47 protein-coding genes and 1 pseudogene (1 of these 48 running past the window's edge) are annotated in these 57,671 nt (G+C 64.3%); 19 read left to right on the forward strand and 29 right to left on the reverse strand.

Annotated features, from left to right (window positions below; all coding sequences use genetic code 11):
* Nucleotides 1-229 precede the first annotated feature (229 nt).
* From mmsB to CXY71_RS08395, 5 genes are all read right to left on the reverse strand, one after another.
* Nucleotides 230-1,123, reverse strand: a complete 894-nt coding sequence (gene mmsB / locus CXY71_RS08375; RefSeq protein ID WP_104135187.1) for a 3-hydroxyisobutyrate dehydrogenase — start codon at nt 1,121-1,123, stop codon at nt 230-232.
* 153 nt (nt 1,124-1,276) lie between these two features.
* The gene (locus CXY71_RS08380; RefSeq protein WP_104135188.1) at nt 1,277-2,260 is read right to left on the reverse strand and encodes a serine hydrolase; all 984 of its coding nucleotides are present in this window, start codon (nt 2,258-2,260) and stop codon (nt 1,277-1,279) included.
* Nucleotides 2,261-2,521: 261 nt separating this feature from the next.
* Nucleotides 2,522-4,486, reverse strand: coding sequence for a M13 family metallopeptidase (locus tag CXY71_RS08385; RefSeq protein ID WP_104135189.1), 1,965 nt, complete (start codon nt 4,484-4,486; stop codon nt 2,522-2,524).
* A gap of 461 nt (nt 4,487-4,947) precedes the next feature.
* On the reverse strand, nt 4,948-5,226 hold the full coding sequence (locus CXY71_RS08390; protein ID WP_233204558.1) for a transcriptional regulator: 279 nt from the start codon (nt 5,224-5,226) through the stop codon (nt 4,948-4,950).
* A gap of 29 nt (nt 5,227-5,255) precedes the next feature.
* Nucleotides 5,256-6,200, reverse strand: a complete 945-nt coding sequence (locus CXY71_RS08395; protein WP_104135191.1) for a sodium-dependent bicarbonate transport family permease — start codon at nt 6,198-6,200, stop codon at nt 5,256-5,258.
* Nucleotides 6,201-6,340: 140 nt separating this feature from the next.
* On the opposite strand from CXY71_RS08395, the gene CXY71_RS08400 reads away from it, so the two are divergent.
* The 4 genes from CXY71_RS08400 (at nt 6,341) to CXY71_RS08415 (ending at nt 9,338) form a co-directional block, all read left to right on the forward strand.
* A complete protein-coding gene (locus CXY71_RS08400; RefSeq protein WP_104135192.1) occupies nt 6,341-6,625 on the forward strand; it encodes a MarR family transcriptional regulator in 285 nt (94 codons plus the stop codon).
* Between the two features lie 181 nt (nt 6,626-6,806).
* Nucleotides 6,807-7,592: a DUF6671 family protein gene (locus tag CXY71_RS08405; protein ID WP_233204559.1), complete on the forward strand. Its 786-nt coding sequence runs from the start codon at nt 6,807-6,809 to the stop codon at nt 7,590-7,592.
* Nucleotides 7,593-7,715: 123 nt separating this feature from the next.
* Nucleotides 7,716-8,942, forward strand: coding sequence for a calcium:proton antiporter (locus CXY71_RS08410; RefSeq protein WP_104135193.1), 1,227 nt, complete (start codon nt 7,716-7,718; stop codon nt 8,940-8,942).
* A 57-nt stretch (nt 8,943-8,999) separates the two neighbouring features.
* Nucleotides 9,000-9,338: a hypothetical protein gene (locus tag CXY71_RS08415; RefSeq protein WP_104135194.1), complete on the forward strand. Its 339-nt coding sequence runs from the start codon at nt 9,000-9,002 to the stop codon at nt 9,336-9,338.
* 216 nt (nt 9,339-9,554) lie between these two features.
* Here the strand turns inward: CXY71_RS08415 and CXY71_RS08420 are convergent, their stop codons facing one another.
* From CXY71_RS08420 to CXY71_RS08430, 3 genes are read right to left on the reverse strand one after another with little or no spacing between them, the layout of a single operon-like run.
* On the reverse strand, nt 9,555-10,973 hold the full coding sequence (locus CXY71_RS08420) for an NAD(P)(+) transhydrogenase (Re/Si-specific) subunit beta (protein WP_104135195.1): 1,419 nt from the start codon (nt 10,971-10,973) through the stop codon (nt 9,555-9,557).
* A gap of 2 nt (nt 10,974-10,975) precedes the next feature.
* On the reverse strand, nt 10,976-11,293 hold the full coding sequence (locus CXY71_RS08425; protein ID WP_104135196.1) for an NAD(P) transhydrogenase subunit alpha: 318 nt from the start codon (nt 11,291-11,293) through the stop codon (nt 10,976-10,978).
* A 1-nt stretch (nt 11,294) separates the two neighbouring features.
* Nucleotides 11,295-12,410: an NAD(P) transhydrogenase subunit alpha gene (locus CXY71_RS08430; RefSeq protein ID WP_199184256.1), complete on the reverse strand. Its 1,116-nt coding sequence runs from the start codon at nt 12,408-12,410 to the stop codon at nt 11,295-11,297.
* Nucleotides 12,411-12,828: 418 nt separating this feature from the next.
* On the opposite strand from CXY71_RS08430, the gene CXY71_RS08435 reads away from it, so the two are divergent.
* A complete protein-coding gene (locus CXY71_RS08435) occupies nt 12,829-14,151 on the forward strand; it encodes an MATE family efflux transporter (protein ID WP_104135198.1) in 1,323 nt (440 codons plus the stop codon).
* A gap of 134 nt (nt 14,152-14,285) precedes the next feature.
* Here the strand turns inward: CXY71_RS08435 and CXY71_RS08440 are convergent.
* The 13 genes and pseudogenes from CXY71_RS08440 to CXY71_RS08500 all read right to left on the reverse strand — a co-directional run bounded on the left by CXY71_RS08440 (nt 14,286) and on the right by CXY71_RS08500 (nt 29,744).
* A pseudogene (locus CXY71_RS08440) lies at nt 14,286-15,457 on the reverse strand (APC family permease).
* 170 nt (nt 15,458-15,627) lie between these two features.
* Complete coding sequence (locus CXY71_RS08445) at nt 15,628-17,106, reverse strand: aldehyde dehydrogenase family protein (protein ID WP_199184257.1); 1,479 nt, start codon at nt 17,104-17,106, stop codon at nt 15,628-15,630.
* The gene (locus CXY71_RS08450; RefSeq protein ID WP_104135199.1) at nt 17,103-17,786 is read right to left on the reverse strand and encodes an HD domain-containing protein; all 684 of its coding nucleotides are present in this window, start codon (nt 17,784-17,786) and stop codon (nt 17,103-17,105) included. The genes CXY71_RS08445 and CXY71_RS08450 overlap by 4 nt, the downstream gene beginning before the upstream one ends.
* A gap of 4 nt (nt 17,787-17,790) precedes the next feature.
* A complete protein-coding gene (locus CXY71_RS08455; protein WP_104135200.1) occupies nt 17,791-19,086 on the reverse strand; it encodes an NAD(P)/FAD-dependent oxidoreductase in 1,296 nt (431 codons plus the stop codon).
* Between the two features lie 3 nt (nt 19,087-19,089).
* On the reverse strand, nt 19,090-19,401 hold the full coding sequence (locus CXY71_RS08460; protein ID WP_104135201.1) for a 2Fe-2S iron-sulfur cluster-binding protein: 312 nt from the start codon (nt 19,399-19,401) through the stop codon (nt 19,090-19,092).
* A 10-nt stretch (nt 19,402-19,411) separates the two neighbouring features.
* Nucleotides 19,412-20,191 carry an SDR family NAD(P)-dependent oxidoreductase gene (locus CXY71_RS08465; RefSeq protein ID WP_104135202.1) on the reverse strand — a complete coding sequence of 260 codons (780 nt, stop codon included), beginning with the start codon at nt 20,189-20,191 and terminating at the stop codon, nt 19,412-19,414.
* Nucleotides 20,184-22,100: a PEP-utilizing enzyme gene (locus CXY71_RS08470; protein WP_104135203.1), complete on the reverse strand. Its 1,917-nt coding sequence runs from the start codon at nt 22,098-22,100 to the stop codon at nt 20,184-20,186. The genes CXY71_RS08465 and CXY71_RS08470 overlap by 8 nt, the downstream gene beginning before the upstream one ends.
* Before the next feature lie 69 nt (nt 22,101-22,169).
* Nucleotides 22,170-23,261: a PEP/pyruvate-binding domain-containing protein gene (locus tag CXY71_RS08475; protein ID WP_104135204.1), complete on the reverse strand. Its 1,092-nt coding sequence runs from the start codon at nt 23,259-23,261 to the stop codon at nt 22,170-22,172.
* Nucleotides 23,258-24,577, reverse strand: a complete 1,320-nt coding sequence (locus tag CXY71_RS08480; RefSeq protein WP_233204560.1) for a cytochrome P450 — start codon at nt 24,575-24,577, stop codon at nt 23,258-23,260. Before CXY71_RS08480 ends, CXY71_RS08475 begins: the two co-directional genes overlap by 4 nt.
* Before the next feature lie 104 nt (nt 24,578-24,681).
* Nucleotides 24,682-25,488: an IclR family transcriptional regulator gene (locus tag CXY71_RS08485; protein WP_104135205.1), complete on the reverse strand. Its 807-nt coding sequence runs from the start codon at nt 25,486-25,488 to the stop codon at nt 24,682-24,684.
* Between the two features lie 228 nt (nt 25,489-25,716).
* Complete coding sequence (locus CXY71_RS08490; protein ID WP_104135206.1) at nt 25,717-26,958, reverse strand: ABC transporter ATP-binding protein; 1,242 nt, start codon at nt 26,956-26,958, stop codon at nt 25,717-25,719.
* On the reverse strand, nt 26,958-28,529 hold the full coding sequence (locus CXY71_RS21955) for an iron ABC transporter permease (RefSeq protein ID WP_233204561.1): 1,572 nt from the start codon (nt 28,527-28,529) through the stop codon (nt 26,958-26,960). The genes CXY71_RS08490 and CXY71_RS21955 overlap by 1 nt, the downstream gene beginning before the upstream one ends.
* A gap of 174 nt (nt 28,530-28,703) precedes the next feature.
* The gene (locus CXY71_RS08500; RefSeq protein ID WP_104135207.1) at nt 28,704-29,744 is read right to left on the reverse strand and encodes an extracellular solute-binding protein; all 1,041 of its coding nucleotides are present in this window, start codon (nt 29,742-29,744) and stop codon (nt 28,704-28,706) included.
* 213 nt (nt 29,745-29,957) lie between these two features.
* On the opposite strand from CXY71_RS08500, the gene CXY71_RS08505 reads away from it, so the two are divergent.
* Nucleotides 29,958-30,776: an SDR family oxidoreductase gene (locus CXY71_RS08505; RefSeq protein ID WP_158253031.1), complete on the forward strand. Its 819-nt coding sequence runs from the start codon at nt 29,958-29,960 to the stop codon at nt 30,774-30,776.
* Between the two features lie 92 nt (nt 30,777-30,868).
* Nucleotides 30,869-32,122, forward strand: a complete 1,254-nt coding sequence (locus tag CXY71_RS08510) for an MFS transporter (protein ID WP_104135209.1) — start codon at nt 30,869-30,871, stop codon at nt 32,120-32,122.
* A gap of 40 nt (nt 32,123-32,162) precedes the next feature.
* On the opposite strand, the gene CXY71_RS08515 is transcribed toward CXY71_RS08510, so the two are convergent.
* Nucleotides 32,163-33,218, reverse strand: coding sequence for a zinc-dependent alcohol dehydrogenase family protein (locus tag CXY71_RS08515; protein ID WP_104135210.1), 1,056 nt, complete (start codon nt 33,216-33,218; stop codon nt 32,163-32,165).
* 145 nt (nt 33,219-33,363) lie between these two features.
* Between CXY71_RS08515 and nucS the strand changes: the two genes are divergently transcribed.
* Together nucS and CXY71_RS08525 are read left to right on the forward strand one after the other, a co-directional pair.
* Nucleotides 33,364-34,059 carry an endonuclease NucS gene (nucS, locus tag CXY71_RS08520; RefSeq protein WP_104135211.1) on the forward strand — a complete coding sequence of 232 codons (696 nt, stop codon included), beginning with the start codon at nt 33,364-33,366 and terminating at the stop codon, nt 34,057-34,059.
* Between the two features lie 95 nt (nt 34,060-34,154).
* The gene (locus CXY71_RS08525) at nt 34,155-34,823 is read left to right on the forward strand and encodes an HAD hydrolase-like protein (RefSeq protein WP_104135212.1); all 669 of its coding nucleotides are present in this window, start codon (nt 34,155-34,157) and stop codon (nt 34,821-34,823) included.
* Nucleotides 34,824-34,826: 3 nt separating this feature from the next.
* Here the strand turns inward: CXY71_RS08525 and CXY71_RS08530 are convergent, their stop codons facing one another.
* The 3 genes from CXY71_RS08530 to hxlB all read right to left on the reverse strand — a co-directional run bounded on the left by CXY71_RS08530 (nt 34,827) and on the right by hxlB (nt 37,838).
* Nucleotides 34,827-36,257, reverse strand: a complete 1,431-nt coding sequence (locus CXY71_RS08530; RefSeq protein WP_104135213.1) for an FAD-binding oxidoreductase — start codon at nt 36,255-36,257, stop codon at nt 34,827-34,829.
* Nucleotides 36,258-36,576: 319 nt separating this feature from the next.
* The gene (hxlA, locus tag CXY71_RS08535; protein ID WP_104135214.1) at nt 36,577-37,200 is read right to left on the reverse strand and encodes a 3-hexulose-6-phosphate synthase; all 624 of its coding nucleotides are present in this window, start codon (nt 37,198-37,200) and stop codon (nt 36,577-36,579) included.
* A gap of 53 nt (nt 37,201-37,253) precedes the next feature.
* Nucleotides 37,254-37,838 carry a 6-phospho-3-hexuloisomerase gene (gene hxlB, locus CXY71_RS08540; RefSeq protein WP_104135215.1) on the reverse strand — a complete coding sequence of 195 codons (585 nt, stop codon included), beginning with the start codon at nt 37,836-37,838 and terminating at the stop codon, nt 37,254-37,256.
* Nucleotides 37,839-37,951: 113 nt separating this feature from the next.
* Between hxlB and CXY71_RS08545 the strand changes: the two genes are divergently transcribed.
* A complete protein-coding gene (locus CXY71_RS08545; protein ID WP_104135216.1) occupies nt 37,952-38,935 on the forward strand; it encodes a LuxR C-terminal-related transcriptional regulator in 984 nt (327 codons plus the stop codon).
* A 65-nt stretch (nt 38,936-39,000) separates the two neighbouring features.
* Here CXY71_RS08545 and CXY71_RS22440 read toward each other — a convergent pair whose 3' ends face one another.
* Nucleotides 39,001-39,525 (reverse strand): hypothetical protein, encoded by a 525-nt coding sequence (locus CXY71_RS22440; protein ID WP_158253032.1) that lies wholly within the window; start codon nt 39,523-39,525, stop codon nt 39,001-39,003.
* Between the two features lie 24 nt (nt 39,526-39,549).
* Between CXY71_RS22440 and CXY71_RS08555 the strand changes: the two genes are divergently transcribed.
* The 4 genes from CXY71_RS08555 to CXY71_RS08570 all read left to right on the forward strand — a co-directional run bounded on the left by CXY71_RS08555 (nt 39,550) and on the right by CXY71_RS08570 (nt 43,386).
* Nucleotides 39,550-40,128, forward strand: coding sequence for a hypothetical protein (locus CXY71_RS08555; protein ID WP_233198340.1), 579 nt, complete (start codon nt 39,550-39,552; stop codon nt 40,126-40,128).
* 101 nt (nt 40,129-40,229) lie between these two features.
* Complete coding sequence (locus tag CXY71_RS08560; protein ID WP_104135218.1) at nt 40,230-41,213, forward strand: BTAD domain-containing putative transcriptional regulator; 984 nt, start codon at nt 40,230-40,232, stop codon at nt 41,211-41,213.
* 123 nt (nt 41,214-41,336) lie between these two features.
* On the forward strand, nt 41,337-42,050 hold the full coding sequence (locus CXY71_RS08565) for a response regulator (protein ID WP_104135219.1): 714 nt from the start codon (nt 41,337-41,339) through the stop codon (nt 42,048-42,050).
* Nucleotides 42,043-43,386 (forward strand): sensor histidine kinase, encoded by a 1,344-nt coding sequence (locus CXY71_RS08570; protein WP_104135220.1) that lies wholly within the window; start codon nt 42,043-42,045, stop codon nt 43,384-43,386. Before CXY71_RS08565 ends, CXY71_RS08570 begins: the two co-directional genes overlap by 8 nt.
* Here CXY71_RS08570 and CXY71_RS08575 read toward each other — a convergent pair.
* The 3 genes from CXY71_RS08575 to CXY71_RS08585 form a co-directional block, all read right to left on the reverse strand.
* Complete coding sequence (locus CXY71_RS08575) at nt 43,343-44,293, reverse strand: hypothetical protein (RefSeq protein ID WP_146072781.1); 951 nt, start codon at nt 44,291-44,293, stop codon at nt 43,343-43,345. The two genes, CXY71_RS08570 and CXY71_RS08575, sit on opposite strands and share 44 nt — an antisense overlap.
* Nucleotides 44,293-45,999: a multicopper oxidase family protein gene (locus CXY71_RS08580; RefSeq protein ID WP_104135222.1), complete on the reverse strand. Its 1,707-nt coding sequence runs from the start codon at nt 45,997-45,999 to the stop codon at nt 44,293-44,295. The genes CXY71_RS08575 and CXY71_RS08580 overlap by 1 nt, the downstream gene beginning before the upstream one ends.
* A 107-nt stretch (nt 46,000-46,106) precedes the next feature.
* The gene (locus tag CXY71_RS08585; protein WP_233204562.1) at nt 46,107-51,866 is read right to left on the reverse strand and encodes a peroxidase family protein; all 5,760 of its coding nucleotides are present in this window, start codon (nt 51,864-51,866) and stop codon (nt 46,107-46,109) included.
* Nucleotides 51,867-52,146: 280 nt separating this feature from the next.
* Here CXY71_RS08585 and CXY71_RS08590 point away from each other — a divergent pair, with 280 nt between their 5' ends.
* The 5 genes from CXY71_RS08590 to CXY71_RS08610 form a co-directional block, all read left to right on the forward strand.
* Nucleotides 52,147-52,893, forward strand: coding sequence for a TetR/AcrR family transcriptional regulator (locus CXY71_RS08590; RefSeq protein WP_104135223.1), 747 nt, complete (start codon nt 52,147-52,149; stop codon nt 52,891-52,893).
* 54 nt (nt 52,894-52,947) lie between these two features.
* Nucleotides 52,948-54,132, forward strand: a complete 1,185-nt coding sequence (locus tag CXY71_RS08595) for an acyl-CoA dehydrogenase family protein (protein ID WP_104135224.1) — start codon at nt 52,948-52,950, stop codon at nt 54,130-54,132.
* 39 nt (nt 54,133-54,171) lie between these two features.
* The gene (locus tag CXY71_RS08600) at nt 54,172-55,818 is read left to right on the forward strand and encodes an AMP-binding protein (protein WP_368665873.1); all 1,647 of its coding nucleotides are present in this window, start codon (nt 54,172-54,174) and stop codon (nt 55,816-55,818) included.
* Nucleotides 55,819-56,067: 249 nt separating this feature from the next.
* Nucleotides 56,068-57,435 carry a hemolysin family protein gene (locus CXY71_RS08605; protein ID WP_104135225.1) on the forward strand — a complete coding sequence of 456 codons (1,368 nt, stop codon included), beginning with the start codon at nt 56,068-56,070 and terminating at the stop codon, nt 57,433-57,435.
* Nucleotides 57,428-57,671, forward strand: partial view of a hemolysin family protein gene (locus CXY71_RS08610; protein WP_104135226.1) — the beginning only. Its footprint extends 812 nt past the window's final position; the window shows 244 of its 1,056 coding nt (coding positions 1-244); it begins with the start codon at nt 57,428-57,430; the stop codon falls past the right edge of the window. The genes CXY71_RS08605 and CXY71_RS08610 overlap by 8 nt, the downstream gene beginning before the upstream one ends.

The following is a 57,671-nucleotide window of genomic DNA, read 5'->3' on the forward strand; positions in this document are numbered from 1 at the left end:
GCCGACAAACCCACCAAGAATGACCGCCTCGAACTAGCCGCCTAAACTCCCACTGGTCTCATCCGCCTTGACAAGTTCCGACCGGCAATGTCCACAGGTGTCGTCACACACATTGACGCCCTGCCACGGATCGTAAAGTCCGGTATGCTCGCAGTCGCGCACCGAGGTGTCAATTCGACCCAGCAAAGCGTGTGAATTCGTCACGGACTCACACCTCGCCGCAGCAGCGTCACGCCAGGGTGCCGTCGACGAGCTTCACGATCATCGAGCAGTCTTTGCCGCCCTGACCCTGGTCGACCAGGCGCTGGAACAACTCAGCCACGTGCTTGCCGATCTCGAGCGGCGTGTCGGTGGCGACCGCGGCGGCGACCGCGAGGCCGATGTCCTTATTGGCGAGCTCGGCGGTGAAGGTCGGCGCGAAATCACGGTTCACGGCCGCCGACGGCACCACGCCCTCGATCGGATACCAGGTTCGCAGCGCCCAACTGTCGCCCGATGATACGGATGCGATATCCCAGAACACCTGCGGGTCCAGTCCCAGCCGCTCGGCCAACACCGCCCCCTCGGAAGTTGCGGCGAGGTTGATGAACAGCATGAGGTTGTTGCAGATCTTCGCCGCCTGACCGGTCGTTGCACCACCGGTCGGAATGATGTTCGCCGCCATTGGCTGGATGTAGGTGGTCGCGGCGGCGACCGCATCCGCTTCACCGCCGACCATGAAGGTCAGCGTGCCGGCCTCAGCACCGGTGATGCCGCCGGAAACAGGGGCGTCAACGAGGCGAAAACCCGCCGCTATCGCCGCGTCATGCAGAGCCTGGGACGATTCGATGTCGATCGTCGAGGACTCCACCAAGAGCGTTTTCAGGTCGGCGTTGGCGAACACTCCCGCTTCGCCGAAGTACACCGCGCGGGCGTGCGCGCCTTTGGGAAGCATGGTGAAGACGACCTCGGCACCTTCAACGGCGTCCTTGATGCTCGTCGCGCGGGTCACGCCAGCGGCGACTGCGGCATCGAGGGCCTCGGCGTTGAGGTCGAAGCCGCGCACACTGTGGCCCGCCTTTACCAGGTTCGCCGTCATGGGGCCACCCATGTGGCCGAGTCCAATCCATCCGATAACCGCCATGGCATAGCTCCTTCGCTCAGGTGACGGGCGTCGATGCCCGTCCTGTACACGATGGCACAACTTGGCGGGCTGCCCGGTCGCTGAGACGTGAATTTAGGGCCGACAAATTATAACCGATCCAAGTTTCACCTCTCGGCGAACGCCCTGAATGCTTCAGTGCACGTACTCCAGCAGGTCAGCCCCGACAGCGCGCATCCCGTCGAGCACCGCAAGACGGGCCATCAGCAGGGCGTCGTCGAACGCCATCGACACGGCGTAAGTCGCGCCGGCCCGAGGGCCACGGAGGATACCCACCTCGCTGCGTACCCCGGCGGTAGCCCCGGTCTTGTTGACCATCAGCAAACCATGGTCGCTCTCCCGGTGCGCCAGGGGATCCAACCCAAAGGCACTCGCCACGAGCGACAGGTCGGTGTTGAGCGACAGCCAGCCGATAACGCGCGCACTCGTCTCGGCGTCCACGATCTCGCCGCGGGCGAGCGCGGTGAACAGCCAGGTCAGTTCCTTGGCGCTGCCCACCGACAGCTGGGGTGCGTCATCCGGTCCGCGTTTGTCGCGTACCAGGTCGAGCAGTGCCGTGCGGCTGAGGCCGAGCTGCTCGGTGCGGGCGCGCACCGAGTGCAGCCCGACGGCTCGAATGAGCACATTCGTCGCGAGGTTGTCGCTCGTCGCCCCGACGAGGGCGGCAAGGTCGGCCACGCCCAATCGGGCCACCTGCAGGTGCTGCCAGACGCCGGAATCGCTCACGGCATCGACATTCGTTCGCTCGAGCATCGTGGCCATTCCGAACTCGGCGTCTTTCAGGCGCGCGGCCACCTCGATCAGCAGCAGCACCTTGCCGATACTTGCGGTCGGCATCGAGACGTGGTCGTCGACCGAGAACAAGACCCGCCCGGTCGCGAGGTCGGTCGCTCGGGCCGAGACCTGCACACCGTTCAAGGCGAGATCGCCCAGTGCAGCGAAGCCGCGAGCGAAGCTTTCTGGAGCCTCGGCACCACGGTGTTTACCACCGGGCGCTGCGGCGTGGCGGGAACGCACGAAGCCGCCTGAGGCGACGGCATCGCCCGCATTCTGGCCAGACCGATGCCCGCCGCCGTCGCTAGAACCAGAACCGCCCGCAGAACCACTGGAGAAGACCATCGTTGGCGCATTCCTCCCTCGGTGCTGCCGCTTACTACAAAACCGGACTGCGCCCAACTGAGTCCATCGGCTCAGCGCTAATCTGCTCAGCCAGCGCCAAACCGCTCAATGTCAGCCTCTGGTCGGACCAAGGCGCACGGCCAACCCTAACCCAGGCGGAGACGCACGGACTGGCCGAGGTCAAAAGCCCCGACACTAGGTCCTGACACGCCACCCGGGCCCCGGCGCGCCAACGCGACTCGCCCGCCACTGACAGTGCCGCTACCAGATCGTGACGCGCTTGTCGGGGGCAAGCCAGAGGGCATCCGCTTCGGAAACGTCGAACGCCGCGTAGAACGCTGGAATGTTGCTGACGATCTGGTTGCAGCGAAACTCGTTCGGCGAGTGCGGGTCGATGGCCAGCAAGCGGATGGCCTCAGCGTCGCGCAGCTTCATTTGCCAGGCCTGGGCCCACGAGAGGAAGAACCGTTCGGCACCGGTGAAGCCGTCGATAACCGGGCTTTCCTGGCCGTCGAGCGAGAGCAGGTAGGCCTTCCAAGCGATGGAGAGCCCGCCGAGGTCGCCGATGTTCTCGCCGATTGTGAGCGCGCCGTTCACTGTGTTGCCCGGGATAGCCAGCGGTTCGAGGCCCTCGAATTGTGCGATGAGCGCCGTCGTACGCAGCTCGAATGCGGCTTTGTCGTCGGCGGTCCACCAGTCGGTGAGCCGGCCGTCGCCGTCGTACTTGGAGCCCTGGTCGTCGAAGCCGTGGCCGATCTCGTGGCCGATGACCGCGCCGATCGCGCCGTAGTTGGCGGCCGGGTCGCGCGCGTCGTCGAAGAACGGATACTGCAAAATTGCCGCCGGAAAAACGATCTCGTTGAATCCGGGATTGTAGTAGGCGTTGATGGTCTGCGGGGTCATGAACCATTCGTCGCGGTCGAGCGGCTTGCCGATTTTGCCGAGCTCGCGCTGAAACTCGAACTCTCCGGCGGCTTTGACATTGCTGATCAGGTCGTCGGCGTTGATCTCAAGGCTTGAATAGTCGCGCCACTTCACCGGATAGCCGATCTTCGGCGTGAATTTGCTGAGCTTCTCGAGGGCTCGTGTGCGTGTCTCTTCGGTCATCCATTCGAGAGTGCTGATGCTGTTTTCGTAGGCCTGCACAAGATTGGCCACGAGCACGTCCATGCTGGCCTTGGCGCTTGGCTTGAAGTGGCGCTCCACGTAGATGCGGCCGACAGCCTCGCCGAGTGCGCCCTCCACGAGTGAGACGCCACGCTTCCAACGATCGCGCAACTGCGGGGTGCCGCTCAAGGTGCGACCATAAAAGTCGAAGTTCGCCTCGACAAATTCGCCGGACAAATACGCAGCACTCGAGCGGATGACCTGCCACCGCAGCCAGTCCTGCCATGATTCCAGGCGGTCGTCGGTGAGGGTGGCGGCGAGTCCGGCGATGTAGCTGGGCTCGCGCACGACGACCTCCTCGAGGGCGCCGGCCGGGGCGTCGAGGCCCGCAAGCCACAGGTCGACATCGACGCCGGCGGCTAGCGCGGAGACCTGGCCCCAGGTGCGCAGGTTGTAAGTCTTCTCACTGTCGCGAGTAGCGACCTTGTCCCAGTGGTGCGAGGCGAGTTCGGTCTCGAGGTCGAAAACACGCGCTGCGCGGGGGGCGGCGTCGGTGAAACCGGCGAGGGTGAGCATTCGCTCGAGAAATTCTTGGTACTTGGTGCGAATGTCTGCGAACTTTTCTTCACGGTAATAGGACTCGTCTGGCAAGCCGATGCCGCCCTGCGCGATGAAGACGAGGTAGCGTTCTGGGTTGCCTGGGTCGTTGTCGACGTAAAGGTGGAAGGCTCCGGCAACTCCGCCACGTTCAAGGCGGCCGAGAGTCGCGAGCAGTTCGGAGATGGTGGTGATAGCGTCGACCGCTGCAAGGTCTTCTTGCAATGGTGCCGCACCGAGCGCTTCGATGCGTTCCTCGTCGAGATAGCTCGTGTAGAGGTCGCCGAACTTGCGCTCGAGGCTGCCAGCCGGCGCGGTCTGCGCCTCGACGATGATCTCGCGCACGGCCTTCTCAGCGTCTTCGGCGAGCATCATGAAGGAGCCCCAACGGGCCTTGTCGGCGGGAATCTCGCTGCGCGCGATCCACTGGCCATTCACGTGCCGAAAGAGGTCGTCTTGCGGGCGCACCTCCGGGTCGAGTTCGCTTGTGTTGATTCCGGATGCAGTCGCCAGCTCAGTCATGGGTTCAGCTTATCTGGGGCCGGTGACTGGGAGCCGTGCAGGCGTGCCGCGGGCGCGGCCACGCCGCGTACTCATGTTCCGGGGTATACATGCCGCCGACACGATCGGTCTGCCACTAGCTTTCGGCATCATCGCAGTCGTTTACACGCCCATCACCCTGAGCCCGCTTACGGGCGGTTCCTGGAGACGGATGGAGCGACGGCCCCGTGCGACAGCCGCGATCGACGAGTCGGACACCCGTTGAACGACCCCAATGATCGCGGCAGGCGTCTTTCAACCCATGTGTTCCCACACGTAGGTTTCGAGCCACCACAAACACGAATCGAAATGCGAGACGCGTTGAGACTGGATACGGGATCGCTCGGCGCTGCCCGATCCGGTTGCCCTGCGGAAGGATTGTGCAGACCCACGGACAGTCACCGACGCCTGCGATAAATCACCGGACGAACCTGAGTTGGGTCTCAGAATTTCTCAGGTCGGAGTACTTCAATATCACTTACGAACAGGATCATGGCGTAGTCGTCGTAGTAATGCTCTTGAAAATAGGCGGTGATATTCACAGCTGTCGCTGTGTCGCACACCACCTCGATGCGGATGTTCCCATTCGCTTCCCAGCCTGCGTTGCGAGTACCACGGCTCCCCTTGCCGCGAGCGTCAGTGATGGTATACCCGTGGGCGTGAAGCCGATCGATATCCCGAACGAGAGTGCTCTCGAGAGCGGCTTCGGTGATGACGGTCAACAGCTTGCGTGTATGGCGGTGCATTGGGTTCAACCTTTCGCGAACGTGTGAGCCCACACGGCGAGTGCGTGGTAGAGCGGAATTCCGATCATGACGTTGAACGGGAATGTTATCCCGAGTGCACCGGCCAGGGACAGGGTGGGGTTGGCCTCGGGTACAGAGGTGCGCATGGCTGCCGGTACCGCAATGTAGGACGCACTAGCCGCCAGAGTCGCCAGAATGGTCGTTCCTCCGATGGAGAGGCCCAAAGACCACCCCAGCCACGTTCCCACCAACGCCGAAAAAAGCGGCATTGCGATTGCAAAGACCACCAGAAATGGGCCGTGTCGGCGCAGGCTTCCCATTTGTGTCGCCGTAATCAAGCCCATCTCCAGCAGAAAGAGAGCGAGAATTCCCTTGAAGAGATCCACGAACAGCGGTTCGATGGACGACAACCCGTCCGGGCCAGCTACCCAGCCGATGAACAGTCCGCCCAAGAGTAGCACGATGCCCTTTCCCAGAAACACTTCATGGGCGATCGATTTCCACGCCGTCTCGCGCGAGATGCCTCGCGCGAGAACAATTCCTACGAGGATAGCTGGCACTTCCAGCAGCACCAGAAGCAGCGGCATGTGTTCTTCGAACGAGATCTGCTGGCTGCCGAGGTAGGCGACGGCCACGGCGTAGGTGCCCACGCTCACGGAACCGTAATGGGCCGCGATAGATGCCGCATCCGCTCGCTTAAAACGGCCCAGATAACGCAGTACGGGGAATGCGAACAGGGTGAGGCCAAAGCCCATGACCACCACCGTGAGCATCTGTGGCAGCAGACTGGCGAAGGGCTGCCTGGCGAGTTCCACGCCGCCCTTGAGGCCAATGGCCAGCAACAGCACGATACTGACGAACTCGTAAATCGCCGCCGGAAGACGCAACTCTGAACGCAGGAGGCCGGCCACGGCGCCGAGCAGAAAGAAAAGAATGATGGGATCGATCACATTGTGGCTCTCTGATTTACTCTGCTCGAAGTTCGAAGAAGCGGCGCGACTCCATGGTGACCAACCCCGTCAATGCACGCTGACCAATACGTGCTAACACTAGCGCGTATTGTGGAGCGTGTATCGTCTATGCTGAGACGATGGCCGACTGGACCTTTCTTACTAATCACGCACACGTTCTGCTCTGCGTTTTCCAAGACCCCAGCATGCGATTGCGCGATATCGCAGTCGAAGTGGGCATCACCGAACGCGCCGCCCAGCGCATCATCGCCGAACTTGTCGCAGATGGCTATCTCACACGTCAACGCGACGGACGGCGCAACAGCTATCAGCTCTACCCAGACTTACCTCTTCGGCATCCTCTGGAACGCCACCACCACATTGGTGAGCTTCTCAGAGCGCTTGGATCCATAGACCGTGTCTAGCCGCCGAGGTCGAAACCGCCAGCCTTTACCGTGTGGCACTGTCTTCGAAAAGTCTGTGCCAGCAACTCCTGGTCAGCAGGACCGGTGAGTTGTGGTCTGCAGTGATTCAGGCAATTCTGACTCGATCTCCATCTACTCCGGTAAACGGGTCGCTCTGCTTACCCAGCATGGCAAGGAGCGCGTGGTCGGTCCTGTGTTGGAACGAGAACTTGGTTGCCGGGTCGAACACGTCGTGGGCTACGACACGGATCTACTCGGTACTTTCACCCGCGATATCCCCCGCGCCGGCACACAGCTTGAGGCGGCGCGCAAGAAAGCGCGCATGGGTATGGAAATGTCGACATTACCCCTGGGCCTTGCCAGCGAGGGATCGTTTGGTCAGGATCCGTTCATGGGGATGTTCCCCTGGAACGTTGAAATCCTTATCTGGCTCGACCGTGAGCGCGAGTTGGAGATCGTGGGCGTGGCGCAAGGCAAAGCAAATTTCGCCCACCTGCTGACAGCGGACTGGGGAACGGCCGAAACGTTCGCCCGCAAATCGAAGTTTCCCGAACACCACGTAGTCGTACGCCCGGAAAGTGAACACGACCCCCGCATCCGCAAGGGAATCGCCGCCTGGACGGAACTGGAAATCACCTTTGCGTGGGCGCTGGCGGAATCGAAAAACGGCCACGTTTTTCTCGAGACAGACGTGCGCGCCCATGCCAATCCAACGCGTATGGAAAACATCCGTCTCGCGGCCGAAGACCTCGCACAGAAACTGCGCTCCCTGTGTCCAGCCTGCGGCACCCCAGGTTTCTGGAGCGTAGAACGAGTGGCAGGACTACCTTGCAGCGACTGCTACGCGCCCACGAACGCAACCCGCGCTGAAACTCAGGGATGCCTCATCTGTCCTCATCGCTACACTCGCGAGTTCACCGACCGAAGCTACGCCGACCCGCGTTTTTGCGACACCTGCAACCCGTGATCTCCGGTGAGAACCACGATTCTGGTATCGTCTATTTGATGAATGCACGCTGCGTTCATGCGTCACGGGACGACCTCGGGCGCTGCGGTTTGCAGGGGGACGGCCTCCAATAAAGGCAGGCTCATGTCCACCAAGCACCCCGCGAATTCTCCTACCCCTACCCAGGTCCGCTCGAATGACGGCTGGCGGGTTCTGTTGAGCCGATCAACGACGGTGACCCTCGCGATCGCATGGCTGGTCTCGATCGGTGTGCTGACAGTCGGCCGTGATCTTGTCGCCCACCCGCCGAGTGTGGCAGTCGCGGTGGGCGTGTTTCTGATCGTCCTCGCAGCGATCATGGTCGCCGCGTTCGGAGTTGTCCACCAGGCTGAGGAGCTGGCCCACAAGCTGGGAGAACCATTCGGGACGCTGATTCTGACATTGACCGTCGTCATCATTGAAGTGGTCCTCATTTCCGCCGTCATGCTTGGGCCGTCGGGTTCGACGACGATCGCACGCGACTCGGTATTCGCCGTCATGATGATCATCATCAACGGGGTCATGGGTGTGTCCCTCCTCCTAGGCGGCATGAAGCACGGCCCGCAGCGCTACAACATGGAAGGCGCGTCGGTCTATGTTGCGATGATCGCCGTGTTGTCGCTGTGCACGCTCGTACTGCCAAACTTCACAGTGTCCACCTCCAACGGGAGTCTGGTGCCCGCGCAAGCCATCGCCGTCTCGGTGCTGGCGGCGGCACTCTACGGGTTCTTCATCTACCTGCAGACGGGGAAGAGCCGGGCGTTGTTCAAGCAGCCCAGCCACGCTCAGGCAATCTTTGGAAGCGTCACTACCGCCAATATTCCCGAACCCCGTTCCGACTCTCGTGCGACCGCTGTCGTCGGCGTCGGCGTCGGCAGAGGCGAGCTTGTTCGGCGGACGCTCCTGCTAGTCGGCACTGTCCTGCCGATCGTGCTGCTCTCCCACGACCTTGGGATCCTGGTCGACGCTGGTATCGCGGCCACGGGTGCCCCCGTCGCGTTGGGCGGGGTGATCATCGCGATCATCGTCTTCACACCGGAGGCGATAACCGCAGTTCGGGCGTCGCTGGCCAACGAGGGCCAACGCACCCTCAACCTCGGGCTCGGGGCGTTCGTGTCCACGGTCGGACTCACCATCCCGGCAGTACTGATCATCGGCCTAATGACAGGCCAAGAGGTCATTCTTGGGGAATCAAACGCAAACATGGTGCTCATCGCGGTGACACTGGCAACGAGCATCATCACCTACTTCTCGCCCCGCACCACTGCTCTCCACGGAGCTGTCCACCTAGTGCTGTTCGGCATGTTCACCGTTCTCCTCTTTGCCCCTTAGCTACACTTTGCTCAAGGGCGAACTAAACATGATGATAATTCCTGATTCGACCGGGTCTTGGTTGATGACGACTACGACCGATTCGTTGACGCGGGGTTTGAGAGCACAACTCGCGAAACCGAAGACGGTCGCAGTGTACTCATGGTCACGCGCGAGTCCGGCAGTCTGAGCGCCGCACTCGTGGGTGTCGTCGAGAACGCCGGTCGGGCCGGGTTTCGCGTCGTCGGCGTGCAGCAAGAAGATGTCGTGTCACTGAAGACCGTTACGCAGCGGGTCGGGCACAGCGATGGAGGGCTGCAGCTGATCGCGCAGGGTCGGCGGGGACCGGGAAACTTTCCGGCACCGCTATCGGGCGATGGCTGGGCGATGTACTCCTTTGCCAGCGCGTGTGAATGATTTCGTCAGAACTATGGCACCGCGCCCGCGGTCAACGATGATGACCTGTTGTTGGCAGCCGCCAACCACCTGTTTCGCGCTCGTGCGCTCGTGGATGCCGCGACCCAGGCTGGACTGGCGATCCTGGCTCGGTAGCGCGTGGTTTTAGCATTGGGCATCCGTTTCCTCCTTCTATCTTTGAGCGCGGATGGGCGCCGACATGACAGAGGCGACTGCCTACAGCGCTTTGAGCTCCTCGGTCACCTGGGCGACGGATTTCTTAGCGTCGCCGAAGAGCATCGTGGTGTTGGCGCCGAAGAACAGCGGGTTCTCGATGCCGGCGAAGCCAGAGCTCATTGAGCGCTTGAGCACTATCACCGCGCGAGATTGGTCGACGTTGAGTACGGGCATCCCGAAGATGGGCGAGTTCGGGTCGGTACGTGCGCCTGGGTTGGTGACGTCATTGGCGCCGATGACGATGGTGACGTCGGTGCGGGAGAACTCGTCGTTGATGTCGTCCATTTCGATCATCGCGTCGTACGAGACGTCGGCCTCGGCGAGGAGCACGTTCATGTGCCCCGGCATGCGCCCGGCCACCGGGTGGATCGCATACTTGACCTCGATGCCACGTGCCTCGAGCACCTTGGCCATGTCCTTTACCGCGTGCTGAGCCTGGGCAACGGCGAGTCCGTAGCCTGGCACGACGATGACCTGATTGGCGTAAGCGAGCTTGATGGCGGCATCCGCTGCCGAGGTGGACTTTGCGAGTTGGTCTCCGCTGCTCGTGGCCGCAACGCCCTTGGAACCGCCGCCGAAGCCGCCGGCCACGATAGAGAGAATGGACCGGTTCATTGCCTTCGCCATGAGGTTAGTGAGGATAGTACCCGAGGCCCCGACGAGCATGCCGGCGACGATCATCGCAATGTTGTTCAGCGCGAGCCCGGCCGCCGCCGCGGAGAGACCGGTGAGCGCGTTCAGCAGCGAGATAACGACCGGCATGTCGGCGCCGCCGATCGGGAGCACGGTCATGACCCCGAGGATGCCCGCCAAGATGAGAATTGCGCCGAACCAGACCGGGTCCGCGCCGGTGTTGGCCGAGCCGATACCGACGATGATGGCCGCGACGACGGAGCCCAGGAACAGGATCGCGTTCAGCGGCTGTTGCAGTCGGCCGACCGACAGCGGATGCCCGGGCAGAATCTGCTGCAATTTGAGGAAGGCGACGACGGAACCCCAAAACGATAGTGAACCGATGATGGCCGCGAAGAGGGAGGCGATCACGAGAGGGAGAACCGGTCCGGAGGCAACGCGCAGGCCGGTGAAGCCGTCGCTTTCAATGAACTCACCCCAGGCAATGAGCGCGACGGTTCCACCGCCAACACCGTTGAACAGGGCGACGAGCTGCGGCACCGCCGTCATCTTTACCTTCCGTGCAGGCGGGATACCGACGATCACGCCCACGACGAGAGCTGCGACGATCACCAACCAGCTGCTGGTGTCGCGGATGTGGATCAGGGTCGCGATGAAGGCGACGCCCATGCCAGCCGCAGCGATTTTGTTGCCGCGCACAGCGGACCGGGGCGCGGTCAGCCCGGAGAGCCCAATAATGAACATGGCGACGGCGACGATATAGAGGGCGTAGACGAGGATGTCCATGGTCAATTCTTCCCGTCAGTCGAAGCGACGGAGCGGGTTTTGAACATGGCGAGCATCCGGTCGGTCACGACGAAACCGCCGATGACGTTGACCGTGCCGAACACGATAGCCACGAACGAGATGATCTGCAGCGGGATGCTCGGGTTGTGTGCCGTGCCGAGCACGACCAGGGCGCCGAGCACAACGATGCCGTGAATGGCGTTGGTACCCGACATGAGCGGGGTGTGCAGCGTGTTCGGCACCTTGGAGATGACGGCGAAACCGATGAAGCCCGAGAGCACGAGGATGGCAATGTTCGCCAGGAAACCGGTGTAGTCCATGTCAGATCCTGTTCGAGACTGAGTCACGCGTCACGCAGGACAGCGCTACCACGTCGTCGGAATAGTCGGGGTCGAGTCGGCCGTCCCGCACGAGCAACTCGAGCAGGGCGGTGAGGTTCTTTGAGTAAAGCTCGCTCGCATGCTCGGGCATAGTCGAGGGCAGATTGAGTGGGGACGCAATGGTGACGCCGCCGACGACCACACTCTCGCCGGGAACAGTGAGCTCGCAGTTGCCGCCGGTCTCGCCCGCCATGTCGATGACGACACTGCCCGCCTTCATGCCATACACGGCCGCAGCGGTCACCAGTCGCGGCGCCGGCCGTCCCGGCACGAGAGCGGTCGTTATGACGACGTCGAACGTGGAGATCGCCGTCTCGAGCGCGGCCTGTTGCACGGCACGTTCGTCGTCGGTGAGTTCGCGGGCATAGCCGCCGTCACCGGCCGCGTCGATCCCTACCTCGAGCCACTGGGCGCCCACCGATCGCACCTGATCGGCGACCTCAGGACGCACGTCGTAGCCGGTTGCCCGACCGCCGAGCCGCTTGGCGGTCGCGAGCGCCTGCAGCCCGGCCACGCCGACGCCGAGCACGAGCACACTGGCCGGCTTGACGGTGCCCGCCGCCGTGGTGAGCATCGGGAAGAACCTGGTCGAGAGCGATGCAGCGAGGATGACCGACTTATAGCCGGCAACGTTCGCCTGCGACGACAAGGCGTCCATGACCTGAGCACGCGAGATGCGCGGGATCGCCTCGACCGCATAGCCGACGATGCCAGCGCTCTGCAGGGCAGCGATCTTATTCTCAGCGTTGCGCGGTGCCAGGAACCCGATCAAGGTCGCGCCCGCCCTGAGGCGGGCTATTTCCGAGTCGGTGGGTGGAGCGACTTTGAGCACGATGTCGGCGCGCCAGGCGTCACCGATGGTAGCCCCGGCTGCGAGATAGAGGTCGTCACCCATGAGGGCTTCAGCCCCCGCGCCGGATTCGACGACGACGTCGAGCCCCGCGGCGACCAGGGATGCGACAGCGCGCGGCACAAGGGCGACTCGCCGCTCGTCCTCCCCGCTCTCGCGGACGACGCCGATAGTGGGTGTCTCGGGCTGTGGTTGATTAACAGGCACGGTCGAGCCTTTCGAAGCGGATGTCCGCGCGCTCGTCACTGAGGCGGCAAACATCCTTGTGGGATAAACAGGGGCACCGAGGGCCGGAAATGAAGTTCCCGGCTAAGCGCACCCGAAGCGTTCACGGTCGGCAGAAGGTCCTGGGACGAACTTAGCGGGATGGGGCGGGGGATGGGCTCGATTCGGGGGCCTCGCTCATAAAAGAGTCGGAATTCTTAACAATTTCCCCGGCTGCCGGGGCTGACTTGAGGCGTTCTCGCAAATTGAGCAGTCAGTATCCGTTAGGCATTGTTGGCATTGTTGGAAGTGGCCGCGGGTGAGCGCTACGGTAACCGGCGTAGCGCGCACCGGTATTGGGCGCGGCCACACGGAGTTCGGAAGGCCGGCGCGCCCGCCGTAGAGTCGACACATCAACATTTTGCGGGCACAACCCATCGACCGGGACATTCTGCGGCTCGCCGTACCCGCGCTCGGCGCCCTCGTGGCTGAACCGCTGTTTCTGCTGGCCGATTCGGCGATGGTCGGGCACCTCGGCACCACGCCGCTGGCCGGCCTCGGCCTTGCGAGCGCAGTGCTGCAGACCATCATCGGCCTCATGGTTTTTCTGGCCTACAGTACGACCCCGGCCGTGGCCCGCTGGCTCGGCGCCGGCGACACGCGGAGGGCGGTCTCCGTCGGCATTGACGGACTCTGGCTCGCCCTCGGTCTCGGCCTGCTGCTCGCCGCCGGCGGCCTGCTCGCTACCCCGGTACTCGTGGGCGCGTTCGGCGCCGAAACGGCCGTAACAGCGGATGCCGCCAGCTACCTCGGTATCTCGATGTTCGGCCTGCCCGCCATGCTGCTGGTGTTCGCGGCGACCGGACTACTGCGCGGCCTGCAAGACACCCGCACCCCGCTTTACGTGGCCGGGATCGGTTTCGGCGCGAACATCGCACTGAACTACGTGTTCATCTATCTGCTCGGCTGGGGCATCGCCGGGTCGGCCGTAGGTACCGTCGTGGCCCAGTGGGGCATGGTCGCTGTTTACCTTGTCGTGGTCGCCAAATATGCCCGGCGCCACAGCGCCCCGCTCCGCCCACACCGGGCCGGGCTGCTGCTCGGTGCCCGGAGCGGTGGCTGGCTGTTTGTGCGCACGCTGAGCCTGCGCGCGGCCATGCTGCTCGCCGTGTTCGTGGCCGCCCAGCTCGGCTCCCCCGAACTCGCCGCCTTTCAGATCGCAATGACCCTGTTCGCCACCCTCGCCTTCGCCCTCGACGCCCTCGCGATTGCCGCACAGGCCCTCGTCGGTCGCGGGCTCGGAGCCGGAAACGTGGTGCAGGTTCGCGCCGTGCTGCGCCGCTGCCTGGAGTGGGGCGTGCTGGCCGGTCTCGTGCTCGCAGCATTAGTGATCGGCACAAGCGGGGTGCTCGGGCACGCGTTCACCAATGCCGACGCTGTCACCTCGCTGCTGCCGCTGACCCTGATCGTGCTCGGGGCATCCGTTCCCCTCGGGGCGGTCGTGTTCGTGCTCGACGGCGTGCTGATTGGCGCCGGCGACGCCCGCTATCTCGCCCTGACCGGGCTGATCAACCTCGCCGTGTTCGTGCCGCTGGCCGCGGCAGTGCTGGTCTGGGCTCCGGCGGGCTCGGTCGGCCTCGCGCTGCTCATGGCCGCGTTCGCGCTCGGCTACCTCGGTGCCCGCGCCGCGACGCTGTCGCTGCGGGCACGCAGCATGGCCTGGATAGTCATCGGGGCGCGCTGACTACGCGCCGCGAATGCGGGATCGGCCGCGCGCCGACATTTGTTGTCTGCAGGACGCTAGTCCGGATCGACCGGATGCTCGATGTACCGCGGGCTCTTCGGGTTCATGACCGAGTTGCGGCGACCATAGAAGTATTAGATGACCAAACCGATGATGAGCCAGATGCCGAAGTGCAGCCAGGTCTGCCAGTGCAGCTGCGTGATGAGGAAGACGGAGGACAGCACCCCGAACACGGGCACCCAGGCATCAAAGGCAGCTTGAAGGTGCGAGGAACATCGGGGCGGGTGCGTCGCAACGCAATCACGGCGCCGCAGACCACGACGAAGGCGACGAGAATTCCAATATTGGTGAGGTCGGCAATCAGCCGGCTCGGGAAGACCCGGCCAGCACGGCCGCGGCAAGGCCGGCGATCCAGGTGACGCGGGCGGGAGTTTCCTTTTTGTCGGTTCCGGAGAACTATTTGGGAAGCAGGCCGTCGCGGCTCATCGAGAACCAGGCCCGGCTGACGCCGAGAAGGAACGTCAGCATGACGGTGAGGATCGAGATAGCGGCGAAGGCCGAGAGCACGGTCGCGACGATCGGAAGCCCGACGGACTGGAATGCGACGGCACAGGCGGCGGTCGGGTCGAAGTCCTGCCAATTTTGCATGCCGGTGAGCATGAGAGTGGCGAGCACGTAGAGCACCAGGGCGATGGCGAACGAGAGCAAGATCGCCTTCGGCATGTGCTTCTTGCCATCTTTGGCCTCTTCGGCGGCAGTTCTCATGGCGTCATAGCCGAAGACGGCGAAGAAAACCGTGGCCGCGCCAGTGGAGACCGCGCCGAAACCGTTCGGCAAGAATGGAACGTAATTCTGGGTGTTGATGTAGAAGAACCCCAGCGCGATGATTGCAAGGATCAGTAACACCTTGAGCCCGACGGCGACGATCGCGATGTACTCGAGCAACAGATCTCAGCCGATGAACCAGCCGACGATCTCACCGAGGGCGACATAGCCGCAGGTGTACGCAGAGCCGGCGAGGAATCATTCCGGCGAACTCCGCGTAGCTGAGGGCGGCGGCGGCGCTCGCGAGTCCGGCGATAAGGACCGAGATGAGCACGGCTGGACCCGCGCGTTCGCCGTCCGGACCGCCATTTGCAACGAGTCCAACGAGGGTGGAAATGCCGATTCCAATGATGCCGCCGACGCCGATCGCGGTGAGCTGCCAGAGTCCGAGGCTCTTGAAGAAACCGTTCTTGGCAGCCCCGCTGCCAATATCGGTAATGGGTTTGCGCTCCATGATCGAGTAGGGATTGCGCTCGTTCATCAGGCCTTTATTGGCTTGGCTACAACTACGTTTGGCGCGCTTGCACCTATATTCGGGCGGTCCCCGTGCGCACGACCGAAACTTTAACCATTCCTAAGGGTGGTAGATGCGCGAGCCGGCGCCATGCAACTCGCTGGATGTGGGACCATTCGGGTTTCCCGGTGTAGAGGTCAGCGGATGCGGCGGTGCACCGACTGCGGCGCGAGATAGGCCTTCAGACCCTCCGGCCCGAACTCGGCACCGAGGCCAGAATCGTGCCGACCGGCGAATGGCGCAGCGTGATTGGAGGCAAAGAAGCCGAGGCCGACCGAGCCGGTGTCGAACCGACCGGCGAGCGCGAAGGCCAGATCTGGATTCTCGGAGAAGATCGTGCCACCCAGCCCGAACGAGGTGTTGTTGGCCAGCGCAACGCCCTCGTCGAGCGAGGAGTAGCGCAGGATCGTCAGCACCGGACCGAAGATCTCTTCTCTGGCGATGCGCATGCCCGGCGTCACGTCGGCGAAGACCGTGGGCTTCACGAAGAAGCCTTGATCAAAGCCGGATGCCACGTCGCCACCGGTCGTGGCGCGAGCGCCCTCGGCTAGGCCGCTGCGAATATACGCGCGCACGGTCTGCTCCTGCGCGCGCGTAGCTGACGGTCCGAACACGGTGTCCGGCTGCATCGGATCGCCCTGTTTGGCAGTCGCGATGGTGGCGGTGACCATGTCGACGAGTTCATCGTAGCGCTCAGCCGGGGCGAGAATGCGGGTCGAGATATAGCAGGTCTGGCCGGTGTTGCGCATGCAGCTGCGAATCAGAACGCGCGATAGAGCGTCGAGGTCGACGTCGGGCAGCACGAGCGCCGACGACTTGCCGCCGAGTTCGAGCGTGACCGGTCGAAGCAGCTGCCCGCAGGCGCCGGCGATCGTTCGGCCGACCGGGGTCGACCCGGTGAAGGCCACCTTGTCGATGCCGGGGTGCCTGACCAGCGCGTCGCCGAACGAACCCGGTCCGGTGACGAGGTTGACCACCCCGGCGGGGATGCCGGCGGCGCGGGCAGCATCGATGATGAGCCGGACCGAGAGCGGCGTCGGCGAGGCCGGCTTGATCACGACGGTGCAGCCGGCCATCAGGGCTGGCGCGAGCTTGGCGACGACCAGGTTGATCGGAAAGTTCCACGGCGCGATCAGCGCGCAGACCCCGATCGGGTCCTGGCGCACCACGGTTTCGCCCGACCCGTCAGGAAACGGCCGAACGTCCGGCGTTTCGAGCAGGCCGGCGAGCGAGGCGAAGTAGCGAAAGATCGAGGCGGCGTTGCCGGCGGCCCGGCTGGATTCCGCGACCGGCGACCCGTTCTCCCAGGTGTTGGTGTGCGAGATGGCCTCGGCCCGCTTCTCCACCTCGTCGGCCAACCGCAACAGAAAGCCGGCACGCACCGTGGGAGTCAGGTCCCGCCATCCACTGAATGCACGGCGGGCAGCACCGACGGCCCGGTCCAGGTCGGCGGCGGATGCCTGCGGCACCGACCCCCAGACCTCCTCCGTTGCCGGGTTGGTCACCGAGGTGCGGCCGGTTCCCGTCGCGGCCTGCCACTGCCCGTCGATGAACACATCGTTGGTGTGGCGGTAAGGCAGGTTCGCGGTCACGGGAATCGGCAGCAGGCTGGTCACGCGCCGCTGCCATCAAGCGCGGGCGCGTCGATGCCGGTGGTTAGGACATCCGTTTGCAGCAGGGCCTCGGCACGTTCGAGTTCGGCGAGCGCCATCTCGTGGGCTGCCGCGGTGATGAGCTCGGGAACGATGTCGGTGCGCAGACGCCGACAGTAGGCCGAGGGCTCCTGGCCGAACCAGCCGGAGGCGAGCGCGATGCCGGTGGTGGTGAAGCGCCACAGTCGATCGGCGTCGCGCACAAGGGAATCCTCGATCGAGTAGCTCTCGGGGCGGGTGTCGTGCCCGTCGATGATGTCGGTGACGCTGGTGACGAATTCGGGGGTGTAGCCGAGGGCTGGCAGCACCTCACGGGCGATCTCGCAACCCCTCACCTCGTGTTCGTAGCGGATATCGGCCTGGCGCCAGTTGGCGCCGAAACCCTCGGAGATGATCTTGGTCTCGTCGACCCTGGCCCAGCCGGTGTCGTGCAGCAGAATGGCCACTCGTACCACGAGTGCGTCGGCTTCTGGGTAGGCCTGGCAGAGCCGCTCGGCGAAGGCGAACGAGATGGGGATGTGGATGTCGTTGGAGCGCGAGCGCATCTCGAGGCGCACAGCTCGCCAGAGCGGGTTGAGGTCGAACGAGACGACGCCGGCCGCGATCGGTGAGGTGTCGACGAGTTCTTCGGTCTGCAGTGTCATGGGGTTACTTTCCGATCAGGACGGGCACGGCAGGGGCAGTTTCGACAGCGGATGCGGCGAGTTTCTTCAGTGGCAGCGACAGGTCGGCCGCGCGGTCGGCGGGCAGCTGCTGCCCGGAGTGCAGCATGGCGCGCACGGCGATGAAGTCGAGCGGGCGGTTCACACAGTCGGCGGCGATGAGCTGCCCAGCGCGGTAGTAGAGCACCGAGAACTTCTCGGTCTCGGGGTCGCCGCGCAGCACGATCTGGTCGTGTCCGCCGCTGAGGCCGGCGATCTGCAGTTTGAGGTCGGCCTGGTCGCTCCAGAACCATGGAACCGTGGAGTATTCAGCGGGCAGGCCGAGCAGCGTCGCGGCGGCGACCTTGGCCTGTTCGACCGCGTTCTGCACGCTTTCCAGTCGGAGTCGTTCGATGCCACCGGGCGTCGCCGAAGATTTCGGCGTGGGGTTGGGCAGGTTGGTGCAGTCCCCTGCGGCGACGGTGAGCCCGTCGGAGCAAAGGGCGCTCGCGTCGACGACGACGCCGTTGTCGACGGCGAGGCCGAGCTGATCGGCCAGTTCGGTGCGGGCGATCACGCCGACGCCGATCAGAACGACGTCGGCCGGGATCACATCGCCGCTGGCCAATTCAACCCCGGTGACCCGGTCGTGCTGCCCGAGAAAACGGCTGACCTGGGCGTTCAACACCACCCGGGTGCCTCGGCGCCGGTGCGCGGCCAGGTAGAACGCGCTCGTTGCCTCGGAGACCGCCCGCCCGACCAGTCGGGGCGCGGCCTCCAATACGGTCACGGTCTTGCCGACGACGCAGGCTCCGGCGGCCACTTCGAGTCCGATGAACCCACCGCCAACGACGACCACGTTTTGAGCCGTGTGCACTCTCCGTTCGAACAGGGCGGCATCCGTTATGCTGCGCAGGTAGCTGACTCCCTCTAGTTCGCTGCCCTCGAACGGGATCTGGCGCGGAACGGCACCGGTGGTGAGGGCGAGCCGGGCGAATTCGAACCGTCGGCCGGATTCGGCCGTCGCTTCCCCGCCGTCGGCATCGCGTTGTATCGAAACGATGCGCTCCCTGGTGACGAGTTCGATGTTGTGCTCGGTATAGAACTCGTGGGTGCGAAAGGTGAGCGAGTCGGCCGTGGCCTCGCCCTTGAGAAACGCCTTTGACAGCGGCGGCCGTTGGTACGGGGCGTGCGGCTCTTCGCCGACGAGCACGATCGGATCGGTGTCGCCGAGTTCACGCAGGCTGCAGGCGAGCTGTACGCCGGCCTGGCAGGCGCCAATGATGAGAGTCCCGGTTCGCATGGTCTACACCTGTGTTTCGGGAGTAGTGACGCGAATATCGGTGTCGCGCAGCTTGAGCTGGCAGGACAGCCGGGAGTTGGACTCGCGGTCGACGGCGGTGCCATCGAGCATGTCGTCCTCAAGGTCTTCCATGGGCGGAAAGACGCTGTCGGCGCAGACGAAGACGTGGCACGTGGCGCAGGAGAGGCTGCCGCCGCACTCGGCGACGATGCCGGGAACGCCGTTGCGCACGGCGGTCTCCATCACGGAATCGCCGGCGAATCCCGCGACGGCCGTTTCACTGCCGGCGGCAGAAATATAGGTTACAGAAGGCATTCAGATCTCCTTACAAAAACTGTCGACCACCGTCGACCACGAGGGTCTGACCGGTGATGTAGCGCGAGCCGGGGCCAGCCAGAAACAGGGCCGCCCCGACGATGTCGTCGGGCTCGCTGGCCCGTTTGATCGAGCCGCGGTCGACGCCGTAATCGGCGGCGCCCTCGATGAGGCCGTAGCTGGCCTCGGTGAGGGTGAAGCCGGGGGCGATCGCGTTCACGGTGACGTTGCGCTCCCCGAGTTCCTTGGCGAGCACCCGGGTGAGCGCGATCACGCCACCTTTCGAGGCCACGTAGTGCGCCCACTGGGCGGATCCGCTAAGCACGGTCGCACTCGACAGATTGATCACCGCGGCTCCGTCGGAGAGGTAGGAGGAACACGCGCGGGTGACCAGCCAGGGTCCCTTGAGATTGACGGCCATCACGCGGTCCCACTCGTCGACGTCGATCTCTTCGAACGGCGACCGGGTGACGGTGGCGTAGATCGCCGCGTTGTTGATGATGACGTCGATCTCGCCGTCGCTCGCGAAGGCTGAGGCATCCGCTGCGAGCTGGGTGACGGAGTCGAGCTGCGTCACGTTGGCCTGCAGGGCGAGGGCGGTGCCGCCGGCCGCCTCGAGGAGCGCCACGGTCTGCTGGGCGCCCTCCACGTTGGTGTCGGCGACAACCACCCGGTCACCCTGGGCCGCGAAGCTCACGGCAAAGGCACGGCCCAGCCCGCCGGCGGCGCCGGTGATCAGCACCGTTCGAACAGGTCTAAGAGCGGGCTGGTCCGTGCACGGATCAGGCATGGCTGCCTTCGAGAACGGGGCCGTCAAGCGCCTGCTCCAATTGAATGACAGCTTCGTGGGCCAGGCTGAGGTCGTGTGCGTGATCCGCGTCCGCATGATCAAGCACGATGGTGACCGTGCCGTTGTTGCCGTCGACGCGCAGCCACTGGCCGGTCACGATCTGCGACGATGCGGTGCCGGTTCCGGTGACGGCCGGCATGCCGTATTCCCGGCAGACGATGGCTGCGTGGCTCATCATGCCGCCGATGTCGGTGACCGTGGCGCGAATCTTGCCGAAGATCGGTCCCCACGACGGTGCCGTCACGGGGGCGACGAGAATGTCGCCCTCCTGCACCTCGGAGAGCTGGTCGGAGCTGCTGATCACGCGGGCCGGGCCTTCGGCCACGCCGCTCGAGGCCGCCATGCCACGGAATTCTCCTTCGGGGGCGTCGGAGTCGCCGAGCCAGTTCTTGATCTGGTCGCTCGTGATGCCCCAGAGCATGAGGGTGAACGGTTCGGTGATGACGGCCGGCGGGGTGTTGAGAGCCGGCTGCGGGCGTTGCTTCTGCAGCGCGTCGACGATGACGCGGCGACGCTCGACCTCCTCGGGCCAGTACGACGGGCCGATCGCCGGGGCGCCAACGGCCCAGCCGGTGACGTAGTCGAACAGGGCCTCGCGCACCTCGTCGCGGCGCAGAAAGAACATGCCGTCGGCATCGGGCCAGAAGCCCTGCTCCTGCAGCATCGCCGAGAGCTGGCGAGCCTTGCGCCAGAAGACGCCCATGGTCCAGTGCTCGATGTAGAAGTTGTGGTTCTCGACGTAGGGGTAGACCTGACGGGCCAGGCCGAGCTTGCCTTCGAAGGCGGCGAGCTGCTCGGGGCTGAGCAGCTCCGAGTATTCCTCGGTGATGCGGTCGCGTTCGGCGACGAGTTCGGCGACCGGGCGGTCGATGGTCTGGCCGGCCTGCAAGCGCCCGATGTAGTCGCTGATGTAACCTAGCGGCAGTTCGAGGTGGTCGAGCCAGTACTTGTCGTGGGCGTAGAAGCCGTTGCCGACGGTGAAGTTGAACCACGGGTCCTTGGCGTCGTTGAAGGCGGCGATCCACTCGGGGCCACCGGTGACGGCCGTGATGCCGGCCAGCGTCTGTTCCGGGTTGGCGGTGTTGCCGAACAGGCCGGTCAGGCCCAGTTCAATGGCGAGCTTGGCGAGCTTCTTGAGTTCGTCATCGGGTCGGAACAGCTCCATGTCGACGCCCTGCACCATCTTGGCGACGGCCTGGTCGGGGATACCGGGAAAGACCTCCTTGCAGAAGCTGAAGAAGTCAAGATAGGCGACGTAGCCGAGGTTGAGAAACTCGAAGTGGTACTGCCAGGCGCGGTAGGTCAGTGCGATCAACGCGTCGTACTGGACCAGCAGGTCGTTGTTCGGGCCGGTACCCTTGCCGTTCGTGACATCGTTGATGTTGACCTTGTCGGGCAGCGCGTCGAAATTCAGGGCGCCGAGCTCGTCGATCGTGCCGCGGATCTTGCCCTGCCACTGTTCGAGCAGCCCGTCCCAGTTCTGAAAATAGTGGCCGGCCCGCGCCATGAACTCTGGCACACGGGCGGCGATCTCCGACTCCGGTACGCCCACCGGTGACATGAAGACGTAGCCGTTGTGAATGCGAAATTCGATGCCGTTGGCCGGCGGAATGAGCAGGTGGCGGGTGTTGTACTGGCCGAGGCACGACACGGCGAATTCGAAACCGATCGTCTCGAACGGCTTGGTCACTGTGGGCCAGTGCTGGCTGTCGCAGAACCAGAACTTGGCCTCTTCGACCTCGCGGCGGTTCTGTTGAAATACCAGGTTGTAGGCGTACAGCTCTTTCCACCCCTCGGCGCCGTCGGCGGGAGCCTGGTCATAGGGGCTGGGAAATGACTTCTCTGTCATAAGAAAACCGTTCTCGAAGGTGGTGCGCGGGTGAGTGGTTGTTTTTCAAACGGATGTTGCGGGTCGGGTTTAATCCGTGGCTTTGCCGGCCTGAACCAGGAGTGATCGGGTGATGCTCTCGATTCCGTAGCCGGTGGTGCGGGCGGGGCCGGCAGCATCCGTTTTCGTGCGCGAAGAATGCACGGTCTCGGGGCGGGACTGCAGGAGCAGCAGGTTCTGCCCGTTGGGCAGGTCACGGTCAAGGGCCCACTCGATGTCCTGCGGGCAGGTGAAATGCTTCTCGGCCTTCTTGGCGATGGTCGCGATGGCAGTGATCTCGGTCCCGCTGATCGAGAGCACGGCGCGGCGCGCGGCCGAAACCTCCAGTTCGACCAAGCCGGTGTTGGCCGGGTCTGGCACGAGTTCGGCGTGCTTGTCGCCGATTACGCGTTTGACGACCATGAGCATGATCTTGTCGACGGTGACGTTGTCGGGGGTGACCAGGCCGGAGACAACGAGTTCGCCGAGGCCGTAGGAGGCCTCCATGACGATTTTGGAGCGGTCGCCGGTGGTGGGATCCATGGTGATGGCCACACCGGCGGCGCGGGCATTGACCATCTTCTGCACGGCAACGGCCATGGAGAGTCCCTCGTTGGGAATGTTGTTCTTGAGCCGGTAGGTGATCGCGCGGGAGGTGAACAAGGAGGCCCAGCAGCGACGGATGTACTCGGTGACGTCGTCGATACCGTTCAGCCATAGATAGGTGTCTTGCTGGCCGGCAAAGCTCGCGTCTGGCAGGTCCTCGGCAGTCGCGGAGGAGCGCACGGCCACCGGAACCGGTTCGCTGAACCGCGCCTGAAGGGCGTGGTAGGCGGCAACGAAGTCGGCGCGCACGGCAGCGGGCACCGGGCGGCTCTCGATCTCGTAGCGCAGCTGGGCCGAGACCCGGTCGACCTCGGCCACGTCGTCGGCGTCGAGGTGGGCCAGCATCGAGTGGATGTCCTGTTCGATCCCGGCGGCCGCGATGAACGCGTCGTAGGAGGCGGTGGTGATGGCGAATCCGGGGGGCACCGGCATGCCGGCCTGGGTGAGGGCGACGAGCGAGGCACACTTGCCGCCGAGCAGGTCGTGGCGGGGCGCATCCGCTCCGTCAAAGAACTGAATGTACGGTGCGGTAGTCATTTCGTTTCTCCCCAGGTAACGGGCACCGCGGTGGGCGCCCTGAACGACAGGTTGTCTCCGAACGCGATCTTTTCGGCGTCGATCAGGCGCAGCGTCGGTGCCGCCTTGAGGGTCTCTTCGACGACGATCTTGTCTTGCATCTTGGCGAGCATATTGCCGAGGCAGTAGTGAATGCCGAAGCCGAATGACAGGTGGTTGCGGGCGTTGACCCGGTTGATGTCGAAGGTTTCAGGCTGTTCAAAGGTGCCAGGGTCGCGGTTGGCCGACCCCATCAGCAAGAGGATGTTCGCCCCGGCCGGAATCTGCACTCCGCCGATCTCGGTGTCGACCAGGGCCTTGCGCCGCCACCCGACGATGCTCGGCGAGAAACGCAGGGTCTCGTCGATCGCGGCCGGGATGCGGCTCGGGTCATCCAGCAGCTTCTGCCACTCTGTCGGATGCGCGAGGAGCTCGCGAATGGTATTGGAGATGAGCGTCGTGGTGGTCTCGTGGCCGGCAAAGAGCAAGCTATAACATACCGAGGCGATCTCGTGGTCCGAGATGTCCGAACCAGTGGACTGCGCCTGCACGAGGTCGAAGACGAGGTTGTCGCCATTCAGGTCAGCGGTGAGCTGCTCGTGGGCGTTCGAGACCAGGCGCAGGCACTCGGTCCAGTAGTCGACGAGGTTGTGCGCGTGCGGAATCTGCTCGTCGTCGCTCAGGTCGCCCCAGGTCATCGCCGCGCGGGAATCGGACCACTTCTTGTAGGTCGAGACCATCTCCGGCCCCACTCCGAGCAGGCCGAGGATGGTGATCGTGGGGATATCTACCGCAACGTCCTTCAGAAAGTCGCCCCGTCCAGTAAGGTGGGCCAGCATTTGCTGCAACAGGCGCGCGGTGTTCTCGCGAATGGTCGGTTCGAGGGCCTTGTAGCGGCGGGGCGTGAATTCCTTCTGCACGATGGCGCGCATGCGGGTGTGCTCAGGGGGGATGCGGGCGCTGAGGCCGGAGTAGGCGGTGAAGCCGCCGTCGTTCATGATCTTCGTGGCAGCCGCGCCGCGGGCTCGCACCGGGGCCTGGGCGTTCTCGCTGCTGAAGAACTTCCAGTTGTCGAAGATGGCCTTCACGTCGTCGTAGCGGGAGACGACGAAATAGCCGATCTCTTCGTCAAACATGACCGGTTCGTTCTCGCGCAGGGCGGTATAAGAGGGGAACGGGTCGGTCATCGCGAAGGGGGCGAAGCCGTGAGCGTTGGCATCTGAAGTGCCGTGGGTAACGGGGCATTGGCCTGCTCGGGCGGAAGCCGCCGGGTGGGCGAGTGCTGGCTGAGCGGTCACGATTGCTCCTTGGTTTGCTTTTCTCAACTTTGAGGTCGACGAGATCTATCTAAGGCACGACGGCAGCTTCAAACGCCGCAGTGTCCCACTGGGTGGAAGTGGCTTCACGGATGCGTGAGTTGCGTCACGCTGGCCGGCGGGCGCAGGGTGGCGGTTGGCAGGTGCGCAATTCCGGCCTCAATTCGCTGCGCAGTGCCCTGCAGCACCGGGAGGTAGCGCTCTAGCTGGTGGGCGCGCGAGGTCGGCAGCACGATTCCGAGTGCACCGAAAATCTGACCGGGCGGCTGAAATACCGGCACAGCCAGCGAACACGATCCCTGCCGCACCTCTTCGGAAGCGAGAGCGAAGCCGAGCTCGTGAATCTTGGCCAGCTCCCGGCACAGCTCGGCCGGATCGGTCTTCGTCAGCGGAGTGCGGCGCACGAGTTCGCCATCGAGTACCGCGTTTTGCACCCATTCCTCCTCGAAGGCGAGAATGGCGCGACCAACGGCGGTAGCGTGCAGCGGAAGGCGACCGCCGACCCGACTGGCCTGCGGCACACGCCGACTGCCATAAACGCGGTCAATATAGAGCACCTCGGCGCCATCACGAATGGCGAGGTGTACGGTCTCCTGGGTGAGTCCGAACAGGTCTTGCAGGTAGGGCCGGGCCACATCGCGCAGCTTGCGACCGGCGTGCTGGCCGAGTTCCCACAGGCGCAATCCTATTTGGTAGCGGCCCTGGGCGTCCCGCTGCACGGCGCCCCAAGTCTCGAGTTCGCCGAGCAGCCGGTGCGCGGTGCTCTGCGGCAGCCCGCTTTCGCGACTGATTTCCGACAGCGAACGAGCGGATGCGCTGTGTTCGAATGCCGCCAGGAGGCTCAGCACACGGCTGGTCACCGACTGCCCGGGAGCTGATGTATGACCGGCCACGGGCGCCTCGTTTCACTGTTGTACTCGCCCTCAAACGGCTAGCAAGCTCACTCTAGTCAGCTGCGGTGCACGGGCGCGAGGACCGAGGGTCCCCGCCCGCACCTGTTTCCTGCCCGCGCCTCTGGTGCTGACGCGACAGAAAACTGCTCCCGCCAAAGGCGGGCCGCGAGCGTCAGCAACAATCTGCAGCGCGAAGCGCGGCGCGCGGGCCGGAACCGCCAGTCGCGTCTACCCCTGCGGGTAGACGAGGGCGTTCTGGCGCACCCCGAGCTTCACCCGCGCGCCGCGCTGCGGCAGGTCGGGTGCGGCGACGCGAGCGCGCACCTCAGTCTTCGCTGCGTCGGCGAGGGCGAAGGTGACCAGGGCGTCGTGGCCGGCGTAGGCGATGGCCGTGGCGACGGCATCCGTTCCGTGCTCGGTGGTTGGCTCCGCGAGGGTCAGCCATTCCGGACGAAGCAGCACGAGCACCGGCGTTCCGTCAACGGGAGCGGATGCCCTCCCCGCAGACAGCGCACCCGTCCAGTCCGCCGGGAGTGAGCCTAGGGCACACTCGACGCGGCCACCGCGCCAGACCCCGTCGAGCTCGACGGTGTCGCCGACGAAGCCGGCGACCCACGAGTTGACCGGGCGTTCGTAGACATCCGCTGGCGTGCCGAATTGCAAAATCTCACCGCCGCGCATCACGGCGACGAAGTCGGCGAGGGAGAGAGCTTCTTCCTGGTCGTGGGTCACGAGCAAGCTCGTGTTGTGCTGGTCGCGCAGCAGCGCAGCTACGTCGGTGCGCAGGGCCGAACGCAGCAGGGGGTCGAGGGCGGCGAACGGTTCATCGAGCAGCATGAGGTCGGGCCGCGGAGCGAGTGCGCGGGCCAGCGAGACCCGTTGAGCCTGGCCGCCGGAGAGTTGCGACGGGGCGCGATCGACGAGTTCGGACAGGCCGACCAGGGTGGCGAGCTCCGCTATGCGGCTCGCGCGGCTGTTTTGGTTACTCCGGTCGGGGCTGATCGGCGCGGGCGCCAACGGGCTCGCATGCGCACTCACCCGCACGGGGGTGCGTCGTGCTGCTCGCCCACTTCGGGTGAGGCCGGACAGCAGGCCCGCAACTCCCCCAGAAGCCTCGCCGGGCTCGCAGTACAGATCGTCGCTCTGCTTCGTGCGCGGCAGGCCGAAGCCGATGTTCTCTCCGACCGTGAGGTGCGGAAACAGCGAGGCATCTTGCGGAACCCAGCCCATTCCGCGTTTCTCCGGCGCCCGCTGCACACCGGGGCCAGTGACGAGGCGTCCACCAACCGTGATGGTGCCGGAGGTGACCGGCAACAAACCCGCGACGGCGCGCAGAAGCGTGGTCTTGCCGCATCCGCTTGGGCCGAGAACCGCCACCAGCGAGCCGCGCGGAATGCGCAAGCTGATGTCGTCGAGGACCCGCGTTTCACCGTACGCGACTCGAAGCGCCTCGATTGCTACCCAGCCCACTAGTTCTCCCTTGCTGTGCCGCGTATGCCGGAGAGCAGCACCGCGGGCACCATCGCCACGAGCACGAGCGCCGCAGCGTACGGCGCCGCTGCGCCGAACTCGAACAGGGCCGTACGACTCCACAACTCGGTCGCGAGCGTGGACACGCCCGTCGGCCGCAGCAGCAGCGTCGCTGGTAATTCTTTCATGGCCGAGATGGCCACGAGCAGTGCACCGATCGCGATGCCGGGCAGGGCGAGACGCGCGGTGACCCGCCACCAGGCCTGAAGCGGTGACAAACCGAGCATGCGGGAGACGTCGCCGAGGCTCGTCGGTACCGCAGCGATGCCGCTGCGCACGCTGCCGATCGCCCGCGGCATGAACAGAACGACGTAGGCAAAGACCAGCACGACGGATGTTTGGTAGAACATCGGCACCGCGGCGAGCGCGAAGAATACGAGCGCGAGGCCCACGACGATGCCGGGCAGGGCGTGGCCGAGAAACCCGACGGCCTCGATCACGGCGACTAAGCGACCAGAGTAGCGGGCAGCGAGGGCGGCGATCGGCAGCGCCACGAGCACGGCAACCACGGCGGCGGCGAGGGCGAGTCCGAGGGTCGCGCCGATCGCTTCGAACAGCCGAGGCACGTCGATGGCGCGCAGGGTTTCGGCCTCGAGCAGGCGGCTGAGTAGTCCGACTACCGGAACCACGACCCCGGCGACCGGCGCCGCGAGCAGCACTGAGATATAGACGGGCCAGGTACGGCCGGGCGCGCGGGCCGGCATGGTGCTGCGACCGGGAACGTTGGGGACCTGACGGCGACTGCGGCGTTCGCCGGCAACGACCACGAGCGCGAGCACGACGAGCACGAGGGCGAGCAGGGCAGCCTGGTTGCGGTCGAAGCTCGCACCGTAGGCGGCGTTGATTCCCCAGGTGAGCGTCTGAAAACGCAGCATCGAGACCAGCCCGAAATCGCTCAGCGAGTAGAGGCAGACCAGCAGCGCGCCGGCGATCGCGGCCGGGCGAATCTGCGGCCAGGTGGCAGCCGCAAAGGCCCGCAGCGGGCCGCGACCGAGGGTGCGGGCCACTGATTCCAGATCAGCGGATGCCCCGCGCAGCGCCGCCGCAACCGGCAGCGTCACATAGGGAGTGCAGACCATGGTCATGACGAACCAACTGGCCCAGAATCCGTTGATGTTCGGAAACCAGACCAGCCAACCGTAGGCGGCCAGGTAGCTCGGAACCGCGAGCGGCAGCGCCGAGACCAGCAGCAACGTGCGCTGAAACGGCAGGCGGATGCGGGTGAGAATCCAGGCGCAGATCGTGCCGAGCACGAGACAAGTCAGGGTAACGGCGGCGGCGAGCAGCACCGTGTTGACCGTGAGTTGCAGCACCCGGGGGCGCACCAGGGTCGCGAGCAGTTCGGCCAGGCCCGCCTCGGTCGTGCGCACGACGAGGTAGACCAGGGGAATGGCGGCGGTTGCGGCGCAGAGCGCGGCTATCAGCACGAGCCAGGGCGGGGCGCCGAAGCGGTAACGGGCTGGCGCGCGAGGTGCGGCCGTTTCCGGCGGCGGGATCAGTAGTTCGGTCACGCGCGCGACCCGGGCGATCGGGCGGCTCGCGGAGCGACCAACGGATTGGTCGGGCGCAGCTCTCCGCAGCGGGTAGCGCTCCGAGACCGAACGGGCGCCGGGGCATCCGCTTCGGTAAAGGGTATGGCGCGGCTGCCGACTTGAGCCCGCAACCGCGCCTTCACTGCTTCAATGTTAGATCAGGCCGTGCTTGCCGAGCAGTGCCTGAGTGTCCGCGAGGGTGTCGAGGTCGGCCAGGTCGAGGTCGGGGTTGACCAGCGAGTCGAGCTCTGGCAGTCCGGCCGGGGCGTCGATTCCAGCCACAAGCGGGTACTCGTAGGTCTCGTCGACGAAGTACTGCTGCGCCTCGGCGCCGACCAGATAAGCGATGAACTCGAGGGCGTCGGCGTCTTCGGCGGCGCCGCTGAGCAGGCCAGCACCGGTCACGTTGACGATGGAGCCGGCGTCACCGGCATCGGGATAGGAGAGCTGGGCGCGCATGTTCGCCTCGCCGGTTTCGGCAGCCTGGGCGAACCAGTAGTAGTGGTTAATGAGTCCGGCCCGGATGACCCCTTCATTGACGGCGGCCAGAATGGCCCGGTTGTTGTCGAAGATGACCGGGCTGTTCGCGGCAACCGCGGCTACCCACTCGTCGGCGGCCTCTTCGCCGTTCAGCACCCGGTAGGCGGTGACGAAGGCCTGGAAGCTTGCGTTCGTCGGCGCGATGCCAAACTTTCCTGACCAGGACGGGTCGGTGAAGGCATCAACGGATGTTGGCACGTCGGCCGCGCTCATCGCCTCGCTGTCGTAGGTGATCACGCGAGCCCGGCCGGTGACGCCGACCCAGCGGTCGTCGGTCGAGGTGAATCCAGCCGAGACCGCGTCCGTCGTCTCAGCCGGAAGCGTGGCAAACAGGTCGGCGTTAGCGAGGGCGCCCAGCGCCCCGGCGTCCTGCGCGAGGAAGACCTGGGCGGGCGTGGCGTTGCCCTCCTCAAGCAGCAGCGCGCCGAGCTCGGCGGTGTTGCCGTAACGCACCTCGACACTGATGCCGCTCGTCTCTTCGAACTGGTCAATCAGCGGCTGGATGAGCGCTTCGTCCCGCCCCGAATAGAGAGTGAAGGCGTTATCGCTGGTTTCGGTGCCGGTCACTGCCGGCTCAGCGGCCTGCGTGCAACCAGAGAGGGCAAAAACGGTGGCGCCGGCAACGAGGGCGGCGACAGAAAGAGGGATGCGCATGAAACTCCAAAGACGTGGCGAACGATTGCTAAGGTAAGGCTACGCTAACACGCTGACTGGGGCGAATCATGTGCGTTAGCCCAACAGTCGCAAGCCGCACCAGCTGATCCGCCGAATATTAGGCAAACGGCGTGCGGGGGAATAGCCCTCGCCAGCAGTCCGTTATTTTCCATGAACCGCGAACTCGCGGCCCGTCTTGCCCGAATCAGAGGAATGACTATTTTGGATCTCAGCAACCGACACGGCATCATCACCGGAGCAGGGCAAGGAATAGGGCGGGCTCTAGCCGTAGAATTTGGATCTCGGGGCGCACAGCTGCTTCTCGTGGGCCGTAAGGACTCAACGCTCACTGCGACGGCGCGGCTGGTCGAAGCGGCAGGCGGCACTGCACAAATCCTGACCCAGGACCTCACCCGTCCCGGCAGCGTTGACCGAGTAGCCGAAGCCGTCGAGCCGTGGCCCACCGTCGACCTCCTGGTGAACAACGCGGGTAATGTGCGTGCCGGCAGGCTGGAACTGACCAGCGAAGCGGACATTCGATCGATGATCGACCTCAATCTCGTCGCCCCCGTGCTGCTCACCAGGGCACTGCTGCCGCGACTTCGGGCCGGCGGTGACCGAGACAGCATTGTCCTGAACATTTCCAGCGGAATCGCCCTCGTCGGCATGCCCTTCTATTCTGTCTATGCCGCCACCAAGGCCGGCCTTGCTCGTTTCGGAGAATCCCTGCGGCGCGAACTGACCGGAACGGGCGTGCACGTGGCGACCGTCTACCCGGGTGCGACGGATACGGCCATGATGTCATCTCAGAACGCCGGCGCCGATTTAGGCTGGGAACGTCGATCCCTCGACGACGTGATCACCGATCTACTGGCCGGTCTCGAGGCTGACGACCACGAAATCAACACGGCCCCGAAAGGACGCCGAGAAATGCAATTACTGAACATCTCCGACCCCATGGCCGTCGACGCCGCGATGGCCCCCGGACTGGCGAATCTGGAATCTGCAGTCAGAGACCACCGCAGCATCTAGGCCGGTCATTCGGGCGGTTTTCGTTGTACCGTTGACGAATCTGCCCGTCTCGAATCGAAGCGCGCCACCCCTACAGGAACCGTCTGCCCATTGTGAACACCCCCGCGAAGTCCACTGCCGATACCTTTGTCACCGTCGGTCGTGCGACCGCACGGGCGGGCTTGATCGGCTGGCGCAACGCCGTGTTCGCCGCGTTCTTCGTTTCCGGACTTGGCCTGGCCAGCTGGATGTCGCGGGTTCCCACCGTGCGCGACGGTCTGGGGCTCGACACCGCGCAGGTCGGCATCCTCATCTTCGGGCTCTCCGCCGGTTCGGTTGTCGGACTGCTGATCGCGGCTGGCCTGCTCGCCCGCTTCGGCGCACGCCGCGCCATGTTGGTCAGCATCTCACTGTCGGCGACCGGACTCGTGTTCATGGGCGTCGGCGTCAGCCTCACGCCCTCGGCGCCGTTTGTGTTCGCGGCCCTCGCCGTGTTCGGCGTGGGCATGGGATCCCTCGACGTCATGATGAACGTCGAGGGCGCAGCCGCCGAACGAGCCATCGGCCGCACGCTCATGCCAATCATGCACGCCTGCTTCAGCCTCGGCACGGTAGTCGGCGCGCTCGGCGGCGCCGCGGCATCCGCTTTAGAGATCGCAGTGTTCTGGCATCTACTGGTCATGGCGGCGCTCGCTCTGGGCACCATTTTCGTGGCCGTGCGATTCCTTCCGGCCGCCATCGAAATCGATACTAAAGCGGATGCCCCGCGCGTCCCTTGGCGCGAGCGCCTGCGCGACAGCCTCGCCGTTTGGCGCGACCGTAAACTGCTGCTGATCGGCCTGATTGTGCTCGGTATGACCTTCGCCGAGGGCTCGGCGAACGACTGGCTCGCCCTCGCCTCGGTCGATGGACATGGCCTCAGCAACACCGACGGCGCCATCGTGTTCGGGGTGTTCGTGGCCGCGATGACCGTGGGGCGCGTGATTGGCGGACCCCTGCTCGACCGGTTCGGCCGGGTGCTGGTGCTGCGGGCGTGCGCTGCAATCGGCATCGCGGGGCTCGTACTGTTTATCCTCGCGCCGAACACTCCGTTGGTTTACGTCGGCACCATTCTTTGGGGCATCGGCGCCTCGCTTGGGTTTCCGGTGGGCATGTCGGCGGCCGCCGACGACACCAAGAACGCTGCGGCGCGGGTGAGCGCCGTCGCGATCATCGGCTATGGCGCATTTCTCGTCGGACCGCCCGTGCTCGGACTGCTCGGCGAGGCCGGGGGCATTCTCAACGCGCTGTACCTGGTTTTAATGCTGATGGTCTTGGCCGGGCTGGCCGCCCCGGCGGCGCGGCCGGCGGTATCCGCTCGTCGCTAGCGCGAAAAGGGCCCTGCGACCGCAGGGCCCCGACATCGAGCTATCGGCTGATGACAACCTTGAGCGCGTTGGTTTCGGCGGCGCGACCGAAGGTGTCGTACGCCTCCAGCATCTGATCGAAGCTGAAGTGGTGGGTGGCGAACTTCTCGGCGGGCAGCTTGCCCTGGGCGACGAGCTTCAGCAGCATCGGGGTCGTGTTGGTGTTGACCAGCCCCATGCTGATGTTGATGTTCTTGATCCAGAGCTCTTCGAGGTGGAGCTCGACCGGCTTGCCGTGCACTCCAACGTTGGCGACGTGGCCGCCGGGGCGAACGATATCGGTCGCCATGGCGAAGGTCTGCGGAATTCCGACGGCCTCAATGGCCACATCGACTCCGGCGCCATCGGTGAGCGCGAGAATTTGTGCCTTCCAGTCGGCGGCGGACGACACGACCGCGTTGGTCGCACCGAATTCCCTGGCCCGCTCGAGGCGGTTCACGTCGAGGTCTATCGCGATAATGGTTGCGGCTCCGTAGAGTCCGGCGGTGGCCATGGCCGACAAGCCAACCGGCCCGGCGCCGATCACGGCGACAACGTCGCCCGGCTTGATCTGTCCGTTCTGCACGCCGATTTCGAAACCGGTCGGCAAGATGTCAGACAGCATGACGGCCTGATCTTCGGTGACGCCCTCCGGCACCTTGTAGAGCGAGTTCTCGGCATAAGGAACGCGCACGAATTCGGCCTGGGTGCCGTCGATCAGGTGGCCGAAGATCCAGCCGATGCCACTCGTTCCCTCGTCACCGAGGCAGTGCGAGTACAGGCCGGTCTTACAGTTGGCGCAGTGTCCACAGGACTTCACGCAGGAAATGATGACCCGGTCGCCGACGGCCAGGGTGCTCACGGATGAGCCGATTTCGGTGATGGTGCCAACACCTTCGTGGCCGAGAATTCGACCCTTCGTGACGGCGGGCACATCACCCTTGAGAATATGCAGATCAGAACCGCAAATAGTGGTCGTGTCTACCTGAACGATCACGTCGGTGGGCTGAGTAATCTGTGGATTTGGAACGTCTGTCCAGGACATGTTGCCCGGGCCGTTATATACGAGTGCCTTCAAGGACTCTCTCCTTTAGATTGAATCGCGAGCTTCTAACACCCAGGAGATTTCGCCCCCGTCTGGGCTCGTTAATTCCAGTTTGCGCTCACAATCTGGGAGTTGGAGGCATGCCGGCTGTGCGCCACTTATCGGTTAAGCTCGATCGGTGCGCCTTGTAATTGCGAAATGCTCCGTTGACTATGCCGGGCGTCTCAGCGCGCACCTGCCGCTGGCCAACCGTCTGCTGATGATCAAATCCGATGGCAGCGTGCTCGTGCACTCCGACGGCGGCTCCTACAAACCGCTGAATTGGATGAGCCCGCCCTGCTCCATCACCATCTCCGATCCTGACAGCGATCAAGCGGATGCCGGCATCACCGCTCTCTGGACGGTCACTCACCTGAAAACCCTGGATCGACTCGTGGTGAGCATCTTCGAGGTTTTCAACGACTCGGCGCACGAGCTCGGCTTCGACCCCGGCCTGATCAAGGACGGCGCGGAGTCGCACCTGCAGAAGCTGTTGGCCGAGCACATTCACCTGCTCGGCGAGGGTTTCACCTTCGTGCGCCGCGAGTACATGACCGCCATCGGGCCGGTCGATATCCTCGCGCAGGATGCCGCTGGCCGATCCGTCGCGGTAGAACTCAAGCGAAATGGTGACATCGACGGGGTGGAGCAGCTCACGCGCTACCTCGAACTCATGAACCGCGACCCGCACTTGGCGCCGGTCAGTGGGGTTTTTGCCGCGCAGACGATCAAACCGCAGGCTCGCAAGTTGGCGGAGGATCGCGGCATCCGCTGCCTGCTGCTGGACTACGACGCCATGCGCGGCCTCGACGACACGGCATCGAAACTGTTCTAGCGCTGGAGCACTGGTCGACGAGCCCCAAACCGTGGGAAAGCTGAGTAAATGGGCAAATGGGACATTTGGATGACTAACCGCTTAGGCTATGCCGAATGAACGCAACATTGACGCGCACCTGGAGCGCCATTCTCTTTGACCTCGACGGAACCATAACCGATTCCGCACCAGCCATCACCAGCTCATTGGCCCGCACCTTTACGCTGCTTGGCCGCCCGGTTCCCTCCGCAGCGGAACTTCTTGCCTACGTCGGTCCGCCCCTGCTCGATGCCTTTCAGGAATACGCCGGGATGACTCCCGACGAGGCCGTGGAAGCCATCGCGGTCTACCGCGCCGAGTACCAGGGCGCCGCCGCGCTCGACACGGCCGTTTTTCCCGGCGTTGCCGGCTTGCTCGCGCGCATCCATGCCGCGGGAATTCCCCTCGCTCTCGCCACCAGCAAGCCCGAGCTCAGTGCGATTGCCATTCTCACGCACTTCAACCTCGCCCAGTACTTCACGGCCACCGTCGGCGCCTCCGCTGACGAATCCCGCAGTAAGAAGGCCGACATCGTCGCTGAAGCCCTCGCGCGCCTCGCCACGACCGGCGTCGACACCAGCGGAGCAGTCCTGGTCGGCGACCGCAGCTACGACGCCATTGGCGCCCAGGCCAATGGGATTCCGGCGATTCTGGTGGAGTGGGGCTACGGCTCGCCGGCTGAGGCCGAGGCGGCAACCGCGGTCGTGCACTCGACCGACCAACTGGGCAAACTACTGCTCGGCTAGTTTTTAGGAGTCGAAACCGAGCCCGAGCGCATCGAGGGTCTTGAGCAAGACATTGCGCTTCCCGCGGTTATGATCGGCACGGTTCAGCGCCCAGCGTGTGGCCTGAATTCCAAGGGATGCGATCGGCTCAGGCGGGAACGACAGCGGCGACCCGCGCACCATGGCCAGTTCAGTGCGCTCCGTGGTGCGGCCGGCGAGCTGGTCCAGCATGACCTTGGCGGCAAAATGGGTCGCGCCGACGCCGAGCCCGGTGAACCCCGCCGCGTAGCTGATGCGGCCTTGGCGTGCCTGGCCGAAAAAGGCGCAGAACTGCGTGGACGTGTCGATCGCGCCAGCCCATTTGTGGCTGAAACGCACCCCGGCCAGCTGCGGAAACGTCGTGAAAAAGTGGCGGCTCAGCTTCTCGAAAGTCTCCGGCCGATTCTCGTATCCGCTGCGCACGCGGCCACCGTAGTGGTAGACGGCGTCGTAGCCGCCGAACAGAATGCGGTTGTCGGCGCTCAGCCGATAGTAGTGAAACTGGTTAGCCAGGTCGCTCAGCCCCTGCCGGTTCTGCCAGCCGATGGCGGCGAGCTGGCTCGGCTCGAGCGGTTCGGTCATCAACACGTAGTCGTAGACCGGCACCGTTGCGAGTTTGTTGCGTTTGAGCAGGGAGGGAAACACATTCGTCGCGAGTGCCGTTTTGTCGGCCGTCACCGTGCCGCCCGTGGTAACCACCCGGGCGCCCTGGGCCGGCCGGCGACCGGCCGTGTCGATGCTGTGCACGAGGGAGTGCTCGAAGATCTCGACCCCGAGTTCAGCCGCCACGCGAGCTAGTTCGGCGGCAAGCTTGCCCGGATGCACGAGGGCATTGCTGCGCCGGTGCCAGACGCCAGCGAGATAGGTCGGTGACGTGACCTCGGCTTGCACCGCGGACTCGTCAAGAAACACGGTGTTCTCGTCGCTCGTCTGCTCCCGCAGCCACTCAATCTGGTGCTCTTCGACCGCGAGGTCGATGGCTCCGGTGCGTTTAAAATCGCAGTCTAGCTCGAGGGCTGCGACAGCTCGTTCGATCTCGTCGAGGTTTTCGTTGCCGAGTTCGGTCAGTCGGGCGATCTCTTTCGGCCAGCGACTGCGCCCGTTGTCTTCACCGTGAGTGAGGCTCGCCTCGCAGAAACCGCCGTTGCGACCGGATGCCGCCCAGCCGACCGTGCGCGCCTCCAGCAATACCACCCGAGCCGCCGGATTCTGCTGCTTGGCCAGTACCGCGCTCCACAGGCCGAGGTAGCCGCCGCCGACAATCGCGAGGTCGCAGCGTAGATCGCGCGTGAGTGCGGGGTACCCGGTGCGCGGCTCGAGGTCGTCGAGCCAGAAGGAGCCCTGACGGGTTCCGGTGAGCGAGGCGGCGACAACGGATGCTGCTGGCTTGGCTCGGTCGAAAATGGTGCTGCTCACGCGTGGCTGTTCTTCATGGGTGGCGTCCTCTCGCGGCGACAGTGCCGCCAACTGTTCTCGGCGCCACCAGCCTAGCGGCGCCCACCGACACGGCGGCGCGCGTGCGTGCGTGCGTGTGCGTGCGTGTGCGTGCGTGCGTGTGCGTGCGTGCGTGCATGCACCGGGCCCGGGCATCCGTGGTCTGGGTACCAAGTGTGACACCGCGCGAACCACCGGGTCCGGGCCTCGAAACGCTTTCTATTCGCGGTAGCGCGGGCATTCGCTTACGCAAAAGTGCCGCCCCGCAAAAACGGGACGGCACTGAGTTCAAGCTCTGCGACTAGATGATCGCGGCGCGCAGGGCAGCAGCGGCGGCGGCCGGGTCCCCGGCGCCGTAGATTGCTCCGCCGGCGACGGCGACGGACGCCCCGGCGCGCTGCACCGAGGCGATCGTCGTGAGGTTCACGCCACCGGCGAGCGAGAACGGAACCTTCGCGGTTTCACCCTGGTTGAGCAATGTCGCGAGTGAGAAGCCGGGCTCGGCCTGCTCGTCGAGTCCAGCGTGCATTTCGACGAACTGGGCCCCGAGCGCGGTGACCTCGCGGGCGCGGGTGACCTTGTCGGCGACGCCGATCAGGTCAACAACGATACCCTTGCCGTGCTTGGTCGCTGCGGCGACGGCACCGATGATGGTGCTGTCCCCGGCCGTGCCGAGCACGGTCACAAGGTCGGCGCCGGCGGCGAAAGCGATGTCGGCTTCGAGCTCGCCGGCATCCATCGTCTTAAGGTCGGCGAAGACGATCTTGTCGGGGTGCGCAGCCTTGATCGCGGTGACGGCGCGCAGGCCTTCGGCCTTGATCAGCGGGGTGCCGAGCTCGATAATGTCGACGTGCGGGGCGACTTGGGCAGCCAGCGTGAGTGCCGCTTCGGTGGTCAGTACGTCCATTGCTACCTGAAGCTTCATGGGGTTCTACTTTCTGTTGGGGTAAGTGATTTTGCGACCGGGCCCGGTCGGTTTTATTCGAGATTGGCGTGGCGTGGCCAAAGCTGCTCGGCCGTGGAACCGCTCGCCTTCCAGAGCGTGTGAAACAGGGCGTCACCGACGAGCAACACCGACTGCTCGAACAGGCCGCCCGAATACTGGGCCGACACCTGCCCGGCATGGTCCTGCTTGGCGGCTGCCGGAATGACCACGGTCACCTCAGAGAGTCGCCCGAGCGGCGAGTCGGGCGCCGTCGTCAGCGCGAGAATACTCGCGCCCACACCGTGAGCCGTCTCGGCGGCACGCACAATGGCGCCCGTCGTTCCGGACCCGCTCGCGACGAGCAGCACATCATCCGACGCAATCGCCGGGCTGGTCACCTCGCCAACCACGTGCACCTCAAGACCGAGGTGCATGAGCCGCATCGCGGTCATCTTCAGCGCAAGCCCAGAGCGGCCAGCACCGAGCACGAACACTCGGGGCGCCGCGGCGAGCAGAGTTGCCGCCGCATCCATTACTGAACCGGATGTCGATCGCAACGCGTCGACGACACGGCTGTTTTCCGCGAAAATGAGGCCGAGGGCATCCGCTGTCGGAGGGGTGGTTGTTGTTTCGGGCATAGCTCAATGATCCACTCCTTTGAGTGGGACTGCGGCCCGCCAAACGAACGGTTTTCCTATCCAAACGGATAGCTCTGGGCGAGTCCTAAGGATGACCCGGGTAGGCTAAGGGCATGACTTTCGCTCCATCTACCCCCAACGTGCGCGCCACCGCCACTGAGGCCGTCGCGCGCAGCACAGCGGCGTCCCTCCGGCCTGATGCGAATACCGGAGCCGCCGAACCGGCCGCATGCACCGCGTCATCCCCCGCGACCACGGCCGCAAAACGCTCGACGCTCCCCACGGACTCCGCCATTCAAACCGCGCGCAGCGCAGCCGCCGAACGCTCCAAACTCATCGCTGATCTCACCGACGCGCACGCCACCACGCTGGAATCCCTGCTCGCCGTGCTTCGCTCGAGTGACACGAGCGATACCGCCGCCCGGCAAAAGGCCACCGAGCTCGCCGCGGCTGCGATGGTCGCCCTGCGCGCGGTGAGTGATCTGGATCGCAGCCTCACCGAAGAACCCGTCGCCCGCGCCTTCGAACGCCTCAGGAACGACCTGCGCCCGCTGGTGCGTTTCGGCGACCTCGACGTGCAGTTCATCGAGCCGCCCGTAAACGGTCGGGCATTGCCCGGCGAGGTCGCGCACGAGGCCCGTGCCATCGTGCGCGGCGCCGTGCTCGCCCTGGTCGAGCAGACCGGAGTCGCCCGGGTGCGCGTGCAGTGGGACTGCGATGGCAGCAACCTGCTCATCCGCATTCGCGATGATGGGCCGGGCGACCTCGACGCCGAGGTTCCGAGCGTGCGCCAGCTCGCCGCCCGTGTCGTTGCGCTCAGCGGCACCCTCAACGTCGAGGCGACGGCGGGCTGGGGCTCCGAAATGGCCGTGTCGCTGCCGCTCGACGCGCCGACGGCCTCCGTCACTGCCGCGGCAGCTTGGGGCCTCAGCCCACGCGAACGCGGCGTGCTCGAACTCGTCGCCTCGGGAGCCCGCAACAAGGCGATCGCCGAGGCGCTGACCATCAGCGAGAACACCGTAAAGTTTCACGTGGCCAACCTGCTGCGCAAGGTGGGCGCCTCAACCCGCGCCGAGCTGGCCGCCCTCGCCCGCTGAGCCCGGCGAGCACCCGCATCCGTTCTTCGAGCCAACGGCACCTTAGACCAAGAAAACGATTCTGATCAGAGAAGAGAGTCACCGACTAAACGCAGGCTGCCGATGTGCTTGTTCGCCCAGGCGACAGCGAATTCAACGTCCGGAGCGACGGAAAGGCCTTCGGCGGCAACATGGTCAAGCAATTCCCATTCGCCAATCGGCGTCACGGCAGCCTCACTGCAGGCGTGGTGTTGTCCGAAGGTAAAACGTCGGATCTCCGGGTAGGCCACCACTGCGGGGTCGGCTTCGGGGACCATGATCTCGAAGTCGACAAGGTCGTAGAACTCGTCGACGAAGTTCTGGCGGTGATGGCGGTGATGGCGGAACTTGCGTCTGAAGGTCTCACCATGGTCATCGTTACGCACGAAATGCGTATCGCCCGTGCGGTGGCTGACTACGTTGCATTTATGGATGCGGGCAGGATCAGAGAACAAGGTTGCGCTGTCCAGATTTTTAGCGAGCTTCGGCACCAACGTACCCATCGTTTTCTGGATCGGGTAGAGACTCGATAACTCCCAAACCGCCGCGCCACCGGAGCAGGGTTTTCCCATGGTCCCGCGGCCAGAGTTCCGCACATGACTCCCGCGAACATGACCCTGCGCCTGATGCGTCCCGACGACGAGAAGCATCCGGGCGCGACGCAGCACACGCGTCCCCGACCTCGCACCCTGTTACAGCGGCGCCACAAAATTCTGATTCCACTGGCCATCGTCTGGCTCATGATGGCTACTCTGGCTGGCGTGCTGCTGCTCACCGGTGCGAAGCCGAGCACCCCATTCGGTGACACGGCCGCCGTGCCCGGCGGGCTCGCCCGCATCAGCGCGATCATCCCGCTCGAAACCGATGGCTGGGTGCCGCCAACCGACGCCGATCTGCTCTCCGGTCCGGTGCAGCCGGGGGCCCATCGCGTGCGCATTCTGCTCGAACTGGCCGAAACGGATGCTGCCGGTCTAGTCTTCCGCGCTACCGACTATTCCCTGTCCGGACTCGGCGCGCGGTCCACCGCACTCTGGGTCGACACGACCGAGCGGGCCGGAGCATCCGTTCAAGCGACCCTCGTTTTCGAGATCCCCAATCAGGCCATTGCCCTCGTTCTGGAGGGGCCGCAGGCGGCCCACCTGTCCCTCGGCACTGGGCACCATACCGGCTTCTGAATTGGTCCCCGAAATTGGGGGTAATTCTCTAGCCCACCCGCGGCTTACCCCGAGCGTAGGCAAACAGGCACCATTGTCGCATTCCAACAGTGGAGGTCGTCATGACAATGGAATCCGACACCCGAGTGAATCCAGCCAGTGCACCCGCCGCGCGTCTCAGCGTTCAGCTCTTCGGTAATTTGACCATCCGACGCGGATCCGTAGTTCTGCACGCTCACCAACTCGGTGGCCCGAAACCGCGCCAGATTCTGGAGATTCTCCTCGTGCACGTTGGCCTCCCAGTATCGAAAGACCACCTGATCGAATTGCTCTGGGGAGCAAACCCGCCGGTCGAGGCCCTACCAACCCTGGAAAGTTATGTCAGCGTGCTGCGCCGCCACCTACAGCCCGGTGCGGGAAAGTTCGGGCCGCTGCAAACCACAACCGGCGGTTACGTGTTGGACCACGACCTGGTCAATGTCGACCTTGACCAGTTTGACGATTTGCTACAACGCGCCCAGAAATCCAATCTCGAGCTGGCATACCCACTCTTACTTCGCGCCCTCGACATCGCCGAAGCCCCATTGCTCGGCGATGAGTTGGTCGCAGCCTGGGCATCGGAGGCACGCGACCTGCACGCGTCCCGGCTGACCGCAACCCGCGTTCTGGCGTCCGAAACCGCTGCCGCTCTGCACCGCGTCGACGATTCCGTCGATCTCGCCAACCTCGCGATTGCCGACGATCCGCTCAATGAACGAGCCTGGACGGCCCTTATCCTCGGGCTGGAGGCAGCCGGGCGCCACGCCCAGGGGCTGCAGGCCTACGACCGTTGCCGCCACGCCATGCGAAGCGAACTGGGCTGTGCGCCCGGCCACGTTCTGCGATCAGCCCAGCTCCGGCTGCTGCACGCAACGGCCGCCGAAGACGGCGATCTGGCCGATGTGCTCTCGGCCTTCCTGGTGTTGCACGAACAACTCAGAGTCCCAGCATCCGATTTTCTTCCCTGCACCACGACTGCGCCGCGACCAGAGCCGGTCGCGGCTTCCCTCCGAGAGGCCACTGATGTCATTACCTCATTTTTGCGCCGCGTCGTCGCTCGCGCCTGATCTCCGAGCCCTACCATATGGGGGACAAAAACAACAGGACTCGACAGAACTTCAGGTTCTGCAGATAATATTTTCGTCGGCCGGGCTACCGCAGCACGCGACCGGGCAGAGAGGTTGCCGCAGATGACCACGCAAATGTCCCCCCTCGAACCGCGCTTGCAGGAGACGGCCGTCCAATCCACGCCGACCGCCCCGATTCGCATTCTCATCGTCGATGACCACACAACTTTTGCGGAGTTGTTCACCGGCTCCCTCGATCGCGAGCCCGACCTGCAGAGCGTCGGCTCAGCGAACAGTGTTGCGAGCGGCGTTGAAGCATGTCTGGAGCTGCTCCCCGACGTCGTAGTTATGGACTACCACCTGCCCGACGGCAGCGGCCTCGTCGCGGCCGCCGCTATCCTGGCCCGCGCCCCGCAGACCCGCATCGTCATCCTCACCGGCGACCCGGCCCTGGAGGCCCTCGAACAGGCCGCGGCGATCGGCGTCTGCGCCTTTCTGCCCAAGGATGGTTCGCTCGCCACTGTGCTCGACACTCTCCGGCATGCACGTTTGGGCGGCTTCATCGTGCACCCGTCGCTCGTGGGTCTGCTCGGCGCACGACGCCGTCAACGCAACGAGGAGATTCCGTTTCCCGAACTGACCAAGCGCGAGCTGGCCGTACTCCGCCTCATGGGCGAGGGTTCCGATGTGCGTGCCAACGCTAAGACCCTGGGCATCTCGGAGAACACCTGCCGTGGTTACGTGAAATCCATCCTGGGAAAGCTCGGAGCGCACTCCCAATTGGAGGCGGTCGTGATCGCCACACGTCTGGGCCTGGTTCCCGCCCAGCATGTCTAATCCGGCAAAGACGAGCAGCCTCGACCGAACCCAGTCGGACGAACGCTCAGAGGTGCGCTCAGCGGTGAGTCGGTTTATTACTGTCGGCGTCATCGCCATGGTCGTCATCGCCCTGCCCGCTGCACTCTGGGTCCGCGCTGAATCCAAGAGCAACGCCATGGACAACGCTATCCAGCAGGCTCAGCGCCTCGCCGACTACTCCATCGGGCCGCTCATCTCCAATGATCTCCTCGCGGGATTGCCCGGGTCTACCCGTCGGCTGGACGATCGTCTGGCTCCGCGTATCTCCGACGGATCGATGGTGCGCATCAAGGTCTGGAACTCCGGGGGAAGAATCGTATACTCCGACGTTCCCTCCCTGATCGGCCAGGTCTTCGACCTTCCCAGCTTTGCACCAGAACTCTTCGCCGGCGGCGAGGGGTATGCGAGTCTTGGCGTGCAGGACGCCGCCGACGACTTGCACGAATCCCAGTCCGGTGAATTGGTCGAGGTGCACGTGCGCACCACTGCGACCAACGGTCAGGCGCTGATCGTCGAGGCGTATTTCAACGACGACGGGGTGCGTGACGAGCAAAATGCCCTCGTCCTCGGGCTGATCCCAACCTTTTTACTGTCCCTCGGCGCCCTGCAACTGGCACAGCTCATTCCAGCGATCCAGCTGGCCCGGCGCATCCAAGGCCACCAGTCAACCAAACGCCGCCTGCTGCAGCACGCGATCGACGCCTCCGACCTGGAACGCCAGCGCATTGCGCGTGATCTGCACGACGAGGTCATCCAGGACCTGGCCGGGCTGTCCTACGCCCTCGAAGCCGAAGAAAGGCACTCCACCGACGAGAATCGGGCGCTCTTCGCGCAGGCCAAGGCCATCCTGCAAAAGAACGTGCGCACGCTGCGCGCCATGACCACCGAGCTCTACCCGCCCGATCTGGCCGAACTTGGGCTGCCGGCCGCGCTCACCCGGCTGGCCGCCCCGCTGCTTGAGCGCGGCATCGAGGTCAAACTGCACATCCCCCCCGACTGTGATCTCGACCGAGACCGCGCGGCGATGTTCTATCGGGTGGCCCGCGAGGTTCTCGCCAACACTGTGAAGCATGCCAAAGCCGGCACCCTCGAACTGACGCTCATGCAAGATGCGGATCGCACCATCCTCCTCATCCATGACAACGGCTGCGGTTTCGACATGGCCGCAGACGCCCCCGAAAATCACTTGGGCCTGCGCATCATGCGCGACACCATCGAGGTCGCCGGCGGCTCGCTCGAGGTACGCTCCTGGATCGGCGGTGGCACCTCGGTCATGGCGACCCTGAATCGGGTTGTTCCCGTTCAAACGCGTTAGCCAGAAGCCGGCGCCGCCGCTGGAACCCGCCCCATAACATGATCGCCAAGGTCGCACACAGCAGCACTGTGATTCCAACCCAATAGCCGATCCACGGGCCGGGCGAAGCGGGCACCGGGGCCGCCTCGTCGACGGAGTGATTCATTATGGCCTGGGCGATGACTGCGGGAGCTGGCAACGGCTCGATCGCCATGTCCACACCAACCCCGGTCACCGACTCGGGCCGCACCGCTACCTCCGCCGGTGCCGCGCCGGCCCCACGAGCGATTCCAACGCGCACAGACTCCACCACGGAGTCGCTGAGCAGTGGTCCGACATAGTCAACCGCGAGCAAGCCAGTGCTAAAAGTCGTGCTGTAGTTGCCGATCGCGTCAGCAACTATGCCTTCCGTCGCCATCGAATCGGCCACCTGCGCCGGGTCGGCCGCCGCGACCTCGAATCGAAGATCGTGCACGAGCACATCGACCACGAAGAAGGTCGAGTCCTGGCTCGCTGACAGCGACGAGACGGATGCTTCCGGCCCAACCAAAGCGCGCGTTTGGGCAGTCGTCGTGCCGGCCGGCAGCAGCATCGTCAGCATGGGCACAGTCTGGTCGAGGAGGCCCGCTGGGAGTACGTCGGGAGGGATGTCCGACAACGTCAGGTTGGCATCCGTCGCCCGCCGCTCGAGCTCGGCGCGCAGACCCGAGAGGTCGGCGTTTTCGTTGGCCTGCACAGCGAGAGCCACTCTCCGACGTACCATGAGGCCGTCAAAAGTCACATCGGGCCGGTCATTGCCGAGGTCGGCGCCAGGCTCCCGCGCAATAGTCGATTTTGGCAGAATATCCGGAGCAACTACCCCGGCAGTGCAGCCGCTCAGAATGAGCACCAACAACATCGCCGGAGCCAGTCGATTCACGTAAAACATCAGGTACCCGCCGGTAATCCCGGCTGGTAGACCGGCGGGTATGAGCCCATCGGCGTGCTGTCAAGCACGGGAACGTCCGAGGTGATCGGATCGTTCACTCGATAATCGCCCACGGCAAACTGAATCATCATGTCGTGGTCCTCGTGCACGAGGTTGTGACAGTGGATCATGTAGCGACCGCCGGCAGCCTTGCCGGTATCAAACTGCATCAGCACCGTGACAGATTCATTCTCACCGATATAAAAGACATCCTTTGGGCCCTTCTCCCAAGCAAACGGTTTACCGCCATTGGTGTTTCGCCCGATGATCTTTCCGTCAATCAGGTGGATGTGGACCGGGTGGAACCAGCCGCCCGAGGCGTTGGTAATGGTCCACTGCTCCACGTCGTAGGGCTGCGGATTGCCGAACAGTTTAGTGAAATTCGACTGCTCAACGTCGGCCCAAGTCGTCCCGTTGATCTTCCACACGCCGTTGCCTCGCTCCACCACCATTTTCCGTTTCACCTTGGCCATGTCCGGCGTGAGGCTCATGGTTGCCAGGCCGCCCAAATCGGGATGGGTCGCACCGCCGTCATCGAGGGAAGTAGGAATGGCCGAGATCGACCCAGCGCTCGAACCAGAGTCGGCTACGACTGTGAATTTCATAATCTTGCCGGTGTTGGCGAAGTCCATGTTGTTCTTGTTGCTCAAGTTGCGAAGCTCGACTGATTGCCCGGGCCGGTACCTGCGAAAATCGATCAAAATCTCGTAGCGTTCGGCCGTACCTTGGCGCCAGGATTTCACTGCTTGAACGACGGGAGTCATGCCGCCGTCCGTGCCGACTATATAAATCGGCTCACCGGTCGAGAGGGTCGGCCGGTAGGAGCGTGAAATAGAGGCGATCAGCACTCGAAAGCGGTAAATGCGGGGCTTGACCTTCATCGTGGGCCACGGCACCCCGTTGACCATGATGATATCGCCCCACAACCCCCTGTGCTCGTTGTCGTTGTAGCCGAGGGAGCCGTCGGCTTTGAACATGACGTCGGATATCATAAGCGGCACGTCGAATTCACCCTGCGGCAGCTGCGCCAGTTCGAACGGGTCGTGCAGGGGATAGATGCCGGCCAACCCCGAGTACACGTTCTGCGCGGTCAGGTGCATGTTGTGATCGTGGTACCACAGGGTACGCGCCGGCTGCCAGTTGGGATACTGATAGTTTTTGACCTTGCCAACGGCGGTAAAATCGTTGGCGTACCCGTCGTACTGCGGTAGCGACGCCGAGCCGTGCAGGTGAGTGACGGTGCGAAACACACTCGGGTGAAGCAGACCGTTGGCCGGCAGAGCGTTGCGAATACGCACCTCGCTCCGAGTTCCCTGGGTCAGCCGGATGGTCGGGCCGGGGAAAATCCCGTTATAGCCAGCGACCGTCGTGGCTAGCCCGGGAACAAACTGGGCCTGGCCGAGCTTCTGGGTGAGAGCGTAGCGGGCAAAGGGACGCGACGGATCGCCGTCATCGAAGCCTGTCTGGTACGGCACTAATTCGGGGGGACGACAGAACACGCCAGCGTAGGGCACCGGCATATTGGCAGGTGCGAGTTGGCTTTTCGTCAGGAGTGGGGCGGTGGAAACCGGCGCGTCTTCTCCACTCATTCCGATGACACCGAGAGCACCGAATGCACCGAATGCACCGAATGCACCGAGTTGTAATACTTCCCTGCGTGATGTCATGACGTCTCCTGCTGATTTTCTGGAACACACTGCTTAGTTGAGGATGTTTTGGTGACCGGCTGGTGACTCATACGAGAATCGCCAGCCGGGTTATTCGGTTGATTGTCTTAGTTCACAGCCCCCGTCGTGTACGACCACGAACGGGTGACGACCGGGTTGCCGACCAGGTCTCGCACGGCACCCGTGCCACCGGTGATGGTCACCGTGTACGTCGTGTTGGCCAGGAGTGTGGCATTCGGGTTGATCGTTAGTACGCGGGTAGTCGCGTTGAACGACAGGGTCGCAGCGATCGTCGAGCCGGGACGGGTAACAGTCACCGACGTTGCGGTGAATCCAATGATGGCTTCGCTGAAGGTCGCGGTCGGGCTCACCAGCCGTCCAACTGCGGTGGCTCCTGCCGCGGGAGTTCTCGTGGTGATCGTCGGAGCCGGACCGGTGATGAACGACCAGGTGCTCGTCACCATCGTGTTGCCAGCCGCGTCACGGATACCCGAGAGCGTAGCCGTGTACGTACGGTCGGCGAGCAGGGTCACGCTCGGGTTCAACGTCGCGACTCGCGTCGTGGCGTTGTAGCCGACCGCTGCTGCGATCACCGTGGCACCGCGCCGCAGCACGAACGTCGCACCGCTAACCCCGGTGACCGGTTCACTGAACGTTGCCGTCAGGTTTTCAGTTTGACTGACCGAACGCGCACCGGACGCCGGTGTACGTGCGATCACCGTCGGCAGCACGAACTCCGTGCGCGGTGTGACCACGACCGAACGAGCGGATGCCGCTCCGGTGCCGACCGAGTTGATCGCCGCAACATCAAAGGTGTACCCGGTTCCGTTGATCAGCGTTGCGATCACCGACGTCGTGACGTTCGCCACCGTCGTCGTGCGGGTTACCCCGGTGGCCGCCCCGACGTAGGTGCGAACGCGGTAGCCCGTGATGGCCGCGGCGTTGGTCACAGCCGCCGGGGCGGCCCAGTTCACGGTCACCGACGCGTTCCCGGCGACCGAGGTTCCGATTACAGGAGCGCCGGCTACCACCTGCACAACAGGGGCGGTCGGTGTGACAACCGTCGAACGAGCCGAGGCCGCTCCGGTGCCGACCGAGTTGATCGCGGCGACATCGAAGCTGTACCCGGTGCCGTTGGTCAGCACAGTGATCCCGATAGTGGAGGTGACTCCCGCAAAGGAAGTGCGTAACACCGTCGCGCTTGCTCCTTCATAGGTGCGAACCCGATAGCCCGTAATCGTCGTCTGGTTGGCCACCGCTGCCGGCGGCGTCCAGTTCACGTCCACGCGAGCGTTGCCGGCGACCGGGGTTCCGATCGTTGGAGCTTCGGCGACCACCGGGGCCGACGGAGTCACCGCGTTGGTCGAAGCCGAGAATGCGCTTGTCCCCTCTGCGTTGGTCGCCGATACCTGGAAGGTGTAACTGGACCCGTTGGTCAGCCCGGTGACAATCAGGTTGAACGCGGTTCCGACTGCGGTGCGCAGTGCACCCACCTGGTCTCCGAACGAGTCGACCACCTTCACCGAGAAGCTGGTGGCGATGCCGGTCGGCGACGCCGTCCAGGCCACGGTTGCCTGCCCGTTTCCGGCAATGGCAGCACCGATGATCGGGGTTCCCGGAGCCACGGTGTCGCTGAAATGCAGGCGTTCGATGTTGCGCAGGGTGTCTGTTCCGTCGGTACCACGGTTGTCGAGCACAGTGGTGGTCGATCCGGCAGATCCGAGCGTGCCGTCGCCACCGGTAGTGGTGACTTCGTAATCCTTGGTCAGACCGGAGAACAGGGCCGAGTCGGTTCCGCTAGATCCGTACAGGATCTCGCGAACCGCCACAATACTGCCCGGGTTCACCGTGCCGGCGAAGACGGCTTCCTGCAGGGTCGGTCCGGTGAGTCCACCAGCGCCGTCGGACAGGTATTGGCTGGCCATCGCGCTCTGGTTCGAGCCGCTGAGGCTGGCACTGCCGATCTCCGTCGCGGGGTCGTTCGCGTTGGTGCGAACGCTCAGGCGAAGGCTGAGGTATGCGTCACCGTCGATGATGTCGTCGGCGCCGCGTCCCTCGATCAGGTCGCTGCCGCCGCCGCCGAGGAGCACGTTGCCGGCACCCCAGACGTTCGGGCCGGTCAGGATCGGGCAGTCGCCCTGTGCCGACAGTGCGACAACGGATGCCAGCGTGGTTGTGAATTCCGGAATCAGCGCATCCAAGCCCGCGATGCGGTCTACTCCGGCCTGGTCTACCACGTCACAGCCGATGAAGCCGCCACCACCGACAGCGCTGGGAACGATGTCGTCACCGCGGAGGATGTCGTTCAGCTTCCAGCCGGAGAGCGCCTCGACTTCGTTGTACTTGTCGCGCACTCCCACCTGCAGAATATTGAGTGGCGCGATCGGAAGCGCCAGGTCGGAGTCCTGAGCCTGGGGGTCACCCTGGCCAGTGGACCAGTCATAGCCAGAACCGCCGGCGACCTTTTCAATGCCAGGGCCACCGACGCCAATGTCGTCGCCACCCTCCATGTCGTAGTCGTCGTCGCCGCCCTGGCCGATCATGAAGTCGCTACCAGGCTTCTGCGAGTCGTCCAGGAAGAACAGGTTGCTGCTGTCTCCAATCATGAGGTCGGGCTGGTTGCCGCCCTCTTCCCAGTCGTCGCCACCGTCACCGAAAGCTGCGTCGAGGCTTTCACCGAGCATGATGAAGTCATCATCGGCGCCGCCGAAGGTTTCATTGGCGTTGGCTCCACCGTTCGTGAAGTCCTTGCCTTCGCCACCCATGATGATGTCCAGGCCGGTCCCGGCATCGATCGCGTCGTTGCCTGGGCCGCCCTTGGGCACGTCGTCTCCGGCGAAGTCGGTGATGATGTCGTCACCTTCACCACCGAGAGCAACGTCCGCACCGCCACCGCCGTCAATGACGTCGTTGCCGAGGCCGCCCCAGAAGGTGTCGTTGTCGTTGCCGCCGTACATCCGGTCCATGTTTCCGGTGCCGTTGTAGACAGCCTGTCCGTTGATGCCGGTGGGGTCGACCGCGTTGCGGGCACGGTACTTGATCGTGCCGTCGGGCATGCGAATCAACAACGCCGACTCATCACACTCGGACTGCGTATCGTTCGCGACGGCATTGCCCGAAGCCGCGAAGCCTGCAACGGTTCCAGCCAGGTTTTTCAGCTCGAACCTGCAGTCAGCTGTGGCGAAGGGATCAGCCTTCAGGGTGTGCGCGTTGGTATTGCGCATCATGAGCTCGGCAAAGGAGTTGCCCTCCAGCTGGGTGCGGAGGTTCATGCCGGGCGTGCGGGCCAGGTAGTACAACCGGTCTCCGTTTTGCAGGTCGGTCATCTGGTTTTCGAACACATAGTTGAACGTCGTGCCGAGCAGACCACCGAACGGGGTGGTCATCTCCGCCAAGCCACCGATCCAGAGATCGACCTCGTCGAGCCCGGTGATCGAGTGCGTGCTCGAGTTGGCCCACGCTCCCGTGCTGTTCATGAAGTCCATGGCCCCGTCCGGAGAAACTTCCAAAGCCAGGGCATCGGGGCTCACGATCAGTCGCGCGGCGTCGCGCTTGCCGTCGAGCGTGGTTGCTCCCGTGATGGTGGGGAACTGACCATAGGCGGCCACGAAGTTGATCAGCGATTCCGGGTGCTTGAGGTTCTCCCCGAAGTTGATCCAGTTCGTGTAGGGCTTGAGTGCCCCGTCGTTGGTCTTGTTGAACAGGTCGCGGCGGAACACGTTCAACCGCGGCACGCCTTCCGAACGCGCACGGGTCATGTTGATCGCTGCCAGGTCGAGCGGTAGGCCCAGCAGGTTGTTGCGCAGGGTAGCGGTAACGAATTCGTCGAGCTCGTTGCCGACCTGGTCACTCATGCCCATGATGATGCTGCCGGCGGCTTCCTCCGAGGTCAACCGTCCCTCCGGTCCGCCGTCGGTATACGCGGGCGGGTTGAGGAACCCGTCGAGCAGAGAGATGTCGTTCTGGCTGCCCAGAACGTCATCACCAGTACCGAACAGGCCGTCAACGCCGGGCTTGTCCTCGTTGCGACGCGAAATCGTCTCGGTCAGCATGGAGTGACCGAAGCGGTACGCGGCGTGGGCGAACTCCGCCTTGACCGCCGGGTTGATCTCGGTCTGGGTGAACGCGAACGGTTCGAACGGGTTGATACCAGGCTGCACCTTGCGCGCAAATTCCTCGAACACGAGGTGCTGGTACTCCATCTCGGTGACGAAACGGGCCGCCTGGAACAGGCGTTCACCGTTCCAGCCGGCGGCTCCGCTGGCCAGCTTCCACTCGGCCAGGGCGGCAATGCCCTTGGTGGTCGTGTCGTTGGTCAGCGTGTTTTCGATGGTCTCGATCAGGCGATCGTGCTCGGAGTGGAACACCTGGTGAATGGCGGTGAGGCCGATGTTCTCGTTGACGCGACCGTCTCCGGCGATGAAGTGCGCATTGAGCATCTCATCGTCGTAGGTTCCGGCCGGCTGGCTGGCGAAGTCAGCGGATGCCGACCCATTCGCATCCGGCTCGAGTCCGGGCTTCGGCTCCGCGTTGTGCGCGATGTCGGTTAGGAACGGGGTTTTGAAGGAGAGCACATTGCTCGGAACAGGCACGGGGCTTCCGGTGTCGCCCTCGACCAGGCCGGTCGTAGTGGCATACTGGGGCATTCCGCGCAGGGTTCCGGGGATGAACTTGCCGTAGGCATTCGTTGCGAGCATCGGAACGTTGAGCACATCCTTGTCCGTCAGGAGAAGCCCGAGCACGTTCGCGGCCTGGGCCTTGGTGGTGGCCCAAGTCGCCATGCCGCCAGCAGTCGGTCCGGTCGGTCCGCCGAGCAGCTTGCCGGTGGCAACGGGTCGATCGCCCACGGTCGCGTACTCACGCAAGAAAACCTGATGCGAGGCGTGTGACGCGTAAGTCTGGCTCTGGTCGACCCACGGCGAGTCGGTGTTGAGGGCGTCCTGAACGTCGTCGGCGCTCTCATCGGTCGTCGTGGCCGGGTCGTCGCCGGCGACGCCGTCGGCTCCGGGCTGGTTCTGTCCACGGGTGAGCACCATGAAGCGCAGGTTCGGGTCGAGGTCGTCAGCGTTGCCGAACACGTGGTCCGGCCCCGCGACCAGTGGGTCGTCGGCCTGAAGCGGCACGAAGACGGTGCCGCCACCCTTGACCGTCTGGTCAATGCCATGGTCGAAGAACTGGCCGAACAGGGTGAACATCGAGTTGTACGGCGGCGAGAGGCCGACGTCGGTCGTCACGTTCGGCATGAACAGCGTCTCGTGGGAGGGGATACAGCCACCCGGGACGCCGAATGGCACGGAGGTGCTCGGGTCGGTCGTGCACGCCACGACGCCCTCGTTGCCTTGGGTGCGCACCGGGTTTCCGGCGGCGGCGATGGCGGCCGGGTTGGTGGAGGTCTGATCAACGATCAGGTTGCTCACCGTGCGCGGCTCCGAATCGAAAACCAGGCCCTTTTTCTGGATGTAGGAGGTACCGTTCGGTGGGCCGAATCCGGCCGGCGTGACGTCCGCGTCGGAGAAGACCGGAGCGGCCATTCGCGGGAAGACCTGGTCGGCGGCGCCGAACTGATCCTGGCCGGGCTGCAGGTTGTTGCAGGAACCGTCGACGGTGCGCAGGCCGAGCGAGAGCAACGGGCTGGCGATTTGGTTGGGGCCCGTTCCGACCAGGGCGCCACAGGGTCCGGTGGTCGAAGTAGTGTTGGCCACGTGGGCTTCAGCAATCTTGATCTGCTTGAGAATGTAGGCGAGGTCGGAGGCCGTGACGGCGAATCCCTGGCCGACCGGGGCGACGGCGGCCTGGGCCGGGAGGGCGGCCGACAGGCCGAGTCCGGCGTAGAGCACTGCGGCCATGCCGGCGGCGAGTATGCGCATGGGCTTGCCGAAAACCCGCTTGGGTCTTGCACTGTCCTGGGAACGTGGATTACCTCGCATTCCGCTGGAATTGCTGTTGCTGCGAACGATTCCTTTGCCTTTGAACCTGCTCATGACGCACCTATCTCTTCAGGATGAGCGAACGCTGCAAGAGTGCTGTGCGGGCCTTATGGAAACCTTGTGCACCCTCCGCCCCCACCCCTGCTTTCCTGGCCCGGTCGCCTTTCGCCGGGCACTCGCTACGGGCGCCAACCTCATTCCGTGCTAGTTTCACCAGACAATGTCTGATCCGTCTGCACCAGCCGCCCTCAGCGCAGTTTCCAGCTCGCGACCAGCGGATCTCCGCAGCCGCGTCGCCGTCGGAGACATCGCTGTCGGCTTGTTTCACACCCAGGGGTATGAGGCCACAAGTGCGGCCCAGATCGCCGCCGCAGCCGGGGTGTCCCGCAGCACCTTCTTTCGACAGTTCCACTCGAAAGATGACGTGATCTTCGCCGACCACGACGAGCTGCTCGAGCAGATTGGCGAGTATTTCGCCGCCGAGCACGATGACCCGTGGCTCGCCGTCTGCGAGGCAGCCGCGCTCGTGTTCGAGCGGTTTCGGGAGCGCCTCGAGATTGTGCGGGTACGCGACCGGGTCGTGCGCCAGACATCCGTTCTGCGTGACCGGGAAACCGTGATGGTCTCGCGCTACGAGAAGACCTTCTCCGCCTATCTGCGGAGACGATTGCCAGGCGTCGACCCGGTCTTGGCCATTCAATTCGCTGCGGCGGTGACGGCCACGCACAACTATGAGCTGCGCCGCATGATTCGCGCTGCCGAAACGGAACGGATGCTCGATTCGGCAGGACTGGCCGCCCACCTGCAGGCGGTACGCACCCGCTTTGCCCCTGGCGGCGTTGCCGCGGCCACCCCCGCCAGCGAGCTGCTGGTCGCGGTGTTTCCTGCCTCCGCCCTGCCCGACGATGTGGCTCGGGCAATCGCGAGTCGCTTCCTATCGAGCAGTGTGACACCAAGTGTCACTTGACCTGAAACGCAGTGTCAGGTAGAACTGTAGTTATACCCGCTGCTGTGAAAGGCAATGATGCCCGATTATGATGTGTCCGCCCCGCTTGACACCGACTATTACGGCATCTTCGCCGATGTTCCCGAGACGGATCGAGCGTTCTGGAACCGGGCACGCACCTTTGCCCTGGAGACGCTCGACGAGCTGAGCGAGGCCTGGGACAAGGCGGAATACCCACTGCACCTAGCTCGCCGCCTCGGCGAGCTAGATCTGCTCACCGACGGCGTGGCCGGCCCCGGCCTCACCCCCATGTCACCGCTCGCGGCCGGTCTCGTGAACATGGAGATCTCCCGCGGCGACGGATCGATGGGCACCGTGGTGGGCGTTCAGGGTGGTCTGGCCCTGCGCAGCATCGCCATGTTCGGCAGCGACGAGCAAAAGGCGACGTGGCTGGTGCCGCTGGCCCGGGCCGAGAAGCTCGGCGCCTTCGCCCTGACCGAACCCGACCACGGCTCGGACTCGGTCGCGCTTGAGACCACCGCCCACCGCGACGGTGACGAATGGGTGATCAACGGAGAAAAGAAGTGGATCGGCAACGGCTCGGTCGGCGATGTGACCGTGGTCTGGGCCCGCGACGACGGCGGCAACGTGCGTGGGTTTCTGGTCGACCAGTCGCTGGCGGGATACCACGGCGAGACCATGACGGGCAAGGGCTCGCTGCGCGCCGTGCACCAGGCCCGCATCACCCTGACCGACGTGCGGGTACCACTCGACGCCGTGCTGCCCGGCGCCCACACCTTCAAGGACACCGCGGCCGTGCTGTTCGCAACCCGGCTCGGTGTGGCCTGGTCAGCACTCGGACACGCCACCGCGGTGTTCGAAGCAGCCCTCAACTATGCCCAGCAGCGGGTACAGTTCGGCAAGCCGATTGCCGGTTTTCAGATCGTGCAGGAACGTCTCACCCTCATGCTCTCCGAGCTCACCTCGATGCAGCTGCACTGCATGCGCCTGGCCGAACTCGACGCCGCCGGATCGCTGCGCCCGATCCAGGCCAGCCTGGCCAAATTCCATAACACCCGGGCCGCGCGGTCGCTCGCGTCGCTGGCCCGCGACATGCTCGGTGGCAATGGCATCCTGCTCGAAAACCACGTTATTCGGCACCTCGCCGACATCGAGTCAATCCACACCTACGAGGGTACCGAAAGCATCCAGTCGCTGCTCATCGGCCGGGACCTCACCGGGGTCAGCGCCTTCCACTAAACCCACTTCGCTACATCTTTCCGGACAAAGGAGTCCCGCGTGATTGAAACGATGAATATAGCCCCGATCGGCTCGCCCAACGATTCACCGCTAACCCCGATGCGGTTTCTGCAGCGCAGCGCGGAAGTATTCCCGGACAAGAATGCGATCGTTTACGGCGCTCGTCGGTACAGTTACCAACAGTTCGCGCAGGCCGCCGAGGAGCTGGCCCACGCCATCCGTTCGCGCATCACACCGAGCGACCGCGTTATATTCCTTGCGCCGAATATACCCGAGATGCTGATCGCCCACTACGCCGTTCCACTGGCCGGTGGGGTGCTGGTCGCGTTGAATTCTCGGCTGGCCGGGCCCGAAGTTCGCTACGTGCTCGAGCACTCCGAGGCGACCCTGCTCTTCATTGACGCCGAGCTGGTCAACGGTGTCTGTGACGCGATCGCGGCATCCGCTTCGCTAAAGGGTGTGATCGAAATCGCCGACGGCGAGTTTGGTCTGACCGAAAGCGGCCGGAGCGTCGGCCAGCAGACCCTTGAGTCATTTCTGGTCGAAGCCGACAATGACACCGCCGAACCGCTGGCCTGGGAGGTCTCCGACGAACGCGCGGTGATCTCAATCAACTACACCTCGGGTACGACCGGCAAGCCCAAGGGCGTGATGTACTCGCACCGCGGGGCCTACCTCAATTCCTTCGGCGAGGTGTTCCATAACAAGTTCACCAGTGATTCGGTCTATCTGTGGACCCTGCCCATGTTCCACTGCAACGGCTGGTGCACACCGTGGGCGGTCACTGCCGCCGGCGCCACCCACGTCTGCCTGCGCACGGTGCGGGCCGAATCGGTCTGGTCGGCCATTGACACCCTAGGCGTGACCAACCTGTGCGGCGCCCCCACTGTGTGCGGCGTCATCGCGAACGCGCCGATGAAGCACGTGCTCGAGACGCCGCTCTCCATCACCACAGCGGGTGCACCGCCGTCGCCGAGCGTGATCGAGCAGCTCGACGCGCTCGGGATCACGGTCGTGCACGTCTACGGACTGACCGAGGTCTACGGCCCGTACACGATCTGCGAATACCAGCGCAAGTGGGACGACCTGCCTGTCGACGAGCGTGCCCGCAAGATCTCCCGCCAGGGCGTCGGCATGGTGCAAGCCGAATCAGCCCGCATCGTCGACTCCGCCATGCGCGACGTTCCCGCGGATGCGCAGACAATCGGCGAGATCGTGCTGCGCGGCAACAACGTGATGCTCGGCTACTTCAAAGACGCCACGGCGACGGCGGATGCCTTTCGCGGCGGCTGGTTCCACACAGGCGATCTCGGCGTCATGCATCCGGATGGATATATTGAGATCAAAGACCGAGCAAAGGACATCATCATCTCCGGCGGCGAGAACATCTCCACCATCGAGGTGGAAAATGCGATGCTCACCCACCCGACCGTGCTCGACGTTGCCGTGGTCGGCATTCCGCACCCGAAATGGGGCGAGCGGCCCAAGGCCTACGTCGTGTTGCGTCCGGACTCCCTGGTGACCGAGGTCGACCTGCTCGCCCACACCCGGTACCTGATCGCCGCCTTCAAGGTTCCCGATTACGTTACGTTCGTCGATGCCCTGCCGCGCACGGCCACCGGCAAGATCATGAAGGTCGTGCTGCGCGAACTGCCCGAGGAGGTCGCTGAGCCCGCCGTCTCCTAACCTTTCTGTCGGCCATGTCGTTCAGAACCGCAAATCTGCCCGGCGAAGACCTAACGGGGACCACCTTCGACAAGCTCCGCAGGTCTGTACGCCCACCCCGGTACCCCGGTCCTTGTACGGCCGAAACGCAAGAGACCGGCGCTTTGTCAGCATCCGTCTATAGGTTTATAAGCACAATGGAAGACCCTCCCTCGCATAAACCCTCGCCCGCCACCACCGACATGCCTTTCAATCTGAGAGGAGCACAACATGTATGAGTGGATCATGGTGGGCGTAGGACTCGTTCTCACCGTCGGAACGGGCATTTTCGTAGCCTCCGAGTTCGCGCTCGTCACGCTCGACCGCAATGAGCTCGAGACTCGGCGGGATCGCGGCGAGAAGCGGCTCGGTCCGACCATCAAGGCGCTCAAGATCACCTCGACGCACCTGTCGAGCGCGCAACTGGGCATTACCCTCACTACGCTGCTGACCGGATTCACCTTCGAGCCTGCCATCCGCTCCCTACTCAGCGGGCCGCTGACCAGCGTCGGCGTGCCCGCCGGCATTGTGCCACTGCTGGGAACGATCATCGCAATCTCGCTCGCGACGCTGTTCTCAATGGTGATCGGCGAGCTCGTTCCGAAGAACTTCGCCCTCGCCGTGCCGCTGGCAACCGCGAAGATCGTCGTGCCGGCTCAAACTGTGTTCACGACCGTGTTTAAACCGGTCATTCTATTGTTCAACAACACGGCCAACTCGATCATTCGCCTGTTTGGAATTGAACCTAAAGAAGAGCTGTCGGGCGCCCGCAGCGCCGAAGAACTGAGCTTTCTGGTGCGCCGATCGGCCCTCGAGGGCGTGTTGGACGACGACCACGCCGCGATGCTGCACCGCACGCTGCGATTCTCCGACCACTCAGCAGCGGATGTCATGACCCCCCGGGTGCGCATGGCTTCGGTGCACATTACCGACACCGCCGATAGCATCGTGCGCCTCGCGACCAGCACTGGTTACTCACGGTTTCCCGTGATCGACAAGAACTCCGACGACATCGTCGGCGTGTTGCACGTAAAACAAGCCTTCGCCGTCACGCTGGATGAGCGGGCGACGGTAACCGCCGCCGACCTGAAGGCCCCCGCGCTACGCGTTCCCGAGACCATGGGCGTGGATTCCCTGCTCGCCGCCCTGCGCCAGCAGGGGTTCCAGATTGCCGTGGTCGCCGATGAATACGGCGGAACCGCCGGCATCGTCACCCTCGAAGACCTCGTCGAAGAACTCGTCGGCGAGTTGGAGGACGAGCATGACCGGGCCAAGACCGGCGTCATCCGCTCCGGTCGGTCCGTCGTGTTCGACGCGGCCTGGCGCCCCGATGAGCTGCTCGACCGCGCCGGCGTCTCCGTGCCCGACAACGGCGACTACGACACGGTCGGCGGATTCCTCGCCGACCAGCTCGATCGCATTCCCGAACTCGGCGACGAGGTCGCCATCGAGGGCGGCGTACTGCGCATCGACCACGTCGACGGCGTGCGCGTGCACCGCGTTCGCTACACGCCCCTCGACCCCGAGACTGATCCGAGCCTCGCCACCCCACACGACCGCATCGTCAACAAAATTCAGAAAGACCTGATCCATGAGTAGCGCCGATTTAACCGCGTACTTACCCGGCCTGATCTGGCTCGTCGTGCTGCTGGTGGTGAACGCGTTCTTCGTCGGCGCCGAATTCGCTGTCATTTCGGCCCGCCGCTCCCAGATTGAACCGCTGGCCGCCCAAGGCAACAAGGCCGCTAAGACCACCCTGTGGGCCATGGAACACGCCACGCTCATGCTCGCCACCAGCCAGCTGGGCATCACGGTGTGTTCGCTGCTCATCCTGA

This window comes from Cryobacterium sp. Y62 (assembly GCF_002929785.1).
Classification (GTDB): Bacteria; Actinomycetota; Actinomycetes; order Actinomycetales; family Microbacteriaceae; genus Cryobacterium.

Coding starts and splice junctions, on each gene's coding strand:
- CXY71_RS08420 (WP_104135195.1), bottom strand. CDS start 10,973: ATGGACATCCTCGTCTACGCCCTCTATATCGTCGCCGTCGCCATGTTC.
- CXY71_RS08595 (WP_104135224.1), top strand. CDS start 52,948: ATGATGCCCGATTATGATGTGTCCGCCCCGCTTGACACCGACTATTAC.
- CXY71_RS08410 (WP_104135193.1), top strand. CDS start 7,716: ATGTCCACCAAGCACCCCGCGAATTCTCCTACCCCTACCCAGGTCCGC.
- CXY71_RS08460 (WP_104135201.1), bottom strand. CDS start 19,401: ATGCCTTCTGTAACCTATATTTCTGCCGCCGGCAGTGAAACGGCCGTC.
- CXY71_RS08565 (WP_104135219.1), top strand. CDS start 41,337: ATGACCACGCAAATGTCCCCCCTCGAACCGCGCTTGCAGGAGACGGCC.
- mmsB (WP_104135187.1), bottom strand. CDS start 1,123: ATGGCGGTTATCGGATGGATTGGACTCGGCCACATGGGTGGCCCCATG.
- CXY71_RS08400 (WP_104135192.1), top strand. CDS start 6,341: ATGGCCGACTGGACCTTTCTTACTAATCACGCACACGTTCTGCTCTGC.
- CXY71_RS08555 (WP_233198340.1), top strand. CDS start 39,550: ATGACTCCCGCGAACATGACCCTGCGCCTGATGCGTCCCGACGACGAG.
- CXY71_RS08570 (WP_104135220.1), top strand. CDS start 42,043: ATGTCTAATCCGGCAAAGACGAGCAGCCTCGACCGAACCCAGTCGGAC.
- CXY71_RS08455 (WP_104135200.1), bottom strand. CDS start 19,086: ATGCGAACCGGGACTCTCATCATTGGCGCCTGCCAGGCCGGCGTACAG.
- CXY71_RS08605 (WP_104135225.1), top strand. CDS start 56,068: ATGTATGAGTGGATCATGGTGGGCGTAGGACTCGTTCTCACCGTCGGA.
- CXY71_RS08580 (WP_104135222.1), bottom strand. CDS start 45,999: ATGACATCACGCAGGGAAGTATTACAACTCGGTGCATTCGGTGCATTC.
- CXY71_RS08525 (WP_104135212.1), top strand. CDS start 34,155: ATGAACGCAACATTGACGCGCACCTGGAGCGCCATTCTCTTTGACCTC.
- CXY71_RS08560 (WP_104135218.1), top strand. CDS start 40,230: ATGACAATGGAATCCGACACCCGAGTGAATCCAGCCAGTGCACCCGCC.
- CXY71_RS22440 (WP_158253032.1), bottom strand. CDS start 39,525: ATGGGAAAACCCTGCTCCGGTGGCGCGGCGGTTTGGGAGTTATCGAGT.
- hxlB (WP_104135215.1), bottom strand. CDS start 37,838: ATGCCCGAAACAACAACCACCCCTCCGACAGCGGATGCCCTCGGCCTC.
- CXY71_RS08505 (WP_158253031.1), top strand. CDS start 29,958: ATGACTATTTTGGATCTCAGCAACCGACACGGCATCATCACCGGAGCA.
- CXY71_RS08585 (WP_233204562.1), bottom strand. CDS start 51,866: ATGCGCATACTCGCCGCCGGCATGGCCGCAGTGCTCTACGCCGGACTC.
- CXY71_RS08465 (WP_104135202.1), bottom strand. CDS start 20,191: ATGCCTGATCCGTGCACGGACCAGCCCGCTCTTAGACCTGTTCGAACG.
- CXY71_RS08470 (WP_104135203.1), bottom strand. CDS start 22,100: ATGACAGAGAAGTCATTTCCCAGCCCCTATGACCAGGCTCCCGCCGAC.
- CXY71_RS08545 (WP_104135216.1), top strand. CDS start 37,952: ATGACTTTCGCTCCATCTACCCCCAACGTGCGCGCCACCGCCACTGAG.
- CXY71_RS08500 (WP_104135207.1), bottom strand. CDS start 29,744: ATGCGCATCCCTCTTTCTGTCGCCGCCCTCGTTGCCGGCGCCACCGTT.
- hxlA (WP_104135214.1), bottom strand. CDS start 37,200: ATGAAGCTTCAGGTAGCAATGGACGTACTGACCACCGAAGCGGCACTC.
- CXY71_RS08425 (WP_104135196.1), bottom strand. CDS start 11,293: ATGGACTACACCGGTTTCCTGGCGAACATTGCCATCCTCGTGCTCTCG.
- CXY71_RS08575 (WP_146072781.1), bottom strand. CDS start 44,293: ATGTTTTACGTGAATCGACTGGCTCCGGCGATGTTGTTGGTGCTCATT.
- CXY71_RS08380 (WP_104135188.1), bottom strand. CDS start 2,260: ATGGTCTTCTCCAGTGGTTCTGCGGGCGGTTCTGGTTCTAGCGACGGC.
- CXY71_RS08475 (WP_104135204.1), bottom strand. CDS start 23,261: ATGACTACCGCACCGTACATTCAGTTCTTTGACGGAGCGGATGCGCCC.
- CXY71_RS08385 (WP_104135189.1), bottom strand. CDS start 4,486: ATGACTGAGCTGGCGACTGCATCCGGAATCAACACAAGCGAACTCGAC.
- CXY71_RS08450 (WP_104135199.1), bottom strand. CDS start 17,786: ATGACACTGCAGACCGAAGAACTCGTCGACACCTCACCGATCGCGGCC.
- CXY71_RS08590 (WP_104135223.1), top strand. CDS start 52,147: ATGTCTGATCCGTCTGCACCAGCCGCCCTCAGCGCAGTTTCCAGCTCG.